We start from the raw sequence: 57671 nt of genomic DNA on the forward strand, positions 1-57671 counted from the left end.
TAGATCATAAATATCATACCTACCATCAATGCCATTGCATTCGCATTAATATCAATGTTATTACCGTTTGATAACGTAATTGTTCCAAACTTTGTCACTAAAACTTGTGTTAATACTACGAATGAAGCAGAGACTAAACCTTTTTTCCACCCATATTGAAGTGCCACTACGAATGCTGGAAAAATGGCAAATGCTAATAATACAATTGAAGATACTTTCCCTAAGTCTCCAAGAAAATTATAAGGTAGTAAATTAAACAGATCCTGAATAAAACCTAAACCTGCTCCCATTATTACACCATAAACCGCTCCAGCAATTCCGGCAATAACAGTTGATTTTTTCCCACCATCCGGTAAATAGCTTCCTAAAATATCTGTTCCTAACAATACAACGTGTATAATAATAACGCCACTCGCAATTGATTGTGGAATAAAACCAACTATATATCCAATCCCAAAAGCTAACGCTGTTGTTCCAAGGGCCGATCTATTTACCCTTTTTTCCTTATATTCTAAAGTGATTGGACGTAGTGCATCATTGAAAACGGCAATGTTCTTGTTAGACATAATGGTAGTTACGGCACAAAGCGCCGCCATTACTAACATATTAATAATCACTTCTATTCCCCCTTATTTAAAAGGCATTCCATTAAGTTCGAAATAATAAACTCCATATCCTGTGGAGTAAATCCAAAAGCAACTTTTCCTTCTGCAACACTAGCTTTTATTTCATCAACAGATAAAGTCTTTCCTGGCATACCTAAACTCACACATTTATCTCCACCTAATAAGGCAATCGCCATTGCTAAAGCTCCGCCTCCACCTGTATTGCAAGCGCCCACATAATAATCAACAGCGCCGCTTTTAATAGCCATTGCTGCATCTAAATCACTTTTCACTTCCCATGTAAAAGCACCGTTTGCATATTTCTCAACTAAAGAACCCAATTCTGTTTTTGCTACTTGACCACCGATTACAATTTTCTTCATTATTATTCCTCCATTTCCCGTTTTTCAATATACATTATTTTGTATATTGAATATTTATTAACTCTTGTGATTACATTTTCATTATAGAGCTGAACTTTTTTTATTGCAAGCGTTTTCTTTAAGAAGTCAAAAATATTATATTTGATTGTTATATACATTTCCAACATTCCCTTATTGTTACATAACAGAAAAATGTATTATTTTATTCCTGATCTAAAATAACTGTAGTTCTTCTGTAAGAACTCCTAGAACGTTTAGAGTGTCATCTATATGGGCAAGTGATTAGCATCCTTTTTTATTCCTCTACAATCTGGCCCTTTAACGGAATAACATAACTGGCGTTTTTTGTATGAATCTATCGCTTCAAAATGAGTTTTATTTATTCGCTGAAGAACTACAGAAACACCTATCTCCACATGTTCTTCAACAACTCGCACAGGAGACAGGATTTGTAAAACGAAAAAGCAAGTATGGAGCACGAGATTTATCTGCATTATGTATTTGGATCAGTCAACAGGTTCTGTTGCAAGGATTCTTAGTAGATAAAAAGTTAGTAAGATTGCAAATGGATTTTATGCGCTCGTTAATAATTGATGTAATTCATTGTACGTTGAAAAAACGAAGTTTGGTTGTTGCAAACTTCGTTTTCGTTTATATAGAGCATGAACGGTTTCAATGGCTTTCAAGGTACGTGAAGCATGACGAATACTTTGGAGTCCTGCTGATTTGGCAAAACGTCGCTTGATATGCCTATGATCCTGTTCGATGAGAGTATTCAAATGTTTGATTGTACGGTGAGTGGTATTCTTGCAGAAGCCTTGTTTTTTTAATTTGTTAAACGCACAAAATAACGCGGGCGCCTTATCTGTTGTGAGAACCGTTGGTTCTCCAAATATTTTCACTAGTCTTTTCATAAAAGCATATGCCGCTTGATAATCTCGTCTTTTGCGAAGTTGAATATCCAATGTGTGTCCATCTTTATCGATTGCTCGATAGAGATACCGCCATTCACCTTTCACTTTGATATAGGTTTCATCTAAGTGCCAAGATAGTTGTGCAGATTTGTTTTTCTTTTTCCAAATCTGATAAATGAGATTTCCATATTCATGAACCCATCACATGATGGGTGTGGGATGAACCGATACACCACGTTCTTTCAAAATTTCAGATACATCGCGATAACTTAAAGAAAAACGACAATAGTAGCCAACGGCTACCAAAATAATGTCTTTCTTGAATTGTTTTCCTTTAAAATATTGCATGTGTGATTCTCCTCGCCTCTTTTTTCTAGATTGTAACTAGGTTTAAGAAACTTTGCAACAGAACCATAAAACTTGTGTAAATCCAGATAGATTTTGCGGTTGATTAGAAATAGCCCTAAATGCAGATTGTATAATTGGGCCAGTGGCGCCAGAGGGCCCAGTACTACCGGTAGTACCAGTAGGTATTGTAAATGTTGGTGTAGGTGGAAGTGTCGGTCCAATAGAACTTGGATCTAGTGCAGCTCCATGTAAGATTCCATGAGGATCGAATTGATTTTCTTTTGACATAATTCACCTCCAGTATAGTAACTCTTTACCAATAAATGCCAAGAGGGAATGAAATATGAGCATAAAAGGTGGGTGATCAGTATGAAAAAAGCCGTAGAAGAATTAAAACGAAAAAGCGAATTTTGTGAGGATTTAATGCCATATATATGGCATTAAGATTGGGAACATATCAATTTCTTAGTAGAATATAAGTTTGAGGGTTTACATTCAACAATTTTACAATCTTTACGCCTTTTGAATATTAAAGAGCCGATTTACTCTAAATGAAGGTAAACTCGTCTCTTTTTTATATACATTCTCTTTGCGTGTTTTTCCCAAAATGCTGGCGGTACCCTAAATATGTATAATAAGAAAGGTTACTTATATAATGCGATCATACATTATATAAGTAACTTGTAAAAAATTAAAATAATTCCATCATTTTATACATCGAATGTTTCGGTTTAACTTTATCTAAGTTTAATTGAATAATACGGTTAACCTAGTTTAAATACATGATATGTTTCAGTTTAACTCAATTAAATTTATTTTTAAACATTTTACCATATGTTATATTTATTTTATATGTACATTTATTTTAAATTCCTTTTTCAAGTTTATTTAAACTATATTCATGCACTATTTTATGAAGAACAGAACCGCCTTTCTTCCTTTTAAATAATATTCATAAGTTCTCTTATTATTGATTGACCTCAGTTATTTAAATGAATGCAATAACTCGTCCTTCTGTTTGAAAAGCAGACAATGTAGAAGACGTTTGTTTAATTTTTCGATTTGAGTGTACAATCTCATCAAATTCATAATAATTCAATTCAGGATTTAATTGAATTGGAATATATTCTTGAAAAAAAATATCGGATTGTTATCATATGTTCCCTTTTCCGAAAAGAAAACATCTTTCGAATAAACCAATGACTCAATTCCACGCACTTCTTCTAATTCGCCCAACTCTACAAGACGTGTATGTTCTATATTGGCTGGATGGTCATTCTTTCCTAAATACGGGACATACTTGCAAGTGGAAGAAATTAAGTGATTTTTCAATTTAGTAAATGTTTTTTCTTCCAAACTTCCATCATTCCAGAGATAAATTGTCCAGTGTGGTTTTTCTAGCCATTGTTCCCGAATAATTAAATTGCCTCCCACTTCTTTACTTGCATATCCAACAGTGTTATTATAAACTTGGATTTTCTTTGGAAAATACCCACGATCTCCGTGTGGTACAATGCTAACCTTTAATTTATTTAACAACTGATAAAACTCAGGATATTGATTAAGATTAGAATCCCCTTCATCTTTTATACTTTTTTGTTGCTTTGTGTATCCACCTGCACCAATAATTGCACCTAACAGTCCATATAATGCAATTTTATGGATATGATTATATGTAAAATAAACATTAGCATTTACATCTGGTTTTTTAAAAAATGCGGTTCTTCCCTTTAATTCAAATGCTATCGCTTTCATATTCTCACTCCTATACTGATAGTACTTCTAGTTTTTCTTCAGTGAAGATGTTTTTTCGTACAAACATATCAGTAGTGGTAATAATGGACGTGTTTAAAGGATTGTAAAATATTTCAATATTTTCTAACTTGTTTTGGAACGGTTTTAATAGCTCCTCTATTTTCTTCATATCTATACTGTACAAATCCTCTTGCTTATTAAATTCAATGTATGAATCTAGTGGTGGTAAATATAGAGGGGCTTCTTCTTTACATTCTATAAATAAGGCGAAGTTATTATAACAACCGGATTTACTATTGGTATTAAGTGCAGTTGCTCCTATTAATGAGGCTTTCTTAAATTTCATGTATGCTTCTTCTGTATATCCATCAAAATCATCAATGAAGGTTGAATATACATCATAGTTATTTGGATTTACAGAAAATGGATAAAAATAATGAGCCTCGTTGCTAACAATTTTTGTCCCTAAACTTGATGCATCAGCATATTCCTTATTAGAATTACGAAACGGGGATAATATATCTTGTACTTCTGTTGTAGTATCTTCATATTTATTCATTCCTTGACCAATTTGGACCACACCAGTTAATCCAATATTTTGGCCTTCTACCGCAAATGTTGCACCAAAATTCATCACATCTATTGATAAAAATAAATTCTTTAATACATCTACAGTCTTTGATTTCTTTGAGATTTCTGTATCAAATATTTCTTGATAACGCTCGATTAATTCTTTTGGTTGCATCCTCCCTTCTTTAGGAGTTATCTTATAAGATTTAATATAAAGCACCTTTTCCCCTTGATTAACCCAGTACTTTTTCATACTAAATTTCAATGCTTTGTCACTACCAAATACGATTCCATCACTCAAGGATTTTGGTCTACCAGTAAAATCAGCATTCCAGTTTGACATTATAGTTGAAACTCCAATAACTCCATAGACTCGTTTCTTCCATTCATTCATCTTTCACGACTCCTTCTTCATATTTTTCATAAAACATATTACTTGCTAATAAACCTGCCAGTAAAATATCCTTATTTTTTCCTTTGCTTACTCCATCTGTCTCGAACCCCATAACCATTCCAAAGGCATTTTTAAAAGAAGTGTTTTTTATACTAATAGCATGTCCGTATGTTATTAGTAGATTTTTTAAAAGGCGTTTTACTTGATGTTCATATTTAGCGCGTAGAATAGGCTCAAACATCCCAATTGTTTTCGATTTCACTTGCGATTGTGATAATAAATAATACCCTAGTTGCCCAGCTAAGTAATAAAACTCTTGGTCACTTTCACAAACAACTAAGTCTTTACTTTTAACTTTATTTTTTAAAATATCGCTTACATTACGTATGCAATCTGCCATTTCATCTCCTCCTTTAATACGAAAATACTTTAAAAGTGCTAAACGTAAATTAAAAGCTTCTGCCATGTGTTTAATATGTGGTCCTTCAAAAGTTCCATATAGACGTTCTTCGATTAGATTAAGGGTTAGTTTATCAATTATTTCCCGCAATGGTTCTTCGGTCCCTTTAATAAAGAAATCATAAAAGGCTTGTCTACTTTTAAGAAAACAAGTCAACATATTGTTGGTAAAATCGTTGCCCTTAATTTCTGGTTGTGTATTCAAAAAAGTTCCTAGCAGCCTTCCTCTGAAAAAATACTTGTTAATAAGGCTTTGCAAGTCTTTACGAGTATCCACCTCATAATCTGCTCGCACAATTAAAATATCATCCACCTTTTCTGTGACGTTTATTACATTCTTGAATTCTATTCCATTCCCATTCAACTTATCTGAAGCAGAAAATGGTACATTTTCAAAGAAATCGATACCACCATTTTTATCAATTCGAATATGATAAGCTCCTGCTTTTCTTGAAGCATTGGATGTGAAAATTGTATCAGTTTGGAATACATGTTCTTTAAATTTCCCTTTTGTCCCAAGCCAAGAATAGAAATCCTTTCTTGCAATTGCTTGATCTACGGGAATACGTAAAGGTACATTAGCTTTTAATGTTTTTAATAATAAAAATGGTTTTTTACTGTTTACTGTCATATCCCCACTTGGTAAACCAACAATAGAAGAAGAATTAGCATAATTATATGCGTCAACAGTAAAAATTCTTGGTAAAATATATAATTCATATTCATTTCTATAAATATCTTCATTGGCATCAAAGAAAATTTTTATATAATTTTTAAAGTCATATTCCTCTTTCAATTTATGAAATAATTCAATAATTCCAGGTGAATTTTTCAGCAAAAACTTCTTATAATTATCATTTCTTTGTATCCTTTCTCCATCTTTTGACACCATCATTAAGTGTGGATAATACCTATAAAAGAATTCTTCTCGTTCTGTCAATATCTTCTCTTTTAATTTCTTCGACTTTGCTACGATTGGATATGCATCTAAAAACTTCGTTGAGGATTTTTGTAATTTTATATAGAATTCTTCAATGCAAATCGCCAATTGTTCTGGAGTATATATTTTCTTTTCACCAATTAGCAATTCTTCTTTCATGAAAAATGTAAGCGGATTTGTACTATGTACCTTTTTTCCCGGAAGATCAATTAATTTATTTGCATCATCATTTAGCATACTACTATAAAAATCTCTAATCTTAAACCATTCATAAAGGTCCATTTTTTCAACAGCCTCATCTGCTTGGTTTTTATGAACATAGATATTTTGATTTGCATTTTGCACATTCTCTTCAAACGTCTTGGTAACATCAAATCTAATATAAAGTCCATTTTTTAACTTATAGTTATCTAATACGATATTTGGATTTTTATTAATAGCAATCTGGAATTTCTTAACTAAATCTACTAACACAATTTCACCACCTATAGGTAATTAGCGAAGCAAAATCCGCAACCAAGTGCGCTATTTTTCTCACCTATTCCTGCTCCTATTGCTACACGTGCTAACATTTGAGACTTTTTATCATCTTTCACAGTAATTTTAAATTTATTCCCTAGTAATTTAATCCCTTTATAATTAGTTTTTATAGGTTTACGGTTAATACATTCAATACGCTGAATAAATGATTCAGTGAATAACTTTTCTCCGTAAAAAGCTTTATATTTTTTCTCTAAATTAGCTTGTAATCTATTACATAATATATCTAAGCTATCTTCTGGTAAAAAGGGTTTATTATCTACCGTAATAACAACTGGAGTAACTGTATATAGATCAACTATATGTTTTTGCGGTAATTGTTTAATTTCTAATGCAAAACATTGTATGACATAATTTTTAATTGTAGGCAAAGACTCTTTTATATCCTTAAGGAATCCATAATCCAAGCTTTTTAAGCGTATTATATATACCCGGTCTTGCTTGTATATTTTATCTTTTTCGAACGGATAAAAATTACTGTAAACGTAATTTTTATAGCCTTTTCTTTCGTGTAATGCTTTTAATTTCTTGTTTTGAAGCATCGCCCTATTAATAAAACCACCGATTAATTCAAGACCATCCTCATAATGAATATTATCTCTTAATAATGCCGTTATTATTAGTTCGAAATTCATATTTTCTTCCTTTCTTAAAGTAGTATATCAAGTTATTAATATCGTTTAATTTTATCGTATTAATATTCAAAATATAATAAAAAAATTAATTTTTAATGTTTCTGTACTATACAACAGATAATAATTTGTGCTTTTATATATAAAAATATTTTACTCTGCTTCCTATGAAAGAATATTTATACGATGAAAAGGCTTCGTATATGGAGCCTTAATGTGCGTTAAAACAATTAAAAAATCATTAATATTATATCGCGACTTCCCACTTATAAAGATTCATTTTTTACATTTGGAAAGAGTAAAATAAGTAACATAAACATATCAATGCTATATTATAATATTAAATGCGCTGGTATTATGTCCTCAGACTTATTGAATTGGAAACAAGTCAATTATCGAACCATCCAAAGAGAAAGTACACTTTGGTGTACTTTCTCTCCAGATTGTTGAGAAAACCTTAAGGATTTCCAACAATCTGGCATCTTTTGAATTTCATTTAATGGAAATATTTAGAAATGATAGAACCTAAAAAACAACGGTTCTGTTGCAAAGATTCTTAGTAGATAAAAAGTTGGTATGATTGCAGATGGATTTTATGCGCTCGTTAATAATTGATGTAATTCATTGTACGTTGAAAAAACGAAGTTTGGTTGTTGCAAACTTCGTTTTCGTTTATATAGAGCGTGAACGGTTTCAATGGCTTTCAAGGTACGTGAAGCATGACGAATACTTTGGAGTCCTGCTGATTTGGCAAAACGTCGCTTGATATGCCTATGATCCTGTTCGATGAGAGTATTCAAATATTTGATTGTACGGTGAGTGGTATTCTTGCAGAAGCCTTGTTTTTTAATTTGTTAAACGCGCAAAATAACGCGGGCGCCTTATCTGTTGTGAGAACCGTTGGTTCTCCAAATATTTTCACTAGTCATTTCATAAAGGCATATGCCGCTTGATAATCTTGTCTTTTGCGAAGTTGAATATCCAATGTGTGCCCATTTTTATCGATTGCTCGATCGAGAAAACGCCATACTCCTTTGACTTATATATATGCCTTATCCAATTTCTAAGATACTTGTATTCTTTTATTTTTTCTTCCAAATTTGATGGCTAAGGTTTCCGTATTCATAACCCCAGCGCATAATAGTTGTTGGGTGAACTGAGATTCCACGTTCTTTTAAAATTTCAGAGACATCACGATTACTTAAAGAAAAATGAATATAGTAACCGACGGATATTAAAATAATATCTTTCTTGAACTATTTTCCTTTAAAGTATCTCATTTGTATTTCTCCTTACGATTTTTTCTAGAGTGTAGTCTCATTTAGAAACCTTTGCAACAAAATCCTTTACTATTCGTGTTTTCATGTTAATTAAATTACGTTTAATAATATTAAGATTTTTTTATATATCCTCTGAATGAACTTTTTAAATATTTATTTGGATATAAATCATTAATCATTGCGTATGGACACCAGTATCTTACTACTGGTGCCCATAGTCTATGCCTTTTTAGCCACTTCATTGTGTATTGCTGAAATAATTGATTATCGGTCAGCTTTTCTTTTTCTTCACTTGTCCACTGTAATGCATTTAGCGCTTTCTCTCTCGTCCAAAAGCCACTAGGTGTCACCTTAAATTCCCATTCTTTAAATCGATTTGGATATAGATCATTAATCATCGTATATGGACTATTGTCATATTTATGCTTGTCGGGTAAAAGACTGGCGCGGTATCAATTGTGTTCCGTTTCCAGCCTCTCCCCATAAGAACTGCTCGTGAGGTTTTCCCTCAAGCAGCTCACCCCATAAACTTCATCAAAAGGGTTATGAGACCTATCAAATAGCAGACACTTTCATCGAAAACTCTCTGCACTTTTCAGGGGAAGGACTTTCCAGTCCCAGTAGAGCCCCAGTACACCATAGAGATATTCGTTACTCCATCTCTGCCATCCGATGCTACGCTTTCGTCGTCGTTTCCTTCTCGTTAACAGTGTGCGAATTTTCATCTCCGTATAATCACGTACTTCACTGAAAGCTTGACTAGAGTTCCCAACCCGGAAGTAGTTCACCCATCCAGTCAGTACGGCATTGATTTGTTTTATTAAGTCTTGTGCTGGCTTCGCTCCTGCGTTTTGAATGAGTTCGCGAATTTTTGCTTTCACTGTCGTGCGAGCTTTCTTCTTCGGGATCATGAAAACGAAGACTCCATTCTTATTTCGGTTCGGTATTCGTCTCAGGTCAAATCCTAAAAATCCGAAGGATTCTCCTTTTAGGACATTGACCATCTGAGTCTTCTCCAAATTCAGTTCAACTCCCAAAGGCTTTAACTGTTCCCACAGTCGTCGTAATGCCAGTTCAGCCCATCCACTTTTACTGGAGTGTCCGCTTACAGCGATAACTATATCGTCGGCAAAACGGTGATAGTTTACAGCTTCGTAATTGCCCTCAGCTGTTTTGCGTCGAATGGCATCAAATGTCCAATTCACTTCATTGAGGTAAATGTTTGCGGCTAGTGGAGAAAATGGCCCCCCTTGCGGGACACCGATCTTACCTGTTACCTTAATTACCTGTTTTACAAGATGCATAACCTGTGGGTCTTGGACACGTTTCGCGATTCTCTCCAATAATATGTTGTGTCGAATTGTATCAAAGTAGCGTGACAAATCAACATCAATTATTATGGTCATACGGCGCAATATACTGCGTCGTACTTCTGCCAATGCCTGATGTGGAGAGCGTTTCGGCCGAAACCCATACGAGTTTGGACAGAAATCAGCTTCAAAAATTGCTTCTAATATGAGTTTTAGCGCTCCTTGTACTACACGATCTCGTATACACAGAATTTGCAGAGTTCGCATTTTGCCGTTTGCCTTTGGGATTTCTACTTTTCGATTGGCTTGTGGTCGGTAAATTCCAGCTTGAATTCCTCTTGAACACCCGTTAAGAATGGGATAACTCCTTCTAGTTCTATATCAGCAAAACTTTTTCCACCAGTGCCTGGGGCACCGTTGTTTTTCCTCGCCTGTTGATATGCTTCGTGAAGGGTTGTCATTTTGGTAATGTGGGTAAATAGCCCCCAAAACCGGTGCATAGGTTCAGACTTCGCCTTTCGATAGATTCGTTGCCTTAGTTCCTGCAAAGTGATGGGTGTTTTTGTCATGGCACCCTTGCCCTTTAGTCATACGAAATGTTTACAGGTTCGGACCCTTTCCTCCCCGCGCGTTTTGCTGCACGCAGATCTCTGGTACTACGATCCGTTCCGCCACCCTGACACCTACCGTTCTCACTTCCCGATCGCGGTTATAGAGGCGGTCTCCTCGATGAGATTTCTTCATCGGGTGTCGAGGGCTTCTCCAGTTTCCATATCATCTTTCTCTCCATGTCGCCGGTGAGAACTGCCGTTCCAGACTCGTTTCGGTCAGTTCTTGCTGCTTTCGCACGTTATAGACCGTCTCAGCCACCGGAATTGCGTGTAACGAGGCTACATCTACGTTCACTATACGTTACAACCTGGAGATTTGCCCATGCGCCTTTTGCGTATGATGCCAGAGGGCTTCACCATGTTACTTTCGTTTCATAGTGCCTCTCAGGCTACAGGAGTGGAGTCTTTTCTCCCGGTCGGACTTTCACCGACTAGACGATGTGTCCTTATCTGGACACGCCTATCTGCCAACGTAATATATAATTCATGTACTTGTTCCATCGGAACCCATTCCCAAGGTGCATTTGTCACATATACATTTAATCCTGCTGCTAATTTACTTTTATCTGAATAGGTTTTGTGTTTTGACTTTTCTTTTTCTGCAATTTTCTCTAGGCGTTTTTTTAATTGTGCCTCTGTTAAACGATGAAAAATAAGACGTGAAAATAGCTGCTGTTTATCACCAATATAAGCTTGCTGGTATTCTATCGTTTCGCCTGGTTGGAGGCGATTCAAAATCTGTAGGACATCAATTTGGATGTATTCTGATTGTTTTTTAATAAAACCATTTTTAAAATATTCTGGATTTGGATTTTTTACATATACGCTCGTATTTAACTTTAACCTCGAAATATAATATGTACCACGTTGATCCATTTGATCTAAATCCTCTAATGAAAAGTACCCTAAATCACGAATACATAAATCGCCTGGCCGTAACATATCTAAGCATTTTGTTCCGAAGGTCTTGTCATTATTTTTTCCTGGTCCGACTTGAAAATTGAAAAATTGACCGCTATGTAAATCGTATTCTAATTGAATCTTAATTCCGGCTGTTTGCGTACAACCACCTGAACCAGGATATATATGTTCCAAAGTATTAGGCACTTGAAACATGGTGGCATCCATGATGCGAATACGTTTAAAATGAGAAAAAAGTTGATTAGAAATGTGAGTTTGCTCACAGATTTTTTTGTTGTAACAACAAAGAGAAGATATGTTTTAAAAATAACACTGATTTTTCATTAAATCGTTTATTTAAGCCCTCCGGGCTAAGTACAGTACCTGTAACTGCATGAAACCTACTACATAATCGGACTAAAGGATCACTGGCCACTCTTTGGCTAATCCAAATACAAATGGTAGCTAAATCTGATCCTGAAAATTTACGTTTTCTCTTTACAAACTTCAGCTCTTTTGCCAGTCCTTTCAAAAATTCAGGTGTGATATAGCGCTGTAATTTTTCTGTAAATGGTTGTAACTCTTCTTGAATCGAGAGATTCATAAAAAACAGCATCCTTTCTCATTTATATTATTTAAGAAAGAATAACGTTTTTTTGTACTTGGGGGTAGTAAAAAGCCTTAAGTTGATGGGCATGTACGGTGAGGCCTAGTAGATGAATTACATTTTATGTGATTCATCTGACGGACTAGAGCAGCAACCCTGTGACTAAGCCTAGTATGCCCACTACGCACAGATTACTTTTCAGCGAAATAAAAAATTATATAAAGTACGTTGTTCAACTTCAGAGTGAAGCATTGCCAATGCCAAATGCTACATGGCTATTGATACGCTTAATTTCGAGGGCTAAAGTATGTACAAATGTAGGTATATCTCACAGTAGCTTGCCAAAATTAAAAAAATAGGCCTTCACCTAACACTTTTTGGTCAGGCGAAGGCCTATTTTTTTAATTTTCTATCATTTTTTATTTTTTTCCGTACTAAAGTGTTCCAGTTAAATAAGATCCTGTTCATTCATAGATTTGCTTTCCTACATATTTTCAGAATCCACCGCCATTGATTTCTTTTAACTGTTCTTCATTTAAATTCTACGATTATATTTTCATTTAATTTTTTTAATGCTATACGTGCTACTCTTTTTCGGGGGTGCAAAAACACCCAATATAACATTCTTTAAAATTCTTGCAACTCAATAATCGTCATAAATATACTATCTACACTTACTGTTGCTCCTACTACCGGTGCTTGATATACAACATTTAGGGTAGATGTAATTGCGGGAGGAGTAACAATGATACCATCTGCAATCATTTGAAATTGAAAACCTCCTCCAACAGTCGCCGGGGGAAAACTTTGTTCACAAAGTATCTCACGAGTCCCATTAAGTAAGACCGCTTGAACATATCCAACTGAGGTATCTGGCTCACTTACCGAAATAGTAGATCGAGTGGAAACATAATACTGTCTGTTAGGCGCTAAAAAAATATTTGCGTCACCCGCAGTATATGAAATATCCGTTCCAGAAATATTTGCTGTGAGAAAGGGTACTGGCTCATCTAATAAAACAAGTACAAATCCTGTGAAATTACCATTAATAAAAGCGTTATTCGCTACAGTCGTAGGACCGGTAGGTCCTGTGGGGCCTTCTGGTCCCGGTTCACCCTGAATCCCTTGAACCCCTTGAGGTCCGGTTGGGCCTTCTGGTCCCGGCTCACCCTGAATCCCTTGAACCCCTTGAGGTCCGGTTGGGCCTTCTGGTCCCGGCTCACCCTGAATCCCTTGAACCCCTTGAGGTCCGGTTGGACCAATTGGACCAGGAAACCCTTGTAATCCCGTAGCCCCAGTGGGGCCCGTAATGCCTGTTGGTCCGGTTGGTCCTGGTGGTCCTGGTGGCCCGCCTGAAGGTCCCGTTGGTCCGGTTGGTCCTGGTGGTCCTGGCGGCCCACCTGAAGGTCCCGTTGGTCCGGTTGGTCCTGGTGGTCCTGGTGGCCCGCCTGAAGGTCCTGTCGGGCCAGTACTCCCTGTAATACCCGTTGGCCCTATTATACCTATTCCGGTTGCACCTGTAGGACCTTCTGGTCCCGGTCCACCCTGAATCCCTTGAACCCCTTGAGGTCCTGTAGGACCTTCTGGTCCCGGTCCACCCTGAATCCCTTGAACCCCTTGAGGTCCTGTTGGGCCTTCTGGTCCCGGTTCACCCTGAATCCCTTGAACCCCTTGAGGTCCGGTTGGGCCTTCTGGTCCCGGTTCACCCTGAATCCCTTGAACCCCTTGAGGTCCGGTTGGGCCTTCTGGTCCCGGTTCACCCTGAATCCCTTGAACTCCTTGAGGTCCTGTTGGGCCCGTTACACCTATTCCCGTTCCACTAGGACCTGTAGGGCCTGTTGGACCTGTAGGGCCTTGTTCCAGAATAGGAAATGCACATGGGAAATTAATATGATTACATTTGTTAAATCTATTCATAATTTTCACCAACCTTTCAAACTAATTAAATATATACATTCTTAATATGTGTATGAAATACATGTTAAATAAGTTTGTATTCATACACATTTAATTCGTTTAATTTTCCAACTTATAAAATCCCCAAAATAATATCCTAGAATGCTATACAAATAAAAACCAACAATCCCCTAAAGAATCCTTGCTATAACTACAATGTATAAAATTATAGGTTCTGTTGCAAAGATTCTCAGTAGATAAAAAGTTGTTATGATTGCAGATGGATTTTATGAGATCGTTAGTAATTGTTGTACGTCGAAAAAACGAAACATCGCTGTACCAAATGGCAAATATGTAATGTCTGTAACACATTTTTCATTTGGCTTGGTAGCTTGAAAGTTTCTATTTAATAGATTCTCTACAACAATCTTACTTTCTCCATCGATCCAGGTTCTTCTCTTTCTTTTAACCCTACATTGTAAATTTTTCGATGTCCATATTGAAAAGGATGCGAATGCGCTCAAAGTAGGAAGAAAGAGAATGAGGAATCTTAGATACGCCTCCAATTTTAGCTTGTAGAAGTGTAGTAAACACAGTTCGAAAGAAGGAAGGCTACAGAAGCCGAGTTAAATCGTCGATTAAGTCCTTCCGGGCTCAATAAAACTCCTGTTGAAGTTTCTAATTGACTACATAGTTGAGTAAGAGAGGTAGTAGCGACTTGTTGATTTAACCATACACACAAAGATAAGAAATGGTGCCCGTGGCACTTACGTTTTCGCTTCATCCCGCCTGCTTCTATGGCTAATTGATTAAGTGTAGCGGGAGACATATATCGATATAACTCTTCAGCGAATAAAGATAATTCTTGTTTTTGATTCATATTCATAAAAAGCACGTCACCCTTTCTCATTAACATAAGAAAATAGTAACGTGCTTTAACTTCAAAAATAGTCTAAATCCTTAAGTTGATGGATGTGGGGCAGCAGTACATCAGCTATTGCAGCTATATTTAACAAAACTCTTTCTATTACCCTATTTCAAGTTAGAATTACAGACCTATTACCCCAACAATCTGGCATGCTTTAGCATTCGCAACATGGTAGTATATCTCCAATCCTTTTCTTTCTGCACGGAGAATTTTCCCGCGCATTTTAGAAAGATGCTGAGATACGGTAGATTGAGGTATATTTAATAGCTCCGTTAACTGGGTTACATTGCAAATCTTACGATGTTCTAACTCTTTTACAATTTGTAGCCTAACTGGGTGAGCCATGATCTTAAGTAATTCTACATCTGCCTCTGAAATTTTGTTCATTTCTTTATTTAATTGCATTGTTGTCATCTTTGATATCTCCCTTTTCATATTTTTTATTTTTGAATTCAGTTTTAAATGCATTAAATGGTTCTGTTGCAAAGATTCTTAGTAGATAAAAAGTTAGTAAGATTGCAGATGGATTTTATGCGCTCGTTAATAATTGATGTAATTCATTGTACGTTGAAAAAACAAAGTTTGGTTGTTGCAAACTTCATTTTCGTTTATATAGAGCATGAACGGTTTCAATGGCTTTCAAGATACGTGAAGCATGACGAATACTTTGGAGTCCTGCTGATTTGGCAAAACGTCGCTTGATATGCCTATGATCCTGTTCGATGAAATTATTCAAATGTTTGATTGTACGGTGAGTGGTATTCTTGCAGAAGCCTTGTTTTTTAATTTGTTAAACGCGCAAAATAACGCGGGCGCCTTATCTGTTGTGAGGACCATTGGTTCTCCAAACGTTTTCACTAACCTTTCCATAAAGGCATATGCAGCCTGATAATCTCATTTTTTACGAAGTTGAATATCCAATAATGTATACCCTTTTTTATCAATTGCAAGGTACAGGTAACACCATTCTCCTTTGATTTTTATATAGGTCTCATCCCATTTCCAAGATAGTTCTACGCTTTTATTTTTCTTCTTCCAAATTGGATAGATCAGGTGGCCATATTCATGAACCAAGCGCATAATCGTTGTTGGATGAACTGAAACACCACGTTCTTTCAAAATTTCAGAGACATCACAATAGCTTAAAGAAAAATGACAATAGTAGCCAACGGCTACCAAAATAATATCTTTCTTGAACTATTTTCCTTTAAAATAGCTCATGTATCATGCTCCTGTTTGCTTTATATACAGTTTAAATTCGTTTGAAAAAATTTGCAACAGAACCTCTTTCAGCTATATATAATAGGTAGAGATAGTACTTACTTTTGATTATAAACTTCGCGATCAAATTATGTTATTTCAATTATTCCGTTAGTGAGGTGTAATGTTATTTACGTCATTCATGCAGATATTGTGATATAATAGAGGGATTTGGAGGCTATGTGTGATTACCTAGGGTAAGTAGGGGATAAATGAATGTACTTCGTAAACTTCCCTACAGTCTAGAGGAACGCATGAAGTACATTATGTATCCAATCAAACATGTTATTGATCCACATAGAATTGAATGTTGGAAATATCACGTTCTGTCGGGATCGGCTGAATTTGAATCACTGGATTCGATTTCAAACGTAAGGGAATTGTCGATATTACAAAGTCTATGCGATGGGCTTCCGCTAACTCATTTTCTCTTATCTGTTCTGCAGAAGAAAAGGATATAAATTCTATCTTCCCACCGAACTTTTCTTCTAAAACTGCGATCATGTAATTTTTCCAACAATCTCTTTCTTTCGTAATGATTAACACTTTTTTTGAAGTGATTTTATTTTGAATTCGAGATGCTTCGATCTGTAATACAATATTTACAATTTCATTATTTGGTACATAATCAGCGATTCGATGTTTTTTTACCCATGTATGATAGACTTCTTTCACTTGAAGAAACGTTTGACTATATTTTTGCTGCATATACCTATGGACTGTTTCTTCTTTGGGTTGAATATAAGTATAAATATGAAGAAAATAGAGTGTCTTTCTAAAATGGAGAATGAGCGTATAAATAAATGTTTCATCCTCGATAAAACAGGACCCCAATCGCTCATCTAACATATGTATAAAATCTTTTACAATGCGATACACATGTATGTCTTGTTGATGAAAGATTTGCATTTCTTGCTTTTTCTCCTGGGTTGGATCTATATACCTGTAATTTAAACTTTTCAACACAATAGTCAATATAACTTTTTCATAGGTTGAGAAACAGAGATGAAAATCCTGCTTTGTCTCTTCCACCAATGTGGACACTTGAAAATAAAACGGAGTATCTAGATTGAATTTTGAAAAAGGGTTCGTCAATTCCACTTTATATCCTTGCTTTTTTCTTATGACTAGAATTGCGATAAAATAAGAAAGTTGATGCTTGCTACCTACAGTAAATAGAATATTGAGTCGCTTTTCTATTTTTTTTATAAATATATGGATGATTTCTTGACTTTGTTGAAAAGGCCATTCCCCGTTTAAATACGTACTAGCAAACAATTTCGTAAATAAATACAGGATCTTAGCTTCACTTCCGATTATTCGAATCGGTTTTTTTTTGATTTCTAATCCAAAATGACGAATCTCACGGGATATTTTTTTTATAATTTTCGCAATTTTTCCGGGTTGAATATATAACTTTTCAGCCAAATCAGACACGATTGCGGTTTTATCACGTAAGAGAGCATCTAATATTTGGAAAGTCAAAGATTCTCTGAGAAAAAAAGAAATCATCTCCTGAATAGATGCGTGAAATGGGATTTCCATCTGCACTCCATACCCTTTCTTTATCTTCACATGCCATGTTGTAGGTAAAACTTCCGTTATATGGATTAAATCATTTTTGATTGTTTTATGTGAAGCATGTATGCATTGAGAGATTTCTGTATAGGTATACCATCTTTTTTCTGTTGATATTAACTCTAATATCTGGATTTTCCGTTTTATATCTGGCTCATTTTCAGTTAAAAAATTTTTTATCTCCATTTTATCCTCCATATATGAGTAAGAGTGATGTAAAATTGAATGAAAGCAAACTTTTTATCTTAAAAAGAATTGCATGATAGGCTGAAAAAACGTAATTTGTTACGAATAGATAAAGAAGTCTACTTATTTCATGCAAAGGCATACTTTGTATAGTCAAATATCCCCCGATTCAAAGATATTTAAAAATGAATTTCCCAGCTATTCATTTAATTGACGAAATAAAAATTATAACAAGAAAGTTAGAATGGTATATTTACCTCATCATTATCCATTTTGAGTGCTACGATCAAGTGCACTCATATATAGCCCTCTACTCTTTCGCTTATACAAACAAGAGTCTGTCGTTCCATCTATTCCTATTGAAAAAACAGATTGGCCATACGGTTTCAACTAATGCATCTATTTCACTAAAAATTGAATTCTTTACCTCTTTATTTGAACATTGTTACGAACAAATAGCCGTAGTCTGTTCAAGATCGTCTTACTTGATGTATTTCATTTCCATTCATTGGAATAATTTTTATCCAAGAAGTGAATACTTTTGAAAGATAGTGACTAACTCTGGATCGAATTGCGTACCTGTTCCTTCTATAATCTGATTGTACGCTTCTTTTGGTGTCAATGCTGTTCGATACATCCGTGTAGATGTCATGGCGTCAAAAGCATCCGCAATCGCCACAATTCTTGCACTTAATGATATCTCCTGTTTTTTTAAACCGTTCGGGTATCCACTTCCATCCTATTTTTCATGGTGAGAAAGAATAATAGAGGAATTAACAGGGATAAAAGGAAACAAATTTACGACTTATATACCTCTTTCTGGATGTGACTTCATCACATCATATTCTTCTTTCGTGAGAGAAGAGGTTTTTTTAAAAATTTTATTTGGTATTCTCATTTTCCAAATATCATGTAGTAAACAGGAATGATACAATTTGGTAAGAGCTTCTGAATTATATTCTTTTGCCTCCTTGGCCAATACGGTGGCATATATAGATACCCTTTTACTATGATCTTTTGTATATGGGTCTTTTAGACATAATAGATAGAAAAGCAATACAATCACCTCTTTTGTCCTAGTTGTATTCGGTTTTTTCGACATCCTGTCGTTTCATCAAAAAACAACAAAATAAAAACACCTCAAAATAATATATATAAATAAAACATTTTCAAATCATAATCTAAACAGGTTATAATGAGACTCTCTTAGATTTTGTGCATGGTTTAACACGGCCCAAAAACAAAGTTATATTTTATTTATATATGTCTGAAAAGGTGTTGGAATTACTTCACATTTCAAATCCATTTCCTATAACATCAGATATGGACATACAATTCGCCTACAGTTTCTTCTTTTTGGGCTTTTTGCTTTATAATTATATCAAAGGAATTCATACAGTTCATTTCATAAAACGCCTTATAATCGGCATCATTTGAATTGAACTAGTGATATTTCACGAATGAAAGAAGGTGTCTACTCATGCGTTCTCTTTTAAATAAAAATTTACGCAGACAACTACAATTTTTAGAACTACTATATGAACAAGATGGATGGCATACGTTAGGAATGAGTGCACAAACACTGAACTGTTCCGAAAGAATTCTAAGGGATGACATTAAATTTATTAATCAAGAATTTTCACCTTTTCAGATTGAGACATCCATAAAAGGGATTATGTTAACCTATCCTTCTCAGTATTCTATTGATTTTATATATCAAAAGGTCTTATCTGTAAGTCCTGAGTTTTCATTTATCGAACGGATATTTTTTGATGAACGGGATGACATAGAGACAATTGCGGAGGAATTATTTCTTAGTACCTCCACCCTAAGGCGGATTATTACAAAATTGAATGTGTATCTCAAACAATATGATATATATATTCAAGTAAACCCTTGTAAAATCATGGGGAGTGAACAAAACATTAGGAGTATTATGGTTCATTATTTTTATGAAAAATATGGAGTGACTCATACTCCTTTTGAAGACAATCAAATACAAGTACTGGATCAACTCTTTTTATATGTCACCCAAACAAATCAGATAAAGCTAAATTTTCCAGATCTCATACGGATTCGGTATTGGACAATGGTGAATGTGATTCGTTTACAACACCAACATATGAAAACCATTTCAGTAAATTTTTCAAATCCTTTGGATGTAAGTATTTTTGAGAACAGCTCATTTTGTCAATTGTTCCGGGATACCTTTTCTCTTGATTTTAATCATGAGACTGCTTATCAACTCTTTTCTGTTTTTTTTAATCATCAGTATGCATTTACATATGAACAATTAGAAATTATGGTACAACAAAAATTAAATGATGCATGGAAAATCGTTCCTGAAATTCTAAGATTATTGCATAGACTCTCAGACAAACTACAAGTTCCCCTCCAAAATGAACAAAAAATTATTTTAGAGTTATACAATTTACAAACTATGAATTATGGACGTAGTTTTATTTTGCATGATAAAAGACGTTTCTTTTCCGAACAACATTCTCACGAATTTTCATACTTTGTCTTGCTTTTGAAAGAAGAATTAACCCACTTTCACTTTCATGAAAAGTTCAAATGGAACGCGAATTTTTTTACAGAAACACTATATATTTTAATCATACATTGGACAAACTTATTACAAGCCTTAAAACAGAAGGTCTCTGTTCTTCATGTCGGCATTTTTTGTGATTCAGATATAGAACACACTCTCTTTATTCATAATATTATGCAGTATCAATTTGAGCATTTGATTCAATTATCTATGATTGATGTATTACATCTCAGCTCGTTTAAACAAGTTTCAAAAAACTATGATTTAATTATCACAAATATTTCAGGTTTCACAGACATACCCATACCAGTAGTTTGCGTGAATACGATTCCTTTATTACAAGACCTCAATAAAGTACAAAAGGTAATATTCACTCTCATTCACGAGAAACTTTCGAAAGAGTTTGATGTATAAAGAAAAAATATTTTCTTTTATTCTTCTCAATTGCATTTCCAATACAATTTAATCAGACAAATGATATGGTAAGGTAACGATGTCCTCTCTATAATATGTGTAATCCGAACGATACGAACGTATGATTTAGTGCGAAAAAGACCTTTCCTATAAAAAAACCCTCCAGATGAATCCTGTATCTGGAGGGGTACTACCGTTACTCTACGTCCACAATCAATTCTACACTTTCTATATAGAACGTTCCTTCGGTCTCACTTATCTCAATCCAAACTTGATCTGTCTATGGGATGAATGTCACTGTTTTTGTGATATAGCCGGTTTAATCATTGTACATACCATTTTGACGCTTGTGTATAATAAACGTTCGCACTAAAAGTAAGCATTTTTATTTGGTTTCCACCATCACGGATACTCACGTATCCATTACCTATCCCTTCTTTTCTCGCAGTAACTCGTAACACATATCTTTGGTTCGGTTGAACTGTAAACTGTTGTGAAACTTGCGCATCTAATTTGGAATAACTAAGACAGACATATTGTTAATTTGTTGTACATTCACACCAGATGTTGTAATCCAATTACTTAATTCATTTCGGAAATCTCCATTTGGTATGACATTTCGTTAATCATACAAACCCCACACTTGTTGGAGTCGATTTGTTAACTCTGTAAATTTTGTAAAGTTCATCCCTGGTATTTCTAAGAATATTTCATTATATACATAAGGAATGGACTACATCAGGTTTTGGGCCACAGTAATATCCGTAATCTCTACGTTCAGATTCAATTGTTGATCTTGGTAATCTGCATATAAACGATCTACCGCTTGTTTTGCTGCCTTATATTTTCTATCTGTTTCTTCATGTCTTTTTGTCATTTGAAACTTCCACTGTTGTTCTTCTCTTTGCAAGCATTCAAGTGCGTCTCCTGATGTTTCGCCAACTTTATTTTGTTTCCTATTTGTTTGTTTTGCGGTATAAGATTGTACGTTGTTTTTCTTAGATTTAAAGCGTGTATAAGCATCCGCAAGATTGCGAACAGACGACTGAATTGCGAGACTATTCACTTCTTTTAGCCAAACAAACTTTTTCTTCATTGCAGGAAGTTTGGCAGAGCATGTATCCATATGTCAAACCTTTTCCATGTCCTTTCTCTTTGTATGCGTGATCCCATAGGGATAGGAAATGATTGAATACAAAGCAAGAACAACCAATCGTTTTATCGTTCTCCGACAGAAGACTCCTTCCTCAAAAATGTGAAGGTGTGAAACAACAATTTTAGGTGGGAGATGAATGTTGGTTGGCATAAGCCAACATGTTTGCTATCATTTACTTGTACAGATTGCTCTTCGAAAACTGAAGTTATGAGGTTGGTTGCAGAAAAACGTTGCAACCGTAAAATCTTCAACGTTCTATCGCCCCATGCTTACCTAAGTTGCGAAAACCAAGCTAAAGTAGGGAGTGTGGTGCGTCAACGTACAAGATACTTTTGTTCTCACCGTAGGGACTACGGGTAGAGCCTGCTAAGATAACCGGTGGATACATTGGTGTTCGCAGGAATCTCCCACTTCAAAAAGTCCGTAAGGACGTTAAGTGGTGAGTAGTTCAATGATCAGAATTGCTTGTGCTTGATTTGGATAGATACGAAACTTATAGGCTTTATTAATCATCATTTAATTTACCTCCATTTCGGTATATGACTATCACACATCAAACGTACATTTGATAAATAGTGAAGTAACAGTTTATGTATGTCAAACAATTAAGATGGCTTCCTGCCATCCCTTGTTCGAAGCCAATTCATCTCCCACCTACTCCCCCTTCACGCTCCTTGAGGAAGGAGTCTTCTTGGCTAAAATGATAAAAAAGTTGAAAAAACTATTTTTTCATTTAAACATCTTTCTTCTTTCCATGGACAACTATTACATTTGAAAATTATAGAGATAAAAAGAGGGAATTTTAGTCTTTAATAATGTATGATTTATTCTTCCATTTTTTCTGTAGGATTGTAATAACTAATAATACTGTTGGAATAAGAGTCAACATCAGAAATCCATAAAAAGGGAAAACATTCCCTAAGAATTGAGTCATTTCCTGTTCTGAGGAAGCTACCCACATACCAAACAAGATTATCAAAAAGCCTACTGGAAATACGATAGGCCGGTATTCATAGCATTGTAACCATTGTGCTATCCCTAAAGTGAGTGCATAATAAAACACTGAAATTTTAACAAATATCCCCAGTATCCAAAAAGTTATTACAACGGACTCTAAATGTTCAAAAAAGCTACCAAAACTAATATATCGGAAAACAGAAAACACTGGATAGGTATAACTGGTTACAGATTCCCCGAAATGAAAAATACTAATTATATTCGTATAAGTAAAAAGTAACATAGCTACAATCACCGAAATTATACTCCATTTCATCCCTTTTTGACGGTCGGCCACAAAAGGTAGTAACATAGAAATCATAAAAACTTCAGCGAACCACCCCTGCGGGACAGCCGCGCCCATTATAACAGGCATAACCCCATGCTCCATGATAGGAAATATATTAACTACTTTCAATTCGGGTAAGATTAAAATGAGCAAAAACAAGGGAAGTATAAATAGCGGAACCAACAACTGCGCTGCTCTTCCAAGCACTTCGACACCACCACGTACTGCAAAGGCACAAATAATAACTATACTTCCCAATACTACTATCATTGGCGTTTTTGGGAGGAATGAACTGATAACAAAGTCTGCGTACTCTCTACATATTGATCCAGCTATATGTAAAAAAAACAACAGGTAGGCAAATCCAAGGATTTGCCCTGGAATCCGCCCAATAATACATTCACTGTATTGAACAAATGTCTTATTCGGGAAAATCCTATGTAATCGATACAGAATAAATACCGTGAAAAGTCCATTGAATGATGCTAAAGTCGAAGAAATCCACATATCACGGCCCGCAAACTGGCCTGTAATAGTTGGGACAATAAGAATAGCAGTTGCAATGATTGTTGGTACAATCATACATGCCATTTGAAATGAAGAAATTCTTCCTTTTTCCATCCTTTTTTCATCCTCCTTTTTCTCATTATCACCCCAAAGTTCTGTTATTTTTCAAAAACTTTGCTTAACGGTTTGAAAATGTAAGAAATAGCTTGTGTAGGACCAGGTATATCTGGAAAAAAAAGAAGAAGGATAGTAGTCAACCACCCCATTGCCGTTAAGATTAAAATAGCTATTCTCTCTTTTTTTTGATTCTGTTTCATTTTAGGCCACTCGTACAAAATAATAAGTATCGACCATGTTGTTACTCCTACTACTGTTGTCCATCTCATTTCTTTTGAACCTCCTTTTCTTTTAAACCAGTTGGCGCAGAAGATAAACCTGTTCGGCTTATACGCGCTTTAACGTCTATTTTTACATCCACTTGCGACAAGACTTTATCCCACTGATTTTTCACTTTTCCCCATTCTTTTGGATATTTCCGATGAAACGCATCTGCGAAACCGAATGCATCTGCATTCAATCCTACCTGTACTTGATTGAGGGTTGTATTTATAAGTTGTTTAACTTTTTTTTCTACATTTTCCTCTAATTTTTTCGTAATGTTCGGTTTCTTAATCTCAAGAGTACTTCCATTTTGTATAACTGATCCTTCTAGTTCAACTTTAACCAACATCTTCCATTTCCCGTTCTCGATGACAGGAAAAAGTTCCGTTTTCTGTTGCAGGGGCTCTAACGAAATTGTTTCCCCTTTTTGAAAATTTATTGTTATCGCATTAACTTCAGCTTCCTCTTGTAACCACAATAGACCTCTAGTTATTTTTGCATCGATTTGACCAATCACCTTATTTTGCTTAAAGATAGCAGCTCCTGAAATTAAAGGGAATGTCTTTCCCTTTTCTCCCTTTTTAGCTGGTATCATCTTTATTAAGGGAAGGACTACCACCCTTGTATCCCCTATTATCTTCTGTTCAAAATCTTTTGCAGTAGTAGTAACACCTAAATGCAGCTTAGAAATCTTACGAAGCCCTTCTCCAACATGTAGCTCTGATAGCGGCTCAAATTCTAGAACTTTTCCTGCATTTCCAGAGCTAACAAACAAATAAGCTTGATCTCGCGCTTCCGGAAAACGAATTATAAAATCAATTTGATCCTTAAGCTTGCCACCTTTAGCAAGCCCATTCCCAATTATGTATATTTTACAGTGGCCCCAGAAAAGTTTACGAGGAAGCTGTATCTGGAGCTTTGATGCAGCATCTGCTAAATTCTGTCCAATCGCTGATCTCATCAATACCTTTTGTCCCCCCTTTTTTTGTTGCCCATCAATAGCTTGGGGAACTAAAAATTGAACGGCAAGCTTAATTTTGTTTCCTTTAGCTTTGTCAATAGCAGCTCCTAACACTATTGCAATATCGTTCACTTCTCTTCTGTCCCAGCAACCAGTAAGCAGAATACTAGCTGAAAATAGAAAAAATATATTAAATAGTTTTATGATATTTCGAACTAGAAATAGTTTCATTTTTATGCACATCCTTGTCACCATGTATTTTGCCTATTATTCATCTTCATTATCTGGATTTGGTTTTTGACCAGAAAATGACTGGCGATATTTGTTGAATTCACCGGTTAAATGAGGACGTGTATTCATTTTCCACCATGGAGCCCGGATTAAAGTATCTTTTAACTCAAGCCCTTTCAGTGGAGCGATAGGTGTAAGGAATGGAACCCCAAACGAACGCAATGCACATAAATGGACAACAATGGCAATCACTCCAAACATTACTCCTAACAAGCCGAGGGAACCAGCTAAAAAGATAATGGGAAAGCGTAACATTCTTAGCGCAATACCTTGTGTATAGTGTGGCACCATAAAGGATGAAACGCCTGTAATCGCAACAACAATGACCATTGGTGCAGAAACAAGCCCAGCTTGAACGGCAGCTTGACCAATGACTAAGGCGCCAACAATACTAACAGCAGCTCCGACCTGTTTCGGAAGACGAATACCAGCTTCACGTAGTGCTTCAAACGTAATCTCCATCATTAATGCTTCCACCAACGCCGGAAAAGGAACACCCTCTCTTGAAGATGCCATGCTAATTAGTAAAGCTGTTGGTACCATCTCCTGATGATATGTAAGGACTGCTACATATAGCGAAGGTAAAAGGAGAGAAAATATCATAAATACAAAACGTAACAAACGGATGACTGAACCAATTAGAAAGCGTTGGTAATAGTCTTCTGGTGACTGAAGTAAGGTAAAAAAGCTTATAGGAGCAATTAAGACTGAAGGTGTGCCATCCACTAGAATCACCACACGACCCTCTAGAAGGTTTGCAGCTGCTACATCTGGCCGTTCTGTATTAACAAGCTGTGGAAAAGGTGAAAAAGGATTATCTTCAATTAGTTCTTCAATATATCCACTTTCCAATACACTGTCTATATTAATACGTAGCAAGCGCTTTTCAACTTCTTGAATAAGAGTTGGATCCGAGATTCCTTCTACATAGGCAATTACAAGATTAGTCTCAGTAAAACGACCAATTTTTATCGATTTCATTTTGAAATTAGGACTTTTTATTTTTCGTCGGAGTAGGGAAGTGTTGACCCCTAATGTTTCCACAAATCCTTCCCGGGGTCCCCTTATGACACCCTCTGCCTGTGGCTCTTCAATGGAGCGCTTTTCCCACTTGGCCAATCCAAAAGCGAGTCCGTGTATTTCTTGTTCTATTAAAACTATAGGATTTCCGATAGAAATGTTCTCTATACAATCCTCAATTGTTTTTATTTCCTTTATTTTTGAAACATGTATTTTTTTTTCTAATAGTTCACGAGGACTATGAACCTCATTTGCCGTTTTTGTCATAAGTGGAGCTAACACATAACTCTCGATTTCCTCCATACTAGATAAACCCTCTATATAGACAAGGACAGCCTTGATTTTTTCATTAATTAAAAATGTCCTAAAGGTCACATCAAAGCAATTTTGATACATGGAGCGAAGAAACCTTATGTTTTCATCCACATCAGTGGACAAGGGAATACATTGTTCATTTATTTGTAATTGTTGCATTTGAAGTTGCTCGTTCTTATAAAAACTTCTTCGATTGTTTCGAAACAGCATCAATAGATCCCTTCTTTTTATAAAACTTTTCATTATCTTGTGATGTATTATTGAAAATTATTCTATCCAAAGTAGAAAGATACTAAAGCTGTAAAAAATAAAATTATTTAAAAAAACAAATGATTAATACTAAGAGATTTAGTATCGTTCTTTCATATATTTATAATAAATATATAGAATGTTCGGTAATTTAACATTAAATATATGGACAGTAATTAAGAATTTGATCAAGGAGAAGAATTTATTGTACTAACTAGTAGAAAAAACATATGAAGAGGAGTTTCCAATTATATTTATTGAAGTTTCACCACATCGCTTTCAAGCTAGATTGATGTAACATCAATGATGAACATGTTTATTTCATATTTTTGAAAGTTTATAAGTAGGTGCTTTAAAGCTTTGCATATGTAAGAAACCCTTATAGGTTTCCTTTCTGAATTGAGTCGCTTGATTGTTGGCATGGTACAATTGTAAACGAAACTTAATATATCAAAGACTGTTCCCTTTTCATATCAATGAGCTTTTCTCCCCTTTTGCTATAGGGGGTACCGCCACATGCCCATCAACTTAAGAATGAAAACAAAATGAACTTTCGTTCATATAAACGAAACACCTCTAAAATATTTGGTGCTCTTAAAAAGAAGCACACCAAATAAACCTAGATAGGTATCACTTTTTTAAGATTATGCAGTTTTCTTTTGTTTTCTCAATCCATTATACTCATAGACAACACCCAAAATATCAAAGACTGTTTTCTTATCGTATCGATGAGATTTCCGACCATTCTTTTGGAGTAAGTAGAACAGGCGGATTAGAATTTTTGTTATTTCTTGGGTGTTTTGCTCTATAGATTGATATAAAATGGACAAATGATCTTGAATCATTCCAATTGCTTTATATTCGCTTAACTCCTTTTGTTTCTTTTGTAAAATCAATTGTCGCATCTTAAACATAATAGAAGAGCATAAAAAAATGGAAATGAGTTTTCCATAAACATGGCATTCTAATCGCTCTTGTTTAATATTTTGCCAATGATGAATTTGAAATAATGATTTCCAAGTTTTAAAGATGATTTCAACTTGCCAGCGGAGAGAGTAAAAATCATGAATTTGTTCCATCGGGACAATCTCCCAAGGTGTATTGGTAACATACAGGTTCATGCCAACTAATCGTTTGCTTTTTTCCGAATATGTAATGCCCTTTTTACTTTCCGTATACACTTGTTTTTTCATACGTTCACGAAGTTGTTTTCCTGTTAATCGATACATAATCACCCTAGTGAATAGTTTTTTATCCTTTCCAATATAAGCATCTTTTATTTCATAGACCTGCCCTGGTTTTAAGGTATTCATAATGTGTTCTAAATCAACTTTGATATACTGAGACTGTTTTTTTACTGTCCCATTTCGAAAGTATTCAGGAAATTCATTTTTTATATACACCCTATTGTTTAATTTGAGCCGTGATATATAATACACGCCACGTTGGTCCATTTGATCTAAATCATCCAGTGAATAATAGCCTAAATCCCGAATACATAGATCACCAGGACGTAATGTTGCTAAACATTCTGTTCCAAAGGTTTTATCATTATTTTTCCCTGGTTCCACTTGGAAATTTAAAAACTGGCCATTATGTAAATCATATTCTAACTGGATTTTTATACCCGCTGTTTGAGCACAACCACCTGATCCAGGATACACACTAGCTAAATGCTTTGGTACCTGGAAAATCGTTGCATCTAAAATACGAATTCGTTGAAAATAAGCGATTGAAGAGCTTGGAATCGCTGATGTTTCACAAATTTTACTTTTTAGTAATGTAGAGAAAATGTGTTTTAAAAAGCAAACAGCTTTTTTATTGAAACGTTTATTAAGTCCTTCTGGACTCATGATTGTTCCTGTAACAGCATGAAGTTGACTACATAGTCGTACTAAAGAATCACTCGCTACCCGTTGACTAATCCAAACACAGATAGTAGCTAAATCATGCCCTGAAAACTTACGTTTTCGTTGTACAAAACCTAGTTCTCTAGCAAGATTTTCTAAAAATGAAGGAGTAAGATGTTCATATAATTCTTCAGCAAATAATTGTAGTTCACTTTGAATCGAAAGATTCATAAAAAACGCCACCCTTTCCTATGATTCTATAGAAAGGATAACTTCTTTTTTGCTTTATGGGTAGTGTAAAACCTTAGCCTGATATTGATGTAATGTGACCCAAAATAGCTGACAACCTATATCAAACGAAATACCAAAATATCCCTTTAAAATGATATAATTAAATTTAGAATACTAACATAAAACTACAGGAGGCTATTAATGGATAAAATTTTTGATCATATGAAAACAAGGTTCATTTTAATGTGGGCTATTATCTCTTTTGTAATAATGATATTTATTTTGCCTTTATTATTCAAAGAAATTCCTAAAGATGTAAAGTTAAATATTGCTCTTATTATTTCAATTTATGCTATCCCTATGTTTTGGATTGGTTTTAAATTTAAAAGATATAATATCTCGTTTAAAACTTACTTGTCAAAACCATCTTCTTTTTCTTTTAGAAAAATTTTTGCATCAGCAATTATGACTATGCTTTTCGGATTAGGTATGTTATTGCTAATCGTAATACTATTTTCATTAATACCAAAGGGCACTTCGCTAGAGGATACAAACGAAGTAGTTAAAACACAAAGTATGTGGTTTATTTTAATGAAAGCTATAACTCTTTCTTTCATTGCTCCTGTTTGTGAAGAAATTTTGTTCAGAGGCTTTATTCTTAGTCGTTTTACGTATAAATTCGGAATAAAAAAAGCAGTTATATTCTCTTCCATCTGCTTCGGTGTTTTACATCTAAGCAATGTTTTTGGAACCACAATATTTGGGATTATTTCTTGTTTAATGTACTTGAAAACTAAAAGTTTATTACCTTCTATAATAGCTCACATGGTTAATAATATAATTGTAGCTTCAAGAGATATCTTTTCTGCTTTACAGTCTACAACTACAAGCACACCTTCAGCACAACCTGAATTAACTATCATTCTTTTAATGTCTATTGTGCTAATAACAATTGGATTAATGTGGATTATTCCTTTTATTAGAAGACATTCGAAACTATTAAGGTATGATAGTTTACCACCTTTGAAGTACACCACAACCTAATTAAAATTGTTATGATGTATAAAAATAGGAATAGAAGTTTTTGAGTAGTAAACGTAATCATTAGTAGTACAGAAAAGGATAGATAAGGCTAAAATGCCTTTATCTATCCTTTTCTATCACATATTATGTGAAGGATTTTTTGTTTTGGGGTTGATCTGTTTTCTTAGGTTGATGGGCATGGGGTACCGCCACATCGCTATCAAGCTAATAAAAAGAAATGCCCCCTAAAATGAAAAAATACGCTATTCTTTCTGTAGAATCATAGGAAAGGATGGCGTTTTTTATGTCTGTTTCTGTGTCTAACGAATTACAACTATTTGCTCAAGAGATTCAAAGTGCCCTATCTCCAAATGCCTTACGAGATATTGCTAGAGATGTTGGCTTTGTACAACGAACCAGTAAGTACCAAGCAAAAGATTTAGTAGCTTTATGTGTATGGGTGAGCCAAAATGTAGCTATGACTTCTTTAACTCAGTTATCTAGCTGTTTAGAAGCATCAACAGAAGTACTCATCAGTCCTGAGGGACTGAATCAACGGTTTAATAAGGCGGCCGTCCAACTTTTACAACACCTACTAGCCGAACTACTAAGCAAAAAATTGGCCGCATCTATGCCGATTTCTTCTCCATACACTTCTGTTTTCAAGCGTATTCGTATTTTAGATTCAACTGCATTTCAACTCCCGGATATATTTTCATCGGTTTATCCTGGTGCGGGAGGATGCAGCCATACAGCGGGAGTAAAGATACAGCTTGAGTATGATTTATTAAGTGGACAATTCCTTCATATTCATACAGGTCCAGGTAAACAACATGATCGAACCTACGGTTCCCTGTGTGCCCCAACTGTAACAGCGAATGATTTATGTATCCGAGATTTAGGTTATTTTCATTTGAAAGATCTTCAACATATACAAGATAAAAAGGCCTATTATATCTCACGTATTAAATCGAATACACGTATTTATCAAAAAAATCCAAACCCTGATTATTTTCAAGATGGCAGAATTAAGAAGGGTACAGAGTATATCCAAATAGATATGGAGGTTTTAATGAACTCTCTTCAGCCAGGACAAACATATGAAATATCCAACGCTTATGTAGGAATGACTGATAAAGTACCAACTCGTGTGATTGTTCATCGACTAACAAAAGAACAACAACAAAAACGATTACACGATCAAACGGTAAGAGAAAAAAAGAAAGGAATGAAGTATTCTGCTCGTAGTAAACGACTTAGCGGTATCAATGTATATATGACAAATACCCCTATAGATATTGTCCCAATGGGACAAGTACATGATTGGTATTCTTTACGTTGGCAAATCGAGATTTTATTTAAAACATGGAAATCATTCTTTCATATTCATCATTGTAAAAAGATAAAACGAGAACGATTGGAATGCCATTTGTATGGGCAACTGATTGCCATTCTACTTTGTTCTTCTACCATGTTTCAAATGCGGCAATTACTTCTTATGAAAAAGAAACGAGAACTGAGTGAATATAAGGCCATATATATGATTAAAGACTATTTCCTTCTTCTATTCCAAACTATACAAAAAAACACCCAAGAGCTATCAAAGGTATTACTTCGCCTGTTCAATCTCCTACAGCAAAACGGGCGAAAATTCCATAGGTATGAGAAGAAAACAGTTTTTGATATATTAGGTGTCGTTTATAATTGTACTATGTCGGACAATCAAGCCGCTTAATTCAAAAAAGTGAAACCCGTTAGGGTTTATTTCGTATGCAAATCTTTCAATCACCTACACTTGCCCTTTAGAAAAAGGAACAATCTCGCCTAAAATTGACTTTGTATAAGCTTAGCTTGATAGCGATGGGGTACCGCCAGCATTTCGGAAAAAAACCACGCTAAGAGAATTTATATAAGAAAAGAGCCAGAATTTACCCCGTTAAGAGTAAATCGGCTCTTTCATATTCAAAGGACGTAAGGAGTGTAAACTTGTTGAATGTAATCCCTCAAACTTATATTCTCCTAAGAAATTGATGTGTTCCCAACCTAAAGGCCATATATACGGCATTAAATCCTCTCGAAATTCGCCTGTACCTTTTAATTCTTCTACAGCTTTTTCCATATAGACCGTATTCCATACACTTATCGCATTAATAATAATATTAAGTGCACTGGCCCGTTGCAATTGATCTTGAAGGGCTCTTTCTCTAAACTCTCCGCTTTTCCCGAAAAATATGGCCCTGGCTAAGGCATTTGTGGCTTCACCTTTGTTTAAGCCTTTTTGTATTTTTCTTCTTACTGATTTACTTGAAATATAGTCTAAGGTAAAGATCGTTTTTTCTATTCGACCCATTTCACCAAGGGCGGTTGCTAATTTATTTTGTCTTGCATAAGATCCAAGTTTCCCCATGATAAGCGAACTAGATACTTTACCTGTTCTTACAGAGTATGCTAAACGTAAAACATCATTATAATTGTCTTGAATAACCTTTAAATTAATTTTACCTTTTAATAGTGCTTGGACATTAGGGTATTCTTGCACACCATTAATAGTAAAAAGTTTCGTATCCATTAAGTCACGAATACGTGGTGCAAAGCGGAAACCTAGAAGATGTGTTAATCCGAAAACTTGGTCTGTATATCCGGCGGTATCTGTATAATGTTCTTCAATCATGAGGTCTGTTTCATGATGAAGTAACCCATCAAGAACGTATAGTGCATCTCGGGCATTTGTATTAATTACTTTTAAATAGAAGGAAGCAAATTGATCACTTATAAATCTATAGATAGTTGCTCCTCTTCCTGTTCCATAATGCGGGTTTGAATCACCATGTAAAGAGCGAACACCAATAGGTACCCGCATTCCATCTGAAGACGATGTATTACCGTCTCCCCAATATGTTGCTAATTGTCGCCTGTGTTGAAAATTAACTAGAACAGACTGAGCTCGAACCATAGCATCATCATACATTCTCCATTGTGCAGTGTTTGCCATTTGTCTATAAGAGATTCCAGGAGTAGCCTCTGCCATTTTTGTAAGGCCAATATTTGTTCCCATTGCCATCAGAGTTGCTAATACTATATTCTTCTCTTCTTGATCAGGAGATTTGTTTGTTGAAGCATGAATAAATTGCTCATGAAATCCAGTCCAGCTGGCTACTTCTAATAGTAAATCTGTGAGCTTTATTCTTGGTAACATATTATGTAGACGGATACTAAATGCTTTTGCTTCTTCTGGAGTCCCTTTATCTAACCTCTCCACATATAGCTTTCCTTGGTTGATATCAACACCTTCTAATTTTTCACTGTTTTTTGATAACCAGTCCAAACGTTGGTTTAGCGAAGTAATCCTTTCTGTTAAGTACTCCTCGACCGTTAAAGGAACTGCCAAGTAATTTTCCGCATTTATTATATTTCTCCAATCCTCTTCAGATATTAAGTAATCATCAAATGCCTTATGCTGTCTACTTCCTGAAACAAATATATCTCCTGATCTTATGTAATTTCGCAACTCTGTTAATGCTGCAAGTTCGTAATAATGTCGGTTAACATTACCTTCGTCGTCATACACATGTTTTTGCCAACGATTTGATACAAAATTCAAAGGGGCACTCATCGGTACTTTGCGCTTTCCGTTTATGTTTAAATCATGTATAGTATGAAGCGCTTGAAGTACTGGCTCTGCCGATTTAGTTGATCCAAACTGGAAGACCCTTAATAGGGCAGGCGCATACCGCCTGATATAGGAATATCTAGTCTCCAACAAATCTAAATAATCATAGCTTATAGGTCTTGATAACTGTTTGGCTTCCTCAACCGATTCCACCATTTTATCCCATGGCATAACGTCATCTAGAGCTGTAAAAGCATCTTTCCCTACTTCTTTCGCTTCAATAAGTGCTCCACATATCTTGATAAATTGTACAAGTTTTTCATTCAGTTTTTTACCATTTACTTTTTGCATCTCATCTTGTGCTTTTTTTCCTTTTAATTGAAGATTCATCATGATACGGTCGTGTATTTCAATTGCATAATCGATTAAATCTTGTGTAATTTCTAGCATAAAGGCAACTAAAATACTGTATCTTCTTACTTCATCAAACCTTCTAAAGGCATATGGTTCATATTTTGATCCTAATCTTGCAAGCTGCCGAAGGCGGTTGGAATTAATCTTGCTCGTATCAACTACAAGCCCTATATCTTTTACATATTCAAATCGCTCCACAACCTTGAGAAAAGACTCTGGTGATGGTTGAGAGGGAAGTTGTTTTAACCAAGCCAATGGCGAAATTCCATTGTTTGTGGGTAGAAGTAAAGCATCTATTCTTTTCTTTTGCTCAGATGTTAAGTCATCATACAAAATACTGTATACCTTTTGATCTGCTTGCTGTTTGGCTTCCCAAACTATATTTTCAATTACATACATGGCAGGAAGAATAACTTTTGATTTCCGTAACATGGACAGTGCTATTTCAATTAAATGAAGTGAATTGCTGTTTTCCATAGCTTGTTGTGTAATATGTTTCAATAGATTCTCTTCATGTTTAGAAGAAAAATTACTGTACTCATACTCTTCACGAATTTCACTAAGATGCTCCCATAATGTGTTGCTACGATTGGCATATTTAGAAAACTCTTCTGCAGGAATCTGTAGCTGTCTTGCGATATGCTGGATTACTGACATAGGAATATCTTTATACTCAGTTAAAGCCCATCCAGGATAACGAATTAATGCCAGTTGAAGAGCGAAACCTAAACGATTATAACCTCTACGATGCTTGAATATTAAATGTAAGTCATGTTTAGAAAAGGTATGAAATGTTACCAAATCCCATTCTGTTAAACGTGATAAATCCATTAACTCATTTCGTTGTGCCTCCGACAGTAATTGCTTAACTCCCATTCTTTCCTTTTTCCTCTCTTTAAGAATTTATTTTTATTTTTTAGTTTAAATCGTTTAAAGTTATGGAGCGCAATGTTGTATGTACGGTTAATCCTTTAATTACTTGTTGAAAGCTTTCTGTAGATACTATAGGGGAATATAAAAAGGGTGAAGTTATTTTAAACATTAATTTTTTTATTTTAAAATAGTCTATATTATAGCTGTATCTTACTGCTAATTATAGCACTTAATCTAAGATAATTTAATTAGCGCATATATTATATGTAAAGTCATTTATTTAGAGTGAAATTCATAAAAAAGGAGCCCTATACTCTTTGGGCTCCTCCATAAATTCTTATACAATATTAATCTTTTACAGCTAATATTGTATGTTTAAGGTATTAATTGTTTTTAAATTGCAGTAGATATAAATACAGAGTATACAGCGCTTTGGGTAATTCCTGGAGTAATAAACAGTGAGATAGCATCTGTTCTTGCGACTGGATTACCAGGTATTGTACTAGTCCATGTAACAGTTGCGGGTGCCACTACTGGATTCGGATTAAATACCCTTACAGGTTGTGCTCCAACATCAGTAGGTTTGATTGAAAATACAATAGTCCCTGTAATATTAGCTGTAAGTGTGAGAGTAATTGTAGATACGATTTGACCAGCACCTGGTGCAGCTAGGTTAGTAGGTACATTATCACATATTCGTATCAAGTATATTCCTGTGGATAGATTATTCACATTAATAGAAGCGGAAAAACCAACAATACTACCAGCACCAGCAGTTACATAAGGAATTGTTTGTGAATCAGCACCTGGTGATCCTGCTGTGCGCTGAAATCCCGCATTAGTACCACCAAAAAGGATAGCCTTAGTAGAAGCTGTTGCCGTAGCGCCGGTAGCGCCAGTAGCTCCGGTTGGTCCTGTAACTCCGGTTGGACCAGTAGCTCCGGTTGGTCCTGTAACTCCGGTTGGTCCTGTAACCCCAGTAGGTCCTGTAACTCCGGTTGGTCCTGTAACTCCGGTTGGACCAGTAGCTCCGGTTGGTCCTGTAACTCCGGTTGATCCTGTAACTCCGGTTGGACCAGTAGCTCCGGTTGGTCCTGTAACTCCGGTTGGACCAGTAGCTCCGGTTGGTCCTGTAACTCCGGTTGGTCCTGTAACTCCGGTTGGACCAGTAGCTCCGGTTGGTCCTGTAACTCCGGTTGGTCCTGTAACTCCAGTAGGTCCTGTAACTCCAGTAGGTCCTGTAACTCCAGTAGGTCCTGTAACTCCTGTAACTCCGGTTGGTCCTGTAACTCCGGTTGGTCCTGTAACTCCAGTAGGACCAGTAACTCCAGTAACTCCTGTAACTCCGATTGGTCCTGTAACTCCGGTTGGTCCTGTAACTCCAGTAGGACCAGTAACTCCAGTAGGTCCTGTAACTCCGGTTGGTCCTGTAACTCCGGTTGGACCAGTAGCTCCGGTTGGTCCTGTAACTCCGGTTGGTCCTGTAACTCCAGTAGGTCCTGTAACTCCTGTAACTCCAGTAGGTCCTGTAACTCCTGTAACTCCGGTAGGTCCTGTAACTCCGGTTGGTCCTGTAACTCCAGTAGGACCAGTAACTCCAGTAGGTCCTGTAACTCCGGTTGGACCAGTAGCTCCGGTTGGTCCTGTAGGTCCGGTAGGTCCTGTAACTCCAGTAGGACCAGTAACTCCAGTAGGTCCTGTAGGTCCGGTTGGTCCTGTAGGTCCGGTTGGTCCTGTAACTCCGGTAGGTCCTGTAGGTCCGGTTGGTCCTGTAACTCCGGTTGGACCAGTAGCTCCGGTTGGTCCTGTAACCCCAGTAGGTCCCGACGGTAATGTAAATGGTGGAATTGGTGGTAATGTAGGGCCTAAAAGGCTTGGATCAAGTGCCCCAGCAGATATGAAATCATCTGGGGCTAATCCTTTTGAATATTTTTCATTCTCATCTGACATAATATACCTCCCTTCTCTTTAAAAAATTTATTCAATATAGGGCTTGTACATACTATAAATCACGAAAGAAACAGTTTTTTAATTCATTAAAAATAAGTTTTAGATTTTTCAAAGGGTTATTTATTACTAATTAAATTTAATCGCATATGTATTTTATAAATAAATCCATTAAAAGAAACATTACCAAAAACCAATATTTTTGTAACATTACTCAGCTTGATTCTATTTCTATGTAACTTGTAACTTTAGAAGATAAATTGCATAGTTTTTAAGCAATAAATTGCATATAGACCATTAGAAAACTCTGCAAAATTACTATGGATTCAAAATAAAGTTTAAGCGTAGCTGGTTATAAGAAATTGTACTGTTTTATCCCTTTGGATTTAGTATCTTAAGGGATATTTATTTTTAATGGATTTTATAAGGGCTAAGATATTTTTTGGGGATTAAAAAATATCTTAGAACACAGAACTGTTTTTAAATATTAATGCAATTTATAATTTACATAACGTAACATATAAGTTACAATGATTTGTGGAGGTATGATATGAAAAACCACGTGAAAATTGCTCGTGTAAAAGCAGATTTGACACAACAACAGCTTGCTGATGTTGTTGGAATTACAAGACAAACTGTCAGTCTTATTGAAAAAGGTAAATATAACCCGTCACTAAAGTTATGTTTACAAATTTGTTATGCCGTAAATGCAAAATTAGATGAGATATTTTGGTTGGATCGGGAGGATTTTAAATGAAGAAAATTACAGATGAAAGACTCATTTTAAGGAACTTAAAAAATATTAAAATCACGTATATTGTTCAGACCATAGGAATCTTATCCATTCTTGGTTATGACTTTTTTCAGGGGGGACTTGATAGAATGCGCGAGAACCCTCTTTGGATGGTATTTATTTTAACATCAATCGTATCTGCCTATTTATCAATGAGTATTAGTGTAGAACAAGAAAGGGCAATAATAAACCCTCAGAAATCATTTATTATTCGGCTGGTAGTATTAGCTGTTATTGTAGTGTTTATTGCCTACCTTATTTCTATTACACCAAACTATGGCTGGAAAGACGGCCTATTATTAGGAAGTATTCTACTTATATGTGGTTTTATACCGATGTATTATGTATATCGACTAAGATTGAAGCAAAGACAGGATTTACAAGATGAATAGAGGGCGGTGATAAAGTTGTTATCATTTTTCAAAGAAACAAAACTTATTTGTTCTATTTGTTCTATTTGTTCTAAAGAAATAGGTGAAGGAGAAGAATTTATTGTTCGATTAAATCACCCAACTAAATCACGAATGCCAGTTGGGGTATTAGATAAGGTATTAGTAAAAAATGCAAAAGAAATTTTGTGTGATCGATGTCATCAGAAAAATACAATTTAAACAAGCATTTGTTGAAGTTGAAAATTTTTGAATAATTGATAGAGTTGCATCATCAAACTTTTTTAATATGTCTAGATGTAGCGTAAAAGAATCCATTTTGATAAAATTTTTAAAATGGATTCTTTTTACTTCGTACCAAATAAAAATGTGCAAAATATTTCTAATTAAACTTATTTCAAACTAATAATTGTAAATTTATTTTTTTGATTATTCATTTCCTCCGATTACTAAAGAATCTCTTGCTACATCAACGACTTCTGTAGTGATTTTGTCTAAATGATTGATTGTCATTATTCTTTCAATTTGAGAGAATAATCGTTCAAGTAATCGGAAATTCCCTCGACTCATCTTTATAATAGTATTCACTGCTTCATAATCTTCAAAATTCTCATATTGTAGTTTGTTCCCTAATTTCTCCCACTTATATGTTAAAATATGTTTCATTTCTGTTGGAGTTAATTTTTTAAATTCATGAATAAAACCGACTCTGGAGTAAAGCTGAGGATAACGTGATAATCTTTTTTCAATTCCTGGCATACCAATAAACACCATACCTACATTGTACTGGTCATAGATATCTCTAAGAATTTCAAGTGTCGGAAACTTTAAACGATCGATCTCATCAATGATAATGAGATCAATCGCACTAAACTTATCTGCTTTTTTAAATGAACTTGTCCAATTATTTTCATAGTTATCTCTTATCGCTAGATAACCATCTTTAGACATTTGAAGATTGAAGCATGTGTGCTTAATCATGTCATATAACCTTGAAGGTCGGACAGATGGAGCGGTATGAAAAACAGTATTACTTTTTAAAATCGTATCATCTTTTACATTTTTCCCTTGGTCACTGTAAACAGAAAATTCGTTAATCTTAGAATGGGTATAATCCCAATTAGCATATTGACGAGCTGAAATTGTTTTTCCCACACCGGGTAATCCATGACAGATACCGATATATTTAAATTCAGCACATGCATCACAAAATTCAGCGAATTTTTTATATTCTTTGGTTTCAATGAAGTGGCTCTGTTTATTCATTTTTATACCTCTTAAGTTTTGAAGTGATAGGCTTAACTTGTTTCACTTTTTCTGATGCGTCTTTTTCAACCTTTAAATGCTCAACAACCGATTTTGTTGTGATAATAACGCTATTTTTTAATTTTCTGCGTTGTTTATTTCTTGCAGCTTGAAGTTCTTTCAAGCCTATTGAATACCCATCAACTGTAGAAGATATTGCAGTACATAGATAGGTACCTTTATAAAAAACACGAATCTCAGCAATATCTCTTGGATCGTATCGAACAATTACATCTTCACCAACAAACGCTGAAAGGTTTGTATGCATATACTTTAATCCAAGAAAATGGATACCATCTGAATGGATTTTGCGTGGCTTAGCCGATGACAACAAAAGTAAATCTAAAGACTGCAAGCTTTCAGGCATATTAGGAAGAAATCCAGATTCATTCCACATTTCAATTGGACGTTTATTTGTTGTCCCATGAATCCTATAATGGTAAGTATTTAAAACAAATTGGTGGAATTGTTCTATTAATTCATCTAATGTCATTAATTTTTGTGATGTATGATTCTTTATATATCCTGGTAAATCTTGAAGAAACATCGTATTAACAGTTCGAAAGAATCGCTCTATTTTTCCGCGTCCTCTAGGAACCCCTACCCGTGAAAATGACAGTACCATTTTTAAATCTGCTGAGATTTGTTCCATATGTTGAGATGTATAATCACTTCCGTGATCTGTATAAAATGTTTCAGGTATACCACAAATCGTCCAATTGTTATCTCCTTTTCTCCAAATTGCCTGACGTAGTGTTAAAGCAGTTCGAATAGTATCTGGTGCACCAAAATCGATGTAAAATCCCGCAATTGCTCTACTATAATCATCTAGTATTACAGTTAACCATGGTCTTTCTGGTTGACCTTTTGCATTCAAAATTTCTATATCTAACATAGTGTGGTCTGCTTGCCAGAATTCATTAGGATTTTTAGCTTCACGCAAATAAACTAAATCATATTTATTCTCATAATGTTTTCTTCCGTAATGAGCTAATTCAATTAAGTTCTTAGGGATGTTCCTTATGAAACTCCAAACTTGATAATAACTAGGTTCAGCAAGTTCATTTTCTTCACACCACTTTTTTATTCTTCGATGCATAGAAGAAATAGAAATGTTTTTATTTTCAAGATAAATTTTTTGAATCTGCTGTTGAACTAAGTCAGGTATTTTAAATTTCCCACAATCAGAACGTTCTTTTCTGACAAGACCCAATAAACCATTTTCTTTGAATTTGCAAATCCAATATTGAATGATACGAATTGATAATTTTGTCTCTTCACTGATTTGTTGAACAGTTTTTTCATTTTCTAAATAAGGAAAAATAATTTTATATTTTTTGTATGCATCTTCCAATTGTTGTTCTGTACATTGTGTTAATGAGTGATAATGTTCTTTGTCCATTTATTTGTTCTCCTTTCCATAAAATGTAACACAATTATTTCATATACTTTGTTATGTGTCTATTTTGGGTGTACCCTAATTTTACACGGGTCATATATTGAGAAACGGATGTTTTAAGTGTAAAATTAGGGTGTAAAATAAATGGTGGGAAACTGGAGGGTTTTTGAGAGTGAAAGTTGCTTATGCGAGAGTCAGTTCTATGGATCAAAACTTAGATCGACAAATTGTAGAATTTAAAAATCACGGTGCGGAAAAAATATTTGTAGAGAAAAAATCCGGAGCGGATTTTTTGAATCGTGTAGAATTTAAAAGAGCTTTAGATTTTGTACGAGAAGGCGATTTTTTAATGGTAGAAGCAATTGATCGATTAGGACGTGATTATAATGAAATCATTCGTACAATAAATTATCTGAAGCAAGAAAAAGTCGGTTTACTTGTTACAAGTATGCCTATATTAAGTGAGCCCCTAGGTGATCCGCTATTAGACCGTTTTGTCAAAGATTTAATTCTTCAACTCTTAGCTATGATTGCGGAAAAAGAACGAACAGAAAGTAAACGACGACAGGCACAAGGAATAAAAATCGCGAAAGAAAAAGGGGTTTATAAAGGGCGACCAACCCTTTATGGGCCAGGTGCGCGAGATCCGCAAAAACAAGCTGTCTATTATCAAATCGTACAAATGTTAAATTCAGGATTACCTATAAAGAAGGTTGCTGAAAAGAACGGCGTGACCAGACCAACGGTTTATCGTATTCAAAAAGAACTCGAGGAAGATATTAATTGACAATAAAGTTTAATCAAAACTAAAAATGTTGATTTTTTAATAAAAAAATCCCTGCACTTTTAAAAATATTTGAGAAAAATGCGGGGATTATCTTTTATATGGATGTTACGATTTGAAGTATTATCGTTCATTTAAAGAGTGTTAAAATGATATCTCTACATTGTAAGCACTATTTATTCATAACTAATTTTCATCTTCCATTTTTCGAAATAATAACCATTCGACTAGTGCGTAGAGCGCAATAGGCACAATAATACAAAGAATGACAAAAGTTTGGTTTTTACCACCCTGAACTAATTCTTTCGTTTGTGGTATCCTTAACAATAAACCGAATATTCCTAAAGCGACAACGTAAATAAGACCCCCAAAGAATTCACGTTTCTTCTTGAATATAACATAAACGATAGACAAGATTAAAATAACAAGAATGGCAATCCAATCAAATGGGGTACCAATTTTTAAAATTCCTTGTTTTGGTGTAAAAAGTCGAATGAGGAAAAATACCCCAAACGGAATCATCGCTATTATCCATACTACGAAAAATTTAATTAACCTCGGTAATTGCGTTTTCATATAAATACTCAGGTGTAATAATTTAAAAACACCATAAACGAATGCAATGGAGAATATTCCATTCAACAATATAACCAATCCATTTATTTGTAATGATGGGGCTGTAAAACTACCTACAATATCGTAAAACATACTAATTAAAAAAATTAAACCACTAATTTTAAAAATCGATTTCCATGAAGGTTTATCAAATTGCTGTGTCAGTTGATCGACAACCTCTTTTGGATTTTTACCTAAATACTCTTCTGCCGATTCGCCATGTTTTTGCGCTTCTAAAATATCTTGTAATATTACCATTAAGTGTCGTTCTGTTTCTAATTCTTCATAGAAAAAACCAAATGTACGCATATACAATAAAATATCTTCATAATATATTTTATTTTCTGGGGATAGCTGTTCTCTAAGCTTGTTATTTTGCTCCACTAATTGTTTAGCGGTATTATTTTTCATCCAATTCACTCTCCACTTTTGTCAAAATCCGATTCACTTTTACAATCAATGAACCCCATTGTTCTTCAAAACCCTCTAGTTGTTCTTCTCCTTCATGTGTAATAAAGAAGTATTTCCTATTTGGTCCATCAGGTGAAGTGAGCTCCTTACTTTTAATTAACCCTTGTTTTTCTAACTTTTGCAGTAGAGGATAAATTGTTCCACCTACTATTGTTGTAAACCCATAATCACGCATTATTTGTACAAGTTCATAACCGTATACTTGTTGTTGTTTAATAATAGATAGCACGCAACCTTCAAGTACCCCCTTTAGTAGTTGTGTTTCTTTCATTTACTCACCTCGCTAATTTGTAATACATATTAGTTAAAAATGCGGTATCGTTCATTAACTAGTTTGTAAAACATACTAGTTAAAAACACTGTAGCATATAATGACTAGTTTGTAAAACATACTAGTCATTATATGCTAACTTTTTTGGATTAAAGTAACGTTTAGTCAATAGCATGCTATAAATGTTATTTTTGGATAAATGTCTAGAGTTTTTTCTTCAAGTCAGACTTTTTAACAACTTTATCTTATTTTTTGTTCGGTGAAGTATTTTTCATCCAAAATAAAGCTTTTTTATGTGCAAGTTATCATTTGAAAACTACGCAAATTATCTCCTAAAGTTACATCTACATTTATAAGGTTTTTCGAGTTACAAAAAATAGTTACCAAAAATATTACCAAATACCTTTACAATAAATGAACCTTCGGTACAATGAAAGTATATGATTGTACAGGAGGAAGCAAATGATTATTGGTTATGCACGTGTATCTACTTTTGAGCAAAATTTAGATCGTCAAATTCATTCACTTAAGAAATACGGATGTGAAAAAATCATTCAGGAAAAATTTACTGGAACAATTCGAGAAAGACAGGGCCTTGTAAAATTATTTGATGTGATAAGAAAAGGAGATACGGTTGTAGTTGAAAGTATTTCACGTTTAGGGCGCAAAACATTAGATATCCTGAATATTATCCAACAGTTCGAAGAAATAGGGATTCAATTTGTATCATTGAAAGAGAGTATGGATACAGGCACGCCTACAGGTAAGGCCATGCTACAGATGATGTGTGTTATTGCTGAATTAGAAAGGAACTTGATTGCAGAACGAGTAAAAGAAGGCTTAGAAGCAAGTAAGAAGCGTGGCAAAAAGTTAGGTAGGCCAAAATTAGAAAAAGAAAAGCTCTCAATCGCATTACGCATGTATGACAGTAAAGAATACTCAATTAAAGAGATTGTAGAAGGAACTGGTGTATCACAAGGTTCTCTTTATCGAGCAATCAATCAACGAAAACTTGAAGAAACACAGAAGTAAAAAAACTTTGCGTTTCTTTTTTATACATTTTTTGGAAACCACTTTACACTTCCCGGCACAGTTGCTCCTTCTACCTCAATTAGGAGCATTAGGTTTAGTAATAACAATTGTTGTATGGAATACCCGGTATATAGAATCCGCGCTACAAGTACTCCAAAATCGCAGTCATATGATTGATAATGATGATATATCTAGACTTTCATCATTAGACCATAAACATATTAATTATAGTAGGAAGGTATTCATTTATTCTCCCAGAAGAAGTAAAAAACGGACAATTATGTACATTAATATATGAAGAAAGCAACCAAATCAAAAAAGGACCCTGATTCCTTATAGGAACAGTTCCCTAATGTCCGCTAATGCTTGTTGCGTGATTTTGCATCATTGTACATATGCCTCCCCTTTTATCTAGATTTTCCATGGAAAGGTCCATACGATACATACACCCATTCCTCCATTCGTTCTAACAATGTTAATTTCATATATGTATCAAACTGCAGGCAGTTACAAGTCGTCACGTGATCGTATTTTTTTGTATACAATTTAATTTTTTGAAGTAATAATCCAGTAAAGAGAAGGTACGGCATGACATATACATGGGACGCAATCGATGTTATATGTTTAAGCTCAGAAGTAAAAGAGGGCGTTCCTTTTGTTAAAAAGGAACAAGATACCGGCATACCAATTTTCTGCCCGACAGCTGCTCCAATTTGTTGTAATTCATATATAGGCTGAGGATCGCTACTACCCCGTCCTACGAGTAAAACGCTACTACTTTGCATTGGAATAGTTTCACGTATTCTTTTCGCTACAAGTTCAACCATATGTGGATGCGTACTAAAAGGTGGTACAACTGAAAATGTTATATGTGGGTATTTCTTTTGTATTTGTTCTATTTCAAGAGGAATATCACGTTTATAGTGAGCTGCTGCAAATAATAAAACAGGTACAATCATTATTTCAGTTGCTCCCTCTAGTATTGTTTCTGTAACTGCATCCGAAATGGTAGGTGTTGTTAGTTCTAGAAAAGCTATTTTTTGAATTCTTTCGTTACGTTCTTTCATGACAGATTGAATAAAGCGAATAAATTGTTCATTGCCTTCTTGCAGGCGACTACCGTGTCCAACATATACAATGCCTTTCATCGTAGCACCAAATCTTTCTTCATAATAATGTCTTGTAATTGCTCATCTACATTATGTAATCCGACTTTATTCGCATAGTGTAAAGTTGGAACGTCGGTATACGAGAAGGGAAGAGTAAGAATATCAATAAAACCAAGTCGTTTTATTTCTGATAAAAAAGTATCAATTGAGGCACGCCCTTCAAACACAATGCTATCCCATGAGAATTCAGAAAGTATACGAGAATGAACTTCATCGAAACGATGATCAATTGTATACTCATGAGTCATCATATAGGAGCCAGCACCAATTTTCTCTTGAATAAAAGCAATTCGGTTAATATTTCTGCCTAAATAAACAGTTGTATGGGAAGAGAACTTTGCTTGTTTACTTAGTAGCCCATATTGCATAAGCTTTTCTTGAGTGGCAACGTTTATATACTGCAGTTTCGCCTGTAAGGAACGAATATCTTTCTGGTGTTTACTGCATGATCGCATCAAGATTTCTACACTTTCAGCTGAACAAAATACTAGGCGATCAACGCTAAAAATCTCATTGGTTTGTTTAGGTGTTAATGTGTATTCTTTCTTTTTAAAAGTTGGAATTTGATATATTTCTGCACCGGACTCTTGTAACATTTGCTTGATTGTGCTTTTTTTATTTGTTGCAGATGCAACTAAAACCTTCTTGCCATGCAATGGTTTACGTTCTTTCCAAGCGATTTGATTACGTAAGGAAACAACATCACCAACAATTGTCATAGAAGGGTTAGAAATATTTTCGTTCTTGACGATAAGAACAATGGTTGAAAGTGTACCTGTGACAACGCGCTGTTTACCAGTTGTACCCCATTCGATAACTGCTACTGGTGTATCTTCTTTTTTTCCTGCTTGTAGTAAGTTTTCGCAAATTGTAGGTAAGTTTTTTATACCCATGTAGTAAGCAATTGTGTCGCTATTGTGAGATAAATTATATTTTCCATAATTGGTTAAAGGACCTTTTGCATGTCCAGTTAGTAAAGTGACACTATTACTATAGTTACGATGGGTGAGTGGGATACCTGCATACGTACTAGCGGCGATGCTAGAGGTAATACCTGGTACAATTTCATATGGAATACTTGCTGCTGCTAAAATGCCCGCCTCTTCGCCACCTCGCCCAAAAATAAATGGATCTCCGCCCTTTAAGCGAACAACGATTTTGTTTTCTTTCGCAAAGTGAAGGAGGTGGGCGTTAATCATTTCTTGTCGCATCGTATGATTTTTGGGCATTTTTCCGCAATAAATAAACTCGCATGTTGTCTTCGTATAACTAAGGAGAGTAGGATTCAGTAAACGATCATATAAAACAACATCCGCACGCTCTAAGCACTCTATCGCCTTTTTTGTAATGAGTCCTTCATCACCTGGTCCTGCGCCAACTAAATATACATATCCGTTCATACTCGCACCTCATTTGTTTTTATTTAAAAGGAAGCCAAGGGAGGCTTCCTTTTGTAAATTACATATATATATAAATATCCCCGTCAATAACTTCTACGTCATACGTTTGAATACAACCATTATCGGGTTTTTGAACCTCACCTGTTAGTAATGAAATTTTCCAATCATGCAGTGGGCAAAAGACAAATTCCCCAGATACAATTCCTTCCGCTAATGGTCCATTTTTATGAGGACAGCGATTTCCTACAGCACGAATATCGCCATTTGAAAGATGAAATAGAGCAATAAACACATCTTTGATTTGCACCTCTTTACCAATTTGTATAGGAAGATCTTCTACACGCATAACTTTGATTTTTTCTCCCATTTGTAACATATGAATCACGCTCCTTATTTCACAGTTTCTACTTCATACATCACTTTTAATGACTTCGTTTCTAATGCTTGTCCCCATGCTTCTTTATATGTGCCACGAGCTTTTTGGAAACGTTCATTTAACTTAGTGACCATATTTGCATCTTGCAGTATTTCTTTTATGTGATCGAAGCCTAAACGTTCTGTCCAGTAAGCAGTACGCTCTCCGTAAATACCAGTTTCACGATAATATTGCATATAAGCTGTAGCAACGCGAAGGACATCATCTTCAGTAGGGACAATCATTACAAAATCAGCTTCGCGTACTTCCGTACCACCATTTCCGCCAATATAAAGTTGGTATCCATTTTCGACACAAACAACGCCAAAATCTTTCGTTAGTACTTCCGCACAGTTACGCGGACAGCCCGTTACACCCATCTTCATTTTATGAGGTGTATCTACCATTTCTAATGATTGTTCAAGCAACATACCAAGTCCTAATGAATCTTTCGTACCGAAACGGCAGAAGCGAGAACCAACACATGATTTTACATTACGAAGCGATTTTGAATATGCATATCCCGAAGTCATATGTAAGTCGGCCCATACGTTAGGTAAATCTTGTTTCTTAACACCATATAAGCCGATTCGGCTTGCACCTGTAATTTTCACAAGAGGAACATCGTACTTTTTCGCAACTTCAGCAATTTTCATTAAATCATCAGCTGTTGTAACGCCTCCGTACATGCGTGGAATAACAGAGAATGTACCATCGTGCTGGATGTTACCATTCATTCTTTCATTAACGAAACGGGACGATTTATCATCTTCATATTCTTCTGGAATCGCCATACGTACATAGTAGTTTAAGGCAGGACGACATTTTGAACAGCCGTCTTCATGCACAAAACCAAGGACGTTTCGTACTTCTTTTGGAGATTTTAAGCCTTTCTCGTGAATGGCCGCTACGACTTCATCACGGGATAAAGGTGTACATCCACACATACCGGCAGATTGCGCTGAGGCATCAAAAGCATCTCCAAGTGTATGAGATAAAACTTGTTCCACAAGCGGACGACATTTACCACAAGACCCTGCGGCTTTCGTACAGCCTTTAACTTCTTCAAAAGTAGTTAACTCTTGTTCTATAATGGCATGAACGATTGTGCCTTTCGTAACACCATTACATCCGCAAATCGTGTCATCGGCACTCATTGTAGCAACGTTAAGTTCACTTTCTTCACCGGCTTTGTGAAGAAGGGAAGCGGCTGTATATCCTTGTATATCTTCTTCTTTCTTTAACATGCTAAAGAGACGTGTACCATCAGCAGTATCACCATATAAAACGATACCCACGACTTTATTGGCACGAATGAATACTTTTTTATAAGAACGTTTACATTCATCAAAAATTGATATTGCTTTTGTTTGATCATCTTCGTGAATTTGACCAGCAGAGAATAAATCGCAACCGGCAACCTTAAGTTGTGTACTAGAAATGCTTCCGGTGTATCCATTAGTTCGTGAATTTGTTATATGTTTTGCTAATACCATACCTTGTTCATAAAGGGGTGCGACAAGCCCATAAACAATACCATCATGTTCGGCACATTCCCCAACTGCATAAATAGATTTATCACTCGTTTGCATATATTCATTGACTACAATACCGCGATTTACAAGTAAACCAGCATCTTTTGCTATTTGCGTATTCGGGCGTATTCCAACAGCCATTACGATTAAATCACAATTTACAATTTCGCCATCTTCAAATTGAATACCCTCAACATGATTAGTACCAAGAATTTTCACAGTCTTCTTCTCCATAAGAAACTTCATATCCTGTGCCTCTAAATCCTCCCGAAGTAAGGAAGCTGCCTTGAAATCTAGTTGCCTTTCCATCAAAGTAGGCATTAAATGAACAACATGTACGTCCATTCCTAAGTCAATAAGACCACGTGCAGCCTCTAAACCAAGTAATCCACCGCCAATAACAACGGCCCTTTTATATTTTTTAGCTGCATTTATCATAAATTGAGTATCTTCAATAGTTCGAAATCCTGTTACACCGGAAAGTGTGGAACCCTCAATAGGTAATATAAAAGCATTAGAGCCCGTTGCAATAATAAGTTTATCGTACGTAAGGGTACGACCCTTTTCCGTAACAATAACATTTTCCTTTCGGTTAATTCCCTGAACCCTCTCGTTTGCATATAAGGTTATTTTATTTTCCTCGTACCAACTATATTCGTTCATGATAATATCTTGTATACTTGTTTTACCCTGTAGAACGTGGGAAAGCATAATACGGTTATAGTTTGGATGGAGTTCATCCCCAAAAATAGTAATATCATATAAATCGCCATCTTGATTTAGAATTTCCTCCATACAGCGTATGCCGGCCATTCCGTTTCCGATCATAACCAAATGTTTTTTCATATTCATTTCCTCCCTTTATACGGAATAATGAAAATACGCTTGCATTTCCATTATAATACATAACAAAAAATGGAAATGTGATATTTGTCACACCATTTGTAAAATTCACAAATTGTTAAAGTTTAACTTACATGTGAAGGACAAAAAGGTGATTATGTATTCCATTACTTAGGTAGGAATTTGGAAAGAAGGAACAGCTTATACTTAATTAGGTTAATATTTAGGGATACTTCCAAAAATAAACTCCGACTTATTCATGGGGCTGTATCCTATACTCCTTAACTTAAGGATTAAAACTATCCTTAAAATTAAAAATGCGTTATCTCCCCTTCCCCAACCTTGTCGACAATTCGAACCCTCAACAGGAATTTTATTAGGCTTTAGGGCGCTTAGGGTACAGCCGAAATATACACGTTATCTTAACTAAGAAAATTTAAACCCTAATTTGATAGGGTCCTTACGTTGAATACATATATTCAACGTAAGGTAAATTATCCTTCATAAATCTTACCTCGTAGGCGCATCATTTCTTCTTTTAATTTTTTATTTTCGTCCTCCAATTGTTTAATACGTTTGTTTTTAGCGGCGAGTAATATATCTTTATTGGTATCGGTTATTTCGCGTTTAACTTGCTTAGGAGAAGATAGGCCTTGTTGTTGCTCACGAAGTTTATTTATACGTTCACGGATATCTAAATGATTATATAGGTATGATTTTGATACTCCGGCTGTCGTTGAAACGCTATTAAAATTAATTTTTTCTTTATTTTTTATTAACATTTGAATAGCTTGATTGACTTTAGTTAAAGTTAATTCACTTTTGAGTTTTGAGAAGTCTTTAATACCTTTGGTATTTTTATAGTTATTTGTGGCCATATACACTAAATTCCTCTCGATCATATTCTCGTCCCTTTTTTCCAGCTTTATGATGAATTTTACCTTGTATTAGAAGTTCATATATTGGTTTTAAACGCTCTAATTTCTCCTGATTCTTTTCTATCCATACAGGACGATTTATAGTCTTCCCACGTTCTATAACGGCCTCTGTATCTTTTATTTGACGTTCATATTCTCTTGCAAACTCTGGAGTTGTACATAAATTACGACAAGATAAACAGGGATCGGATTGCGTAGGGCAAGGCTGTTTAATCGGTTTTGTACAATAACCCAGTGGCATCCTGACTGCATCTAAATTCGAACGAATATATTCCCATTCAATTATATCTTCATTTTCAATATCCGAAGGATGTACTTTTACTGGTTTGCCAAAATCATTTATTCGAAATAAACCTTTTGCTGTAGCGTCTTCCCATGATTTTCTTAGTGTTGTATCTAATATTTTCGCATAGGTAAGAGTCATTTCCGGTGAAGCATGGGCTAACCATTTTTGGACATGTAAGATATTCATTCCATTATTAATCAATTCAACTCCTTTAGTATGCCTGAAGGCGTGGCTCTTAAAATGGAACACGTTTCCTTTCTCATCAATAATATTTTTCGACTTGGCAAGCTTATTTAAACTATTTTGAATTCTACGAGATTCTGGCGGACGACCTTTTCGTTTACCAGAAAGCCGAACAAATAAGAATTTTTTTGGATTATTGTCCAGGTTGCTTTTTTTCTTCATACACTCTATTACTGTTTGTACAATAGCTGCTACATCGTCTGTAATAGGTACACGATGATTTAAGACTTGTGTTTTCATAATATCACCACACAAATACCAGCCCTGTGCTGTTTGTTCTAAACAGGTATCATAATGAAGGGTGAGAATATCAGAGATACGCCAACCAGTTGCTCGAAGTAATATTACTACGGGAATATATTCTTTAGGAGTAAGGTGCTCTAAATGGCTTTCTAATTGTTGAAGGATTCCCTCCGGGATATATTTAATATCGTTTTCAGTACGTCTTGGAAGTTGGGGAATATCTTCCTTAAATAATAGTAAAGATGCTGGTATTTTAGGAGATTCTATATATTGTAATTTTTCTATGGTTTCCAAAAAAACTCGTAGAGTTATTAAATAATTCCGTTGTGCTTTTTGATGCAGTTCTTGTTCTATCCTCTGCCAGTCTCGGTAATTTTCCATATCCTTGCGAGATAATAAGGATAGATCATTCCAGTTTGGATATTTTTCATATATAAAATTTAAAAAAAGACTGATAGAACGAATATCAAGGCAACTTTGTCCGTGAGATACATACTGAATTCGAAACTTGATGTAACGTTTAATCATGTTACGAAACGGGCTTGGAATAGCTGTAAAATTTAATAGATAATGTGCTTCATGTTCAACCACTTTTGACTTTGCTATTTTCCTGATATCCCAAATGTCTTTTTCAAACTCATCACGTTCATCATAATAATCTTTATAAAATAAATAAATCACTTTTAAGAAGGTTTCATACTTGGTAAGTGAGCCATCCTCTCGAATTTTTAATCCTTTTTGAACTAACATAGAACGAAGTTGAATTATTGCTCTGTTTAAATCTATATCAATAATACTTTTGATATAGGGATAGAACTGATTTAATAACTCTGCAATGTGTTTGAATGATGCTGCATATCGTTTAATTACCGTCTGATATAAACGTACATCATCGACCTTCAAACGATTTAAAATAAAAAACTTTATTTCAGCTTTAATCTTGGATTTAAAACAAGAAAAATCAATTTTTTTATATGTCTTATCCCAGATGGTTTGTCGAAACTCATCAAAGGCTGAATAATCGGCACTCCATATATCATTTTCCCAATAGCCTATTAAGAAATCGTTGATTTCTTCCTGCTTTTCCTTTACGATTGCTGCTCCCATTATACTCATTTCTAACTATCACCTTTCTGTGAATTTATCTTCATTCTCTCTTGTGCACGTTCCCAATCTTTTCTTAGATCATCATCACTTGGATGAACATACATTTGAATTGTGGTTTGAATATGGGCATGTCCCGCACGTTTCATCAAATGTTCATCTTTCCATCCAGCTTTTCGTAATTCGGTCAGTGAAGTATGGCGAAGCATATGAGGTGTTACATGGATAGCTGTTTTCTGTTTTAATCGATTAAATAAAGATACAATATCCGTATACTCTAAAGGGCGGTGCTTATTCTCTCCTGATAACTTAATAAAAACGTGGTTAGTATCTACTTCATCTGTATGTATTTCAGCTATATATTCAAAATAAAGATCCATTAATTCTTCAGATACATCAATTATTCTTGGACTATATACAGTTTTAATTTCCGCGAAATTTTCAAGTTCGCCACGATCACAAATATGAATCTTTCTTGCATCAACTTTGAAATCCTCAAGCCACAGGGAAAGAGCTTCACCGATTCGCATAGAACTTTCCCATAATAATTGGATAAGAAAGCGATCACGTATGTTTGAGCAGGAGAAAATTAGTTTTGTAACTTGTTCTTTAGAAATAACCTTCGGTTTTTCTTTTGGTACTTTAGCTTTGAGAATATGAGCTGTGAATTTTTTATCTTTGTTAATATGATATAAGAAATCTTTAAAATTTCTACGAGAGCCGGTTATTTGTTTTTTTAGGCGTTCTGATAATTGAATAGAATAATCCTCATGACGCATTAAATAATCGTAAAACCCTGTTACAGTAGCTAAAACAGTATTAATTGTTCTTGGCTTTCTTGGTAGGGGCGAAATGGAAATAGATACTACTTTATTGTTCCCATATGGATTTTGTAGCCACCCCATAAAGGATGCCATCTGATCAATACCAATCTCACGGTAATCCAATTTTTCTTGCTCTAGAAATTCAAAAAATAATTTCAGATGAAAGCAATAAGACCGTAAGGTATTTCGTGCAGCATTACTATTATCTTTGAACCGTAAATAATGAAGAACAGGTTGAATAGGCTCTCCATCCTTATCGACTAGCATATATCGCGTCTTTCCGTTTGACAAAATGACCTGTTCTACTTTCACAATATCCCCCCAATACTTAAGCAATTAACAATGTACTTAGAATTGTTATCTGTACTTAGTACACTTCATTCACCCCCACCTTAAAATACTTTAAATACTCTGAAAAATCAATATAGTTATAATTTATTTGAAGATAAATAAAAAGCCATAAGCCTTACTTAAAGAACTATAAGGTCTATGGTTTTATTTAGTATAGTTAACGTATAAAAATAGGCCAAAAGCTTACTTTTATTTCTAATTTTTGTTTTTTATAAGACTCTTTTATTCGTCTAAATAAGAACCAGGGTAAAAAATTGTATATCTGTGTTAACTAGATATAGGAATTCAACTAGTATTTCGGCACAAACTAAGCAAATTGGAATTAGAAAAGATCCGCATTTTATCCCGCTAGGAGTAAATCGAATCTTGCATATTTAAAGGACGTAATGTTGTCTTTTACTATTAGTTTCCTACCATCTTTACTTTTATATGTAAAATGAGGCATAGCGTTGGGATATAAATGAAAATAAGATACAAAGATAAATTGGAAATCTGTGTAATAAAGTTATCAATCGTTTGTCTATCCTTTAACAAAATTGAGATGATTACTGTCACAATAAGGGATATCCGTAGAATATATTTTTGTTTAATATGAAAAATTTCTCTCATGCCTCTTGTATGTGCCCAAAGTGGTAAAATTATGCTACTAATCATAATTAACGCATACCCACATACTACAATATATTCTACCCTTTCGAGAAAAGAAAATTGAATTACCTGTGTCATAGAAAGTTGTGACCAAATCATTTTAGATAATTGACCTTCACTAAAAAATGCCAAAGCAGAAATCACGCTTAATAAGTAAAGGAAATTAGAAAATAATACACTATATTGTGCGAATTTATAGGATTTTTTTGGAGATTTGATAAACGGATAAATCATAAGAATAATTTCAAAACCAGTCATCGTGTATCCAGAACCTTTTGCAGCTAGAAAAATTTCTGATATATTGTGGTTAAATATTGGTAAGAAATTCTCGAAGTGACCAAATCTTATCAAGCAATACAAACAAAGTATCATGTAACTAAAAGATGCAAAAATAGAAATTACACATATGCCAGTGATAACCCGGAAACCGGATGAAATAATATAATAAATTAAAATAGAAAATATAATGCTCAAAATAAGAGTAGATGCGGTAGGAAATAGCCATACTTGTACAATTTCAACATAGGTACGTAAAGTAGAAACGCTCATCATCAAAAAGTATAACATAAATCCTATATTAAACAGCTTTCCCAATAAAGGGCCTAGTACATATGTATGTATATCCAAAATGCTTCCATCAATAAGAGATAACATGTAGTACATAATCCAAATAAGACAATGAATTGCAATGCCCGTAAATAACACTCCTATCCAAGCATCAAAACCAGCTTCTTTCGCAATAATTCGTGAAAATCCGAGTACACCCGCTCCGAATTGTTCTCCATGTATAACAAAAAACACAAAGAAAGGAGATATCATATGACTCATTTTAACTTTCATTATCCCCACCCCAGCTTTTAGTTCTCTTTATTATTATTTATATTTTTTTAACTTCTATTCATATTTAAAAAATAGGTTCTGAATTTCTAAATACTAAAGAACTTTAAGTAATCAGAACGTATGCTGAAAATTATAAATGCTGAACCGGAATGAACATATGTAAAGTTCTGCGGAGATACATTAAAAAAAGGTCTAGATTGAGCTTATAATGGAATCGTTTCTTCTATATGGTTGTAGGGTTTTCTATAAATCAATTACAAAATCGCCGAATCGTTTTATATGTCTAGTTATATAAGGACTTAGCCTTTCTAACTCTTGGCGTGAAAAGCAATAACCTTCTTTTTTAGTTATCATAAAATCATAGTGATATATACTATATTTTGAAAAAATACAGTATTGGTGATGAAATCATTGTATTTTATACATTTTTTTGTTCTATTGGATTGTTTTTCATAATAATGCCATTAGCACCTAAAAACAACCATTTCGAAAAACCATTATAAGCTTCGACTTTATTGGTGCTAGCTGTAATTTGTTCGCGTAATTTCATATCTAAAATATACTGAAGAATGAAGATTTTTCGAATTACCCTTCCAAGTTCCCGAAACGCTTAATATAATCGTTTCGGGAACTTGCGGTTAGAACGAGTGCACGTTTGTCTTGATGTTTTGGTACTTCATTATACTTTTTCGTGTAATATTCTTGGTATTCCGATACATACTTCCTTACAGAGTTGGCGGCTTCAACTAAGTAATACCGCAAGTAATGATTCACATTACGAAATAATGAAGTGTTTTCAGCGGTGAACCGACCAGACTGGTATGTACGCCTTTTGTGAATTAGATTATCATGTATATGTTTTTATACTTATATATGAATTCTAATATTTTAGTGACGTTTATTTCAGCAATGTTTTTTGGTGGACTTACTGTATAAAATACAACGGAACATGCAGAGAAATTGTATCGTTATATGAATGGCATGAGACGAGCGACAAAACGAGAAGTAGAGCAGAGAAAACCTATTTTAGATGCTTTATGTCAAAGATTAGGTATACAAGATTTGGTTTTATGTGTGGCAGATGAACCGTTTCCGAATGCGTATGCATTGGGTAGTAAGACGATTTGTGTCACAAAAGGATTATTGAAAACAGCGAATGAGGAAGAACTTGCAGGGGTTTTAGCACATGAAATTGGTCATGTGCTGTCATGGCACACACTTTGAATACAGCAGGATCAGTCGCTACATGGATATTAGTAGCTATGGCAACGATTTTATCTCTTCTCTCGAATCGTATGCAAATTGTGGCTGTATTAGCGGCTCTTGCAGTGGTCGTATTAAAAGCCATGCAAGTGGTTTTTCATCGAGTTGCGGATTTACCATTTCGAGTGGTAGGAAGAAATGAGGAATTCCGAGCGGATGCGTATGCAGTCGAACTAGGAATGGGAGAAGGTTTGATGTTCTTTTTAGAAAAAATAGAAGGAACTGAAGGTTCTCCAAAAGGGATCTGGGCACGTTAAGAAGCAACTCACCCACCTGTAGCATTTCGGATTGAACAAATAGAAATTGCGCTAGAAGAAAAACAGATAGAATCTTTATAATAAAAATGGATTTGTGATATAATAAGTATCCATCACTTACTAATTTATGGATGAAATTGAAATTATGTTAAGATTGATAAGACTACATTAGAAAATGTGGGTTCAAGTTGCTGTATTGACTGAATTGCACCAAAAAAACCAATTCCATTACACGGGAATTGGTTTTTTGGTGTGCACTATCAGATGACGCGTAAGGAGATTAATCATTTGAATACATTTATTATACTATTAATTGAAAGAAAATTCAAAAACAAAAGGATGAATCTTTGCATATTTTCAAATTCGAACACAAAAATGTAAAGATATAGTTTATAATAAGTGGTGAAACACTCTCCTATGTTTCTAGTGATTGTATCTTTTATCTGTAGTTGGTGCGAAATCTGTAGATAGATTTTGCACTTTTTTATTTATTGTTTTATAGGATCAGTGTGATTTTTTTATAAGGGGGGGATTACTATGTTTGGGAGTAAAGAAAATGATATTAAAGAGTACCTTATACAAGAAGGTTATGAGATTAAAGAATATTTAAGAAAAAATGGAGATTGGTACTATTTTAAAGTACATACTTTTTGGTCGGGAACGCACTTAGTAAAAGTAAAAGATGGAGTGTTTGGTTTTAGAATAGAAAAAGAGTAAATAGAATGGTGAAGTTTATCTTGATTAAGTTATACTTATAGGTACACTTATAAGTGTACTTTGGAGTTTATTATGTAAAAATATAAATAAATTAAACAAAAAGCCTAGTAACTGAAGTGAAGTGACCCCCGAAAGCGGGACACATATCAAAACATCTAAACCATCTGTTCCCTATATTCTTTAGGGGATAGGTGGTTTAATTTTTCTTGAATTCGCACACAATTGTAGTAATGAATGTATTCTAACACAATCTTTCGCACAGTTGTGTTGGATACTTTTGTTATCTTTTGTGAGTAGAAAGCTTCGCTTTTTAAATGACCAAAGAAGCTTTCCATGACGGCATTATCATGGCAATTTCCTCT

General features: G+C 34.8%; 41 protein-coding genes and 16 pseudogenes (2 of these 57 only partly in view). 14 read left to right on the forward strand and 43 right to left on the reverse strand.

What is annotated here, in order from left to right; all coding sequences use genetic code 11:
• A protein-coding gene (locus MHB52_RS35395; RefSeq protein ID WP_061663117.1) for a YhfT family protein crosses the window boundary here: on the reverse strand, positions 1-617 show its beginning. Its footprint begins 691 nt before the window's first position; only the first 617 of its 1308 coding nucleotides appear in the window; its start codon is at positions 615-617; its stop codon lies beyond the left edge, outside the window.
• A gap of 2 nt (positions 618-619) precedes the next feature.
• Positions 620-988: a DUF2620 domain-containing protein gene (locus MHB52_RS35400; RefSeq protein ID WP_061663118.1), complete on the reverse strand. Its 369-nt coding sequence runs from the start codon at positions 986-988 to the stop codon at positions 620-622.
• A 349-nt stretch (positions 989-1337) separates the two neighbouring features.
• Between MHB52_RS35400 and MHB52_RS35405 the strand changes: the two are divergent.
• Positions 1338-1508 (forward strand): annotated as a pseudogene (locus MHB52_RS35405) (IS4 family transposase); the annotation flags it as partial.
• Between the two features lie 52 nt (positions 1509-1560).
• On the opposite strand, the pseudogene MHB52_RS35410 reads toward MHB52_RS35405, so the two are convergent.
• Both MHB52_RS35410 and MHB52_RS35415 read right to left on the reverse strand, forming a co-directional pair.
• Positions 1561-2250 (reverse strand): annotated as a pseudogene (locus MHB52_RS35410) (IS6 family transposase).
• Between the two features lie 42 nt (positions 2251-2292).
• Complete coding sequence (locus tag MHB52_RS35415) at positions 2293-2538, reverse strand: exosporium leader peptide-containing protein (RefSeq protein ID WP_080451572.1); 246 nt, start codon at positions 2536-2538, stop codon at positions 2293-2295.
• Positions 2539-2613: 75 nt separating this feature from the next.
• Here MHB52_RS35415 and MHB52_RS36935 point away from each other — a divergent pair.
• Positions 2614-2805 (forward strand): annotated as a pseudogene (locus tag MHB52_RS36935) (hypothetical protein); the annotation flags it as partial.
• 552 nt (positions 2806-3357) lie between these two features.
• Here MHB52_RS36935 and cas5b read toward each other — a convergent pair.
• The 14 genes and pseudogenes from cas5b to MHB52_RS35490 form a co-directional block, all read right to left on the reverse strand.
• Positions 3358-4005: a type I-B CRISPR-associated protein Cas5b gene (cas5b, locus tag MHB52_RS35420; protein ID WP_253703367.1), complete on the reverse strand. Its 648-nt coding sequence runs from the start codon at positions 4003-4005 to the stop codon at positions 3358-3360.
• A 10-nt stretch (positions 4006-4015) separates the two neighbouring features.
• The gene (locus MHB52_RS35425; protein ID WP_061663318.1) at positions 4016-4969 is read right to left on the reverse strand and encodes a type I CRISPR-associated protein Cas7; all 954 of its coding nucleotides are present in this window, start codon (positions 4967-4969) and stop codon (positions 4016-4018) included.
• Entirely contained in the window at positions 4962-6842 is a 1881-nt protein-coding gene (locus MHB52_RS35430; protein ID WP_061663319.1) for a hypothetical protein, read from the reverse strand. The genes MHB52_RS35425 and MHB52_RS35430 overlap by 8 nt, the downstream gene beginning before the upstream one ends.
• An 11-nt stretch (positions 6843-6853) precedes the next feature.
• The gene (gene cas6, locus MHB52_RS35435; protein WP_061663320.1) at positions 6854-7543 is read right to left on the reverse strand and encodes a CRISPR-associated endoribonuclease Cas6; all 690 of its coding nucleotides are present in this window, start codon (positions 7541-7543) and stop codon (positions 6854-6856) included.
• A gap of 590 nt (positions 7544-8133) precedes the next feature.
• A pseudogene (locus tag MHB52_RS35440) lies at positions 8134-8784 on the reverse strand (IS6 family transposase).
• Positions 8785-8930: 146 nt separating this feature from the next.
• Positions 8931-9239 (reverse strand): annotated as a pseudogene (locus tag MHB52_RS35445) (DUF4046 domain-containing protein); the annotation flags it as partial.
• 153 nt (positions 9240-9392) lie between these two features.
• A pseudogene (gene ltrA, locus MHB52_RS35450) lies at positions 9393-10699 on the reverse strand (group II intron reverse transcriptase/maturase).
• A gap of 497 nt (positions 10700-11196) precedes the next feature.
• Positions 11197-12245 (reverse strand): annotated as a pseudogene (locus MHB52_RS35455) (IS4 family transposase); the annotation flags it as partial.
• 630 nt (positions 12246-12875) lie between these two features.
• Positions 12876-14165 (reverse strand): collagen-like protein, encoded by a 1290-nt coding sequence (locus tag MHB52_RS35460; RefSeq protein WP_340769219.1) that lies wholly within the window; start codon positions 14163-14165, stop codon positions 12876-12878.
• Positions 14166-14648: 483 nt separating this feature from the next.
• Positions 14649-15030: pseudogene (locus tag MHB52_RS35470) on the reverse strand (IS4 family transposase); the annotation flags it as partial.
• Between the two features lie 162 nt (positions 15031-15192).
• Entirely contained in the window at positions 15193-15486 is a 294-nt protein-coding gene (locus tag MHB52_RS35475) for an ArsR/SmtB family transcription factor (protein WP_061663663.1), read from the reverse strand.
• Positions 15487-15601: 115 nt separating this feature from the next.
• Positions 15602-16257 (reverse strand): annotated as a pseudogene (locus tag MHB52_RS35480) (IS6 family transposase).
• Between the two features lie 360 nt (positions 16258-16617).
• Complete coding sequence (locus MHB52_RS35485; RefSeq protein WP_253703390.1) at positions 16618-18096, reverse strand: BglG family transcription antiterminator; 1479 nt, start codon at positions 18094-18096, stop codon at positions 16618-16620.
• Positions 18097-18616: 520 nt separating this feature from the next.
• A pseudogene (locus MHB52_RS35490) lies at positions 18617-19198 on the reverse strand (HD-GYP domain-containing protein).
• 378 nt (positions 19199-19576) lie between these two features.
• Here MHB52_RS35490 and MHB52_RS35495 point away from each other — a divergent pair.
• On the forward strand, positions 19577-21061 hold the full coding sequence (locus MHB52_RS35495) for a helix-turn-helix domain-containing protein (RefSeq protein WP_199689418.1): 1485 nt from the start codon (positions 19577-19579) through the stop codon (positions 21059-21061).
• 323 nt (positions 21062-21384) lie between these two features.
• Here MHB52_RS35495 and MHB52_RS36940 read toward each other — a convergent pair.
• The 8 genes and pseudogenes from MHB52_RS36940 to MHB52_RS35530 form a co-directional block, all read right to left on the reverse strand.
• A pseudogene (locus MHB52_RS36940) lies at positions 21385-21576 on the reverse strand (hypothetical protein); the annotation flags it as partial.
• A gap of 422 nt (positions 21577-21998) precedes the next feature.
• A pseudogene (locus MHB52_RS35500) lies at positions 21999-22296 on the reverse strand (helix-turn-helix domain-containing protein); the annotation flags it as partial.
• Between the two features lie 353 nt (positions 22297-22649).
• Entirely contained in the window at positions 22650-22733 is an 84-nt protein-coding gene (locus MHB52_RS35505) for a helix-turn-helix domain-containing protein (RefSeq protein WP_080451565.1), read from the reverse strand.
• A 286-nt stretch (positions 22734-23019) separates the two neighbouring features.
• The gene (locus MHB52_RS35510) at positions 23020-24123 is read right to left on the reverse strand and encodes a GerAB/ArcD/ProY family transporter (protein WP_061663288.1); all 1104 of its coding nucleotides are present in this window, start codon (positions 24121-24123) and stop codon (positions 23020-23022) included.
• A 44-nt stretch (positions 24124-24167) separates the two neighbouring features.
• Positions 24168-24395: a hypothetical protein gene (locus tag MHB52_RS35515; RefSeq protein ID WP_061663289.1), complete on the reverse strand. Its 228-nt coding sequence runs from the start codon at positions 24393-24395 to the stop codon at positions 24168-24170.
• Positions 24392-25582, reverse strand: coding sequence for a Ger(x)C family spore germination protein (locus MHB52_RS35520; RefSeq protein WP_061663290.1), 1191 nt, complete (start codon positions 25580-25582; stop codon positions 24392-24394). Before MHB52_RS35520 ends, MHB52_RS35515 begins: the two co-directional genes overlap by 4 nt.
• A 36-nt stretch (positions 25583-25618) precedes the next feature.
• The gene (locus tag MHB52_RS35525; RefSeq protein WP_061663291.1) at positions 25619-27136 is read right to left on the reverse strand and encodes a spore germination protein; all 1518 of its coding nucleotides are present in this window, start codon (positions 27134-27136) and stop codon (positions 25619-25621) included.
• 734 nt (positions 27137-27870) lie between these two features.
• A complete protein-coding gene (locus MHB52_RS35530; RefSeq protein WP_061663573.1) occupies positions 27871-29307 on the reverse strand; it encodes an IS4 family transposase in 1437 nt (478 codons plus the stop codon).
• A 201-nt stretch (positions 29308-29508) separates the two neighbouring features.
• Between MHB52_RS35530 and MHB52_RS35535 the strand changes: the two genes are divergently transcribed.
• The gene (locus MHB52_RS35535) at positions 29509-30351 is read left to right on the forward strand and encodes a type II CAAX endopeptidase family protein (protein ID WP_061663572.1); all 843 of its coding nucleotides are present in this window, start codon (positions 29509-29511) and stop codon (positions 30349-30351) included.
• 283 nt (positions 30352-30634) lie between these two features.
• Positions 30635-32065, forward strand: a complete 1431-nt coding sequence (locus MHB52_RS35540; protein ID WP_061663672.1) for an IS4 family transposase — start codon at positions 30635-30637, stop codon at positions 32063-32065.
• Between the two features lie 201 nt (positions 32066-32266).
• Here the strand turns inward: MHB52_RS35540 and MHB52_RS35545 are convergent, their stop codons facing one another.
• Together MHB52_RS35545 and MHB52_RS35550 are read right to left on the reverse strand one after the other, a co-directional pair.
• A complete protein-coding gene (locus MHB52_RS35545; protein WP_061663514.1) occupies positions 32267-35230 on the reverse strand; it encodes a Tn3 family transposase in 2964 nt (987 codons plus the stop codon).
• A gap of 390 nt (positions 35231-35620) precedes the next feature.
• Entirely contained in the window at positions 35621-37177 is a 1557-nt protein-coding gene (locus MHB52_RS35550; protein ID WP_340769227.1) for an exosporium leader peptide-containing protein, read from the reverse strand.
• Between the two features lie 547 nt (positions 37178-37724).
• On the opposite strand from MHB52_RS35550, the gene MHB52_RS35555 reads away from it, so the two are divergent.
• From MHB52_RS35555 to MHB52_RS35565, 3 genes are read left to right on the forward strand one after another with little or no spacing between them, the layout of a single operon-like run.
• A complete protein-coding gene (locus tag MHB52_RS35555; RefSeq protein WP_061663007.1) occupies positions 37725-37931 on the forward strand; it encodes a helix-turn-helix transcriptional regulator in 207 nt (68 codons plus the stop codon).
• Entirely contained in the window at positions 37928-38359 is a 432-nt protein-coding gene (locus tag MHB52_RS35560; protein ID WP_061663005.1) for a hypothetical protein, read from the forward strand. Before MHB52_RS35555 ends, MHB52_RS35560 begins: the two co-directional genes overlap by 4 nt.
• A 15-nt stretch (positions 38360-38374) precedes the next feature.
• On the forward strand, positions 38375-38578 hold the full coding sequence (locus tag MHB52_RS35565) for a hypothetical protein (protein ID WP_431519939.1): 204 nt from the start codon (positions 38375-38377) through the stop codon (positions 38576-38578).
• Positions 38579-38785: 207 nt separating this feature from the next.
• On the opposite strand, the gene MHB52_RS35570 is transcribed toward MHB52_RS35565, so the two are convergent.
• Together MHB52_RS35570 and MHB52_RS35575 are read right to left on the reverse strand one after the other, a co-directional pair.
• Positions 38786-39622: an AAA family ATPase gene (locus tag MHB52_RS35570; RefSeq protein ID WP_061663002.1), complete on the reverse strand. Its 837-nt coding sequence runs from the start codon at positions 39620-39622 to the stop codon at positions 38786-38788.
• On the reverse strand, positions 39615-41063 hold the full coding sequence (locus MHB52_RS35575; RefSeq protein WP_061663000.1) for a Mu transposase C-terminal domain-containing protein: 1449 nt from the start codon (positions 41061-41063) through the stop codon (positions 39615-39617). The genes MHB52_RS35570 and MHB52_RS35575 overlap by 8 nt, the downstream gene beginning before the upstream one ends.
• 169 nt (positions 41064-41232) lie before the next feature.
• On the opposite strand from MHB52_RS35575, the gene MHB52_RS35580 reads away from it, so the two are divergent.
• Positions 41233-41847, forward strand: a complete 615-nt coding sequence (locus MHB52_RS35580) for a recombinase family protein (RefSeq protein ID WP_061662999.1) — start codon at positions 41233-41235, stop codon at positions 41845-41847.
• A 183-nt stretch (positions 41848-42030) separates the two neighbouring features.
• Here the strand turns inward: MHB52_RS35580 and MHB52_RS35585 are convergent, their stop codons facing one another.
• Positions 42031-42870: a DUF1129 domain-containing protein gene (locus MHB52_RS35585; RefSeq protein WP_061662996.1), complete on the reverse strand. Its 840-nt coding sequence runs from the start codon at positions 42868-42870 to the stop codon at positions 42031-42033.
• Positions 42860-43201, reverse strand: coding sequence for a PadR family transcriptional regulator (locus MHB52_RS35590; protein WP_000665426.1), 342 nt, complete (start codon positions 43199-43201; stop codon positions 42860-42862). The genes MHB52_RS35585 and MHB52_RS35590 overlap by 11 nt, the downstream gene beginning before the upstream one ends.
• 462 nt (positions 43202-43663) lie before the next feature.
• Here MHB52_RS35590 and MHB52_RS35595 point away from each other — a divergent pair, with 462 nt between their 5' ends.
• Together MHB52_RS35595 and MHB52_RS36945 are read left to right on the forward strand one after the other, a co-directional pair.
• Positions 43664-44233, forward strand: coding sequence for a recombinase family protein (locus tag MHB52_RS35595; protein WP_061662994.1), 570 nt, complete (start codon positions 43664-43666; stop codon positions 44231-44233).
• A 76-nt stretch (positions 44234-44309) separates the two neighbouring features.
• Positions 44310-44562 (forward strand): annotated as a pseudogene (locus MHB52_RS36945) (Tn3 family transposase); the annotation flags it as partial.
• 78 nt (positions 44563-44640) lie between these two features.
• On the opposite strand, the gene MHB52_RS35605 reads toward MHB52_RS36945, so the two are convergent.
• The 10 genes and pseudogenes from MHB52_RS35605 to MHB52_RS35650 all read right to left on the reverse strand — a co-directional run.
• Entirely contained in the window at positions 44641-45381 is a 741-nt protein-coding gene (locus MHB52_RS35605) for a sirohydrochlorin chelatase (protein WP_061662992.1), read from the reverse strand.
• Positions 45378-46802, reverse strand: coding sequence for a uroporphyrin-III C-methyltransferase (locus MHB52_RS35610; RefSeq protein WP_061662990.1), 1425 nt, complete (start codon positions 46800-46802; stop codon positions 45378-45380). Before MHB52_RS35610 ends, MHB52_RS35605 begins: the two co-directional genes overlap by 4 nt.
• A 58-nt stretch (positions 46803-46860) precedes the next feature.
• On the reverse strand, positions 46861-47178 hold the full coding sequence (gene nirD, locus MHB52_RS35615) for a nitrite reductase small subunit NirD (protein WP_061662988.1): 318 nt from the start codon (positions 47176-47178) through the stop codon (positions 46861-46863).
• A 14-nt stretch (positions 47179-47192) separates the two neighbouring features.
• Positions 47193-49598 (reverse strand): nitrite reductase large subunit NirB, encoded by a 2406-nt coding sequence (nirB, locus tag MHB52_RS35620; protein ID WP_061662986.1) that lies wholly within the window; start codon positions 49596-49598, stop codon positions 47193-47195.
• A gap of 491 nt (positions 49599-50089) precedes the next feature.
• Positions 50090-50473 (reverse strand): DUF6262 family protein, encoded by a 384-nt coding sequence (locus MHB52_RS35625; RefSeq protein ID WP_000224740.1) that lies wholly within the window; start codon positions 50471-50473, stop codon positions 50090-50092.
• Positions 50460-52421, reverse strand: coding sequence for a tyrosine-type recombinase/integrase (locus tag MHB52_RS35630; RefSeq protein WP_061664311.1), 1962 nt, complete (start codon positions 52419-52421; stop codon positions 50460-50462). Before MHB52_RS35630 ends, MHB52_RS35625 begins: the two co-directional genes overlap by 14 nt.
• Positions 52422-52423: 2 nt before the next feature.
• Positions 52424-53545: a tyrosine-type recombinase/integrase gene (locus MHB52_RS35635; RefSeq protein WP_000862013.1), complete on the reverse strand. Its 1122-nt coding sequence runs from the start codon at positions 53543-53545 to the stop codon at positions 52424-52426.
• 441 nt (positions 53546-53986) lie between these two features.
• Entirely contained in the window at positions 53987-55075 is a 1089-nt protein-coding gene (locus MHB52_RS35640; RefSeq protein WP_061663396.1) for a GerAB/ArcD/ProY family transporter, read from the reverse strand.
• 200 nt (positions 55076-55275) lie between these two features.
• A pseudogene (locus MHB52_RS36950) lies at positions 55276-55682 on the reverse strand (Tn3 family transposase); the annotation flags it as partial.
• Positions 55683-55705: 23 nt separating this feature from the next.
• Positions 55706-55900 (reverse strand): annotated as a pseudogene (locus MHB52_RS35650) (IS110 family transposase); the annotation flags it as partial.
• 144 nt (positions 55901-56044) lie between these two features.
• Between MHB52_RS35650 and MHB52_RS35655 the strand changes: the two are divergent.
• From MHB52_RS35655 to MHB52_RS35665, 3 genes are all read left to right on the forward strand, one after another.
• A complete protein-coding gene (locus MHB52_RS35655) occupies positions 56045-56296 on the forward strand; it encodes a M48 family metalloprotease (RefSeq protein WP_061663393.1) in 252 nt (83 codons plus the stop codon).
• Positions 56281-56592, forward strand: a complete 312-nt coding sequence (locus MHB52_RS35660; protein ID WP_253703383.1) for a hypothetical protein — start codon at positions 56281-56283, stop codon at positions 56590-56592. The genes MHB52_RS35655 and MHB52_RS35660 overlap by 16 nt, the downstream gene beginning before the upstream one ends.
• A gap of 537 nt (positions 56593-57129) precedes the next feature.
• Positions 57130-57309, forward strand: coding sequence for a hypothetical protein (locus MHB52_RS35665; protein WP_061663394.1), 180 nt, complete (start codon positions 57130-57132; stop codon positions 57307-57309).
• 155 nt (positions 57310-57464) lie between these two features.
• On the opposite strand, the pseudogene MHB52_RS35670 reads toward MHB52_RS35665, so the two are convergent.
• Positions 57465-57671 (reverse strand): annotated as a pseudogene (locus tag MHB52_RS35670) (IS3 family transposase); its annotated part runs 273 nt beyond the window's last position; the annotation flags it as partial.

It is taken from the genome of Bacillus sp. FSL K6-0073 (genome assembly GCF_038006085.1).
GTDB lineage: Bacteria > Bacillota > Bacilli > Bacillales > Bacillaceae_G > Bacillus_A > Bacillus_A cereus.

What these genes read in the sequence shown, in the direction of transcription:
- MHB52_RS35400 (WP_061663118.1), bottom strand. Translation starts at nt 988, where the DNA reads ATGAAGAAAATTGTAATCGGTGGTCAAGTAGCAAAAACAGAATTGGGT.
- MHB52_RS35415 (WP_080451572.1), bottom strand. Translation starts at nt 2,538, where the DNA reads ATGTCAAAAGAAAATCAATTCGATCCTCATGGAATCTTACATGGAGCT.
- cas5b (WP_253703367.1), bottom strand. Translation starts at nt 4,005, where the DNA reads ATGAAAGCGATAGCATTTGAATTAAAGGGAAGAACCGCATTTTTTAAA.
- MHB52_RS35425 (WP_061663318.1), bottom strand. Translation starts at nt 4,969, where the DNA reads ATGAATGAATGGAAGAAACGAGTCTATGGAGTTATTGGAGTTTCAACT.
- cas6 (WP_061663320.1), bottom strand. Translation starts at nt 7,543, where the DNA reads ATGAATTTCGAACTAATAATAACGGCATTATTAAGAGATAATATTCAT.
- MHB52_RS35460 (WP_340769219.1), bottom strand. Translation starts at nt 14,165, where the DNA reads ATGAATAGATTTAACAAATGTAATCATATTAATTTCCCATGTGCATTT.
- MHB52_RS35475 (WP_061663663.1), bottom strand. Translation starts at nt 15,486, where the DNA reads ATGACAACAATGCAATTAAATAAAGAAATGAACAAAATTTCAGAGGCA.
- MHB52_RS35485 (WP_253703390.1), bottom strand. Translation starts at nt 18,096, where the DNA reads ATGGAGATAAAAAATTTTTTAACTGAAAATGAGCCAGATATAAAACGG.
- MHB52_RS35495 (WP_199689418.1), top strand. Translation starts at nt 19,577, where the DNA reads ATGCGTTCTCTTTTAAATAAAAATTTACGCAGACAACTACAATTTTTA.
- MHB52_RS35505 (WP_080451565.1), bottom strand. Translation starts at nt 22,733, where the DNA reads ATGATGATTAATAAAGCCTATAAGTTTCGTATCTATCCAAATCAAGCA.
- MHB52_RS35510 (WP_061663288.1), bottom strand. Translation starts at nt 24,123, where the DNA reads ATGGAAAAAGGAAGAATTTCTTCATTTCAAATGGCATGTATGATTGTA.
- MHB52_RS35515 (WP_061663289.1), bottom strand. Translation starts at nt 24,395, where the DNA reads ATGAGATGGACAACAGTAGTAGGAGTAACAACATGGTCGATACTTATT.
- MHB52_RS35520 (WP_061663290.1), bottom strand. Translation starts at nt 25,582, where the DNA reads ATGAAACTATTTCTAGTTCGAAATATCATAAAACTATTTAATATATTT.
- MHB52_RS35525 (WP_061663291.1), bottom strand. Translation starts at nt 27,136, where the DNA reads ATGCAACAATTACAAATAAATGAACAATGTATTCCCTTGTCCACTGAT.
- MHB52_RS35530 (WP_061663573.1), bottom strand. Translation starts at nt 29,307, where the DNA reads ATGAATCTTTCGATTCAAAGTGAACTACAATTATTTGCTGAAGAATTA.
- MHB52_RS35535 (WP_061663572.1), top strand. Translation starts at nt 29,509, where the DNA reads ATGGATAAAATTTTTGATCATATGAAAACAAGGTTCATTTTAATGTGG.
- MHB52_RS35540 (WP_061663672.1), top strand. Translation starts at nt 30,635, where the DNA reads ATGTCTGTTTCTGTGTCTAACGAATTACAACTATTTGCTCAAGAGATT.
- MHB52_RS35545 (WP_061663514.1), bottom strand. Translation starts at nt 35,230, where the DNA reads ATGGGAGTTAAGCAATTACTGTCGGAGGCACAACGAAATGAGTTAATG.
- MHB52_RS35550 (WP_340769227.1), bottom strand. Translation starts at nt 37,177, where the DNA reads ATGTCAGATGAGAATGAAAAATATTCAAAAGGATTAGCCCCAGATGAT.
- MHB52_RS35555 (WP_061663007.1), top strand. Translation starts at nt 37,725, where the DNA reads ATGAAAAACCACGTGAAAATTGCTCGTGTAAAAGCAGATTTGACACAA.
- MHB52_RS35560 (WP_061663005.1), top strand. Translation starts at nt 37,928, where the DNA reads ATGAAGAAAATTACAGATGAAAGACTCATTTTAAGGAACTTAAAAAAT.
- MHB52_RS35570 (WP_061663002.1), bottom strand. Translation starts at nt 39,622, where the DNA reads ATGAATAAACAGAGCCACTTCATTGAAACCAAAGAATATAAAAAATTC.
- MHB52_RS35575 (WP_061663000.1), bottom strand. Translation starts at nt 41,063, where the DNA reads ATGGACAAAGAACATTATCACTCATTAACACAATGTACAGAACAACAA.
- MHB52_RS35585 (WP_061662996.1), bottom strand. Translation starts at nt 42,870, where the DNA reads ATGAAAAATAATACCGCTAAACAATTAGTGGAGCAAAATAACAAGCTT.
- MHB52_RS35590 (WP_000665426.1), bottom strand. Translation starts at nt 43,201, where the DNA reads ATGAAAGAAACACAACTACTAAAGGGGGTACTTGAAGGTTGCGTGCTA.
- MHB52_RS35595 (WP_061662994.1), top strand. Translation starts at nt 43,664, where the DNA reads ATGATTATTGGTTATGCACGTGTATCTACTTTTGAGCAAAATTTAGAT.
- MHB52_RS35605 (WP_061662992.1), bottom strand. Translation starts at nt 45,381, where the DNA reads ATGAAAGGCATTGTATATGTTGGACACGGTAGTCGCCTGCAAGAAGGC.
- MHB52_RS35610 (WP_061662990.1), bottom strand. Translation starts at nt 46,802, where the DNA reads ATGAACGGATATGTATATTTAGTTGGCGCAGGACCAGGTGATGAAGGA.
- nirD (WP_061662988.1), bottom strand. Translation starts at nt 47,178, where the DNA reads ATGTTACAAATGGGAGAAAAAATCAAAGTTATGCGTGTAGAAGATCTT.
- nirB (WP_061662986.1), bottom strand. Translation starts at nt 49,598, where the DNA reads ATGAAAAAACATTTGGTTATGATCGGAAACGGAATGGCCGGCATACGC.
- MHB52_RS35625 (WP_000224740.1), bottom strand. Translation starts at nt 50,473, where the DNA reads ATGGCCACAAATAACTATAAAAATACCAAAGGTATTAAAGACTTCTCA.
- MHB52_RS35630 (WP_061664311.1), bottom strand. Translation starts at nt 52,421, where the DNA reads ATGAGTATAATGGGAGCAGCAATCGTAAAGGAAAAGCAGGAAGAAATC.
- MHB52_RS35655 (WP_061663393.1), top strand. Translation starts at nt 56,045, where the DNA reads ATGAATGGCATGAGACGAGCGACAAAACGAGAAGTAGAGCAGAGAAAA.
- MHB52_RS35660 (WP_253703383.1), top strand. Translation starts at nt 56,281, where the DNA reads ATGGCACACACTTTGAATACAGCAGGATCAGTCGCTACATGGATATTA.
- MHB52_RS35665 (WP_061663394.1), top strand. Translation starts at nt 57,130, where the DNA reads ATGTTTGGGAGTAAAGAAAATGATATTAAAGAGTACCTTATACAAGAA.